39 protein-coding genes, 1 tRNA gene and 4 pseudogenes are annotated in these 57,671 nt (G+C 70.6%); 16 read left to right on the top strand and 28 right to left on the bottom strand.

What is annotated here, in order from left to right:
- Window positions 1-67: 67 nt before the first annotated feature.
- Window positions 68-1,516: an amino acid permease gene (locus ACWGJY_RS20215; protein WP_453262183.1), complete on the top strand. Its 1,449-nt coding sequence runs from the start codon at window positions 68-70 to the stop codon at window positions 1,514-1,516.
- On the opposite strand, the gene ACWGJY_RS20210 is transcribed toward ACWGJY_RS20215, so the two are convergent.
- A complete protein-coding gene (locus ACWGJY_RS20210) occupies window positions 1,446-2,495 on the bottom strand; it encodes a fatty acid desaturase family protein (RefSeq protein ID WP_453262182.1) in 1,050 nt (349 codons plus the stop codon). The two genes, ACWGJY_RS20215 and ACWGJY_RS20210, sit on opposite strands and share 71 nt — an antisense overlap.
- A gap of 70 nt (window positions 2,496-2,565) precedes the next feature.
- Window positions 2,566-3,027 (bottom strand): SseB family protein, encoded by a 462-nt coding sequence (locus ACWGJY_RS20205; protein ID WP_453262181.1) that lies wholly within the window; start codon window positions 3,025-3,027, stop codon window positions 2,566-2,568.
- A gap of 413 nt (window positions 3,028-3,440) precedes the next feature.
- Between ACWGJY_RS20205 and ACWGJY_RS20200 the strand changes: the two genes are divergently transcribed.
- On the top strand, window positions 3,441-3,866 hold the full coding sequence (locus ACWGJY_RS20200) for an OsmC family peroxiredoxin (RefSeq protein WP_453262216.1): 426 nt from the start codon (window positions 3,441-3,443) through the stop codon (window positions 3,864-3,866).
- 465 nt (window positions 3,867-4,331) lie between these two features.
- On the opposite strand, the gene ACWGJY_RS20195 is transcribed toward ACWGJY_RS20200, so the two are convergent.
- The gene (locus ACWGJY_RS20195; RefSeq protein WP_453262180.1) at window positions 4,332-5,147 is read right to left on the bottom strand and encodes a helix-turn-helix domain-containing protein; all 816 of its coding nucleotides are present in this window, start codon (window positions 5,145-5,147) and stop codon (window positions 4,332-4,334) included.
- Window positions 5,148-5,351: 204 nt separating this feature from the next.
- On the opposite strand from ACWGJY_RS20195, the gene ACWGJY_RS20190 reads away from it, so the two are divergent.
- Window positions 5,352-5,663 carry a 4a-hydroxytetrahydrobiopterin dehydratase gene (locus ACWGJY_RS20190; protein ID WP_453262179.1) on the top strand — a complete coding sequence of 104 codons (312 nt, stop codon included), beginning with the start codon at window positions 5,352-5,354 and terminating at the stop codon, window positions 5,661-5,663.
- 129 nt (window positions 5,664-5,792) lie between these two features.
- Here the strand turns inward: ACWGJY_RS20190 and ACWGJY_RS20185 are convergent, their stop codons facing one another.
- The 3 genes from ACWGJY_RS20185 to ACWGJY_RS20175 form a co-directional block, all read right to left on the bottom strand.
- Window positions 5,793-6,737: a YihY/virulence factor BrkB family protein gene (locus ACWGJY_RS20185; RefSeq protein ID WP_453262215.1), complete on the bottom strand. Its 945-nt coding sequence runs from the start codon at window positions 6,735-6,737 to the stop codon at window positions 5,793-5,795.
- A 98-nt stretch (window positions 6,738-6,835) separates the two neighbouring features.
- The gene (locus ACWGJY_RS20180; protein WP_453262178.1) at window positions 6,836-8,284 is read right to left on the bottom strand and encodes a cryptochrome/photolyase family protein; all 1,449 of its coding nucleotides are present in this window, start codon (window positions 8,282-8,284) and stop codon (window positions 6,836-6,838) included.
- Window positions 8,285-8,342: 58 nt separating this feature from the next.
- Complete coding sequence (locus ACWGJY_RS20175; RefSeq protein ID WP_453262177.1) at window positions 8,343-9,497, bottom strand: DUF1266 domain-containing protein; 1,155 nt, start codon at window positions 9,495-9,497, stop codon at window positions 8,343-8,345.
- 118 nt (window positions 9,498-9,615) lie between these two features.
- On the opposite strand from ACWGJY_RS20175, the gene ACWGJY_RS20170 reads away from it, so the two are divergent.
- Window positions 9,616-10,524 (top strand): class I SAM-dependent methyltransferase, encoded by a 909-nt coding sequence (locus ACWGJY_RS20170; protein WP_453262176.1) that lies wholly within the window; start codon window positions 9,616-9,618, stop codon window positions 10,522-10,524.
- 81 nt (window positions 10,525-10,605) lie between these two features.
- Here the strand turns inward: ACWGJY_RS20170 and ACWGJY_RS20165 are convergent, their stop codons facing one another.
- The 4 genes from ACWGJY_RS20165 to ACWGJY_RS20150 all read right to left on the bottom strand — a co-directional run bounded on the left by ACWGJY_RS20165 (window position 10,606) and on the right by ACWGJY_RS20150 (window position 15,743).
- On the bottom strand, window positions 10,606-11,397 hold the full coding sequence (locus ACWGJY_RS20165) for a VOC family protein (protein WP_453262175.1): 792 nt from the start codon (window positions 11,395-11,397) through the stop codon (window positions 10,606-10,608).
- Between the two features lie 229 nt (window positions 11,398-11,626).
- Window positions 11,627-12,460: an aldo/keto reductase gene (locus ACWGJY_RS20160; RefSeq protein WP_453262174.1), complete on the bottom strand. Its 834-nt coding sequence runs from the start codon at window positions 12,458-12,460 to the stop codon at window positions 11,627-11,629.
- 303 nt (window positions 12,461-12,763) lie between these two features.
- On the bottom strand, window positions 12,764-14,590 hold the full coding sequence (locus tag ACWGJY_RS20155) for an AMP-dependent synthetase/ligase (RefSeq protein ID WP_453262173.1): 1,827 nt from the start codon (window positions 14,588-14,590) through the stop codon (window positions 12,764-12,766).
- 289 nt (window positions 14,591-14,879) lie between these two features.
- Window positions 14,880-15,743, bottom strand: coding sequence for a LysR family transcriptional regulator (locus ACWGJY_RS20150; protein ID WP_453262172.1), 864 nt, complete (start codon window positions 15,741-15,743; stop codon window positions 14,880-14,882).
- A gap of 345 nt (window positions 15,744-16,088) precedes the next feature.
- Here ACWGJY_RS20150 and ACWGJY_RS20145 point away from each other — a divergent pair, with 345 nt between their 5' ends.
- A complete protein-coding gene (locus ACWGJY_RS20145) occupies window positions 16,089-17,153 on the top strand; it encodes a bile acid:sodium symporter family protein (protein ID WP_453262171.1) in 1,065 nt (354 codons plus the stop codon).
- Between the two features lie 202 nt (window positions 17,154-17,355).
- Here ACWGJY_RS20145 and ACWGJY_RS20140 read toward each other — a convergent pair.
- Window positions 17,356-17,583, bottom strand: a pseudogene (locus tag ACWGJY_RS20140) (LamG domain-containing protein); the annotation flags it as partial.
- A gap of 207 nt (window positions 17,584-17,790) precedes the next feature.
- Complete coding sequence (locus tag ACWGJY_RS20135) at window positions 17,791-18,732, bottom strand: quinone oxidoreductase family protein (RefSeq protein ID WP_453262170.1); 942 nt, start codon at window positions 18,730-18,732, stop codon at window positions 17,791-17,793.
- Between the two features lie 186 nt (window positions 18,733-18,918).
- Here ACWGJY_RS20135 and ACWGJY_RS20130 point away from each other — a divergent pair, with 186 nt between their 5' ends.
- Entirely contained in the window at window positions 18,919-19,362 is a 444-nt protein-coding gene (locus ACWGJY_RS20130) for a MarR family winged helix-turn-helix transcriptional regulator (RefSeq protein WP_453262169.1), read from the top strand.
- Between the two features lie 154 nt (window positions 19,363-19,516).
- Here the strand turns inward: ACWGJY_RS20130 and fdhD are convergent, their stop codons facing one another.
- On the bottom strand, window positions 19,517-20,377 hold the full coding sequence (fdhD, locus tag ACWGJY_RS20125; protein WP_453262168.1) for a formate dehydrogenase accessory sulfurtransferase FdhD: 861 nt from the start codon (window positions 20,375-20,377) through the stop codon (window positions 19,517-19,519).
- 224 nt (window positions 20,378-20,601) lie between these two features.
- On the bottom strand, window positions 20,602-22,029 hold the full coding sequence (locus ACWGJY_RS20120; RefSeq protein ID WP_453262167.1) for an FAD-dependent monooxygenase: 1,428 nt from the start codon (window positions 22,027-22,029) through the stop codon (window positions 20,602-20,604).
- A gap of 521 nt (window positions 22,030-22,550) precedes the next feature.
- On the opposite strand from ACWGJY_RS20120, the gene ACWGJY_RS20115 reads away from it, so the two are divergent.
- Together ACWGJY_RS20115 and ACWGJY_RS20110 are read left to right on the top strand one after the other, a co-directional pair.
- Complete coding sequence (locus ACWGJY_RS20115) at window positions 22,551-22,928, top strand: chorismate mutase (RefSeq protein ID WP_453262166.1); 378 nt, start codon at window positions 22,551-22,553, stop codon at window positions 22,926-22,928.
- Between the two features lie 352 nt (window positions 22,929-23,280).
- Entirely contained in the window at window positions 23,281-24,876 is a 1,596-nt protein-coding gene (locus tag ACWGJY_RS20110; RefSeq protein WP_453262165.1) for an aldehyde dehydrogenase family protein, read from the top strand.
- Window positions 24,877-24,952: 76 nt separating this feature from the next.
- Here ACWGJY_RS20110 and ACWGJY_RS20105 read toward each other — a convergent pair whose 3' ends face one another.
- The 3 genes from ACWGJY_RS20105 to ACWGJY_RS20095 all read right to left on the bottom strand — a co-directional run bounded on the left by ACWGJY_RS20105 (window position 24,953) and on the right by ACWGJY_RS20095 (window position 28,152).
- Window positions 24,953-25,303, bottom strand: a complete 351-nt coding sequence (locus ACWGJY_RS20105; RefSeq protein WP_453262164.1) for a hypothetical protein — start codon at window positions 25,301-25,303, stop codon at window positions 24,953-24,955.
- Window positions 25,304-25,761: 458 nt separating this feature from the next.
- Window positions 25,762-27,249: a carboxylesterase/lipase family protein gene (locus tag ACWGJY_RS20100; protein WP_453262163.1), complete on the bottom strand. Its 1,488-nt coding sequence runs from the start codon at window positions 27,247-27,249 to the stop codon at window positions 25,762-25,764.
- A gap of 69 nt (window positions 27,250-27,318) precedes the next feature.
- The gene (locus tag ACWGJY_RS20095) at window positions 27,319-28,152 is read right to left on the bottom strand and encodes an SDR family oxidoreductase (RefSeq protein ID WP_453262162.1); all 834 of its coding nucleotides are present in this window, start codon (window positions 28,150-28,152) and stop codon (window positions 27,319-27,321) included.
- Window positions 28,153-28,252: 100 nt separating this feature from the next.
- Here ACWGJY_RS20095 and ACWGJY_RS20090 point away from each other — a divergent pair, with 100 nt between their 5' ends.
- Entirely contained in the window at window positions 28,253-29,068 is an 816-nt protein-coding gene (locus ACWGJY_RS20090) for a helix-turn-helix domain-containing protein (RefSeq protein ID WP_453262161.1), read from the top strand.
- A gap of 428 nt (window positions 29,069-29,496) precedes the next feature.
- Here ACWGJY_RS20090 and ACWGJY_RS20085 read toward each other — a convergent pair.
- Window positions 29,497-29,607: pseudogene (locus tag ACWGJY_RS20085) on the bottom strand (sporulation protein); the annotation flags it as partial.
- On the bottom strand, window positions 29,606-30,940 hold the full coding sequence (locus tag ACWGJY_RS20080) for a DUF2254 domain-containing protein (RefSeq protein ID WP_453262160.1): 1,335 nt from the start codon (window positions 30,938-30,940) through the stop codon (window positions 29,606-29,608). The gene ACWGJY_RS20080 and the pseudogene ACWGJY_RS20085, both read right to left, overlap by 2 nt.
- A gap of 105 nt (window positions 30,941-31,045) precedes the next feature.
- Between ACWGJY_RS20080 and ACWGJY_RS20075 the strand changes: the two genes are divergently transcribed.
- Window positions 31,046-31,130, top strand: a tRNA-Leu gene (locus ACWGJY_RS20075).
- On the opposite strand, the gene ACWGJY_RS20070 is transcribed toward ACWGJY_RS20075, so the two are convergent.
- The 4 genes and pseudogenes from ACWGJY_RS20070 to ACWGJY_RS20055 form a co-directional block, all read right to left on the bottom strand.
- Window positions 31,095-31,820 (bottom strand): zinc ribbon domain-containing protein, encoded by a 726-nt coding sequence (locus ACWGJY_RS20070; RefSeq protein ID WP_453262159.1) that lies wholly within the window; start codon window positions 31,818-31,820, stop codon window positions 31,095-31,097. The genes ACWGJY_RS20075 and ACWGJY_RS20070 overlap by 36 nt on opposite strands.
- Before the next feature lie 119 nt (window positions 31,821-31,939).
- Window positions 31,940-32,047, bottom strand: a pseudogene (locus ACWGJY_RS20065) (site-specific DNA-methyltransferase); the annotation flags it as partial.
- Between the two features lie 488 nt (window positions 32,048-32,535).
- Window positions 32,536-32,685: a hypothetical protein gene (locus ACWGJY_RS20060; protein ID WP_453262158.1), complete on the bottom strand. Its 150-nt coding sequence runs from the start codon at window positions 32,683-32,685 to the stop codon at window positions 32,536-32,538.
- Window positions 32,686-32,735: 50 nt separating this feature from the next.
- Window positions 32,736-34,295 (bottom strand): MFS transporter, encoded by a 1,560-nt coding sequence (locus ACWGJY_RS20055; protein ID WP_453262157.1) that lies wholly within the window; start codon window positions 34,293-34,295, stop codon window positions 32,736-32,738.
- Between the two features lie 113 nt (window positions 34,296-34,408).
- On the opposite strand from ACWGJY_RS20055, the gene ACWGJY_RS20050 reads away from it, so the two are divergent.
- Window positions 34,409-34,792, top strand: a complete 384-nt coding sequence (locus ACWGJY_RS20050) for a winged helix-turn-helix transcriptional regulator (protein WP_453262156.1) — start codon at window positions 34,409-34,411, stop codon at window positions 34,790-34,792.
- Here ACWGJY_RS20050 and ACWGJY_RS20045 read toward each other — a convergent pair.
- Window positions 34,765-35,382, bottom strand: coding sequence for a malonic semialdehyde reductase (locus ACWGJY_RS20045; protein ID WP_453262155.1), 618 nt, complete (start codon window positions 35,380-35,382; stop codon window positions 34,765-34,767). The two genes, ACWGJY_RS20050 and ACWGJY_RS20045, sit on opposite strands and share 28 nt — an antisense overlap.
- On the bottom strand, window positions 35,312-36,298 hold the full coding sequence (locus tag ACWGJY_RS20040) for a hypothetical protein (RefSeq protein ID WP_453262154.1): 987 nt from the start codon (window positions 36,296-36,298) through the stop codon (window positions 35,312-35,314). The genes ACWGJY_RS20045 and ACWGJY_RS20040 overlap by 71 nt, the downstream gene beginning before the upstream one ends.
- A 649-nt stretch (window positions 36,299-36,947) precedes the next feature.
- Here ACWGJY_RS20040 and ACWGJY_RS20035 point away from each other — a divergent pair.
- Both ACWGJY_RS20035 and ACWGJY_RS20030 read left to right on the top strand, forming a co-directional pair.
- A complete protein-coding gene (locus ACWGJY_RS20035; RefSeq protein WP_453262153.1) occupies window positions 36,948-37,478 on the top strand; it encodes a putative immunity protein in 531 nt (176 codons plus the stop codon).
- Between the two features lie 58 nt (window positions 37,479-37,536).
- A complete protein-coding gene (locus ACWGJY_RS20030) occupies window positions 37,537-38,127 on the top strand; it encodes a recombinase family protein (protein WP_453262214.1) in 591 nt (196 codons plus the stop codon).
- On the opposite strand, the gene ACWGJY_RS20025 is transcribed toward ACWGJY_RS20030, so the two are convergent.
- The gene (locus ACWGJY_RS20025; protein WP_453262152.1) at window positions 38,111-38,491 is read right to left on the bottom strand and encodes a GNAT family N-acetyltransferase; all 381 of its coding nucleotides are present in this window, start codon (window positions 38,489-38,491) and stop codon (window positions 38,111-38,113) included. The genes ACWGJY_RS20030 and ACWGJY_RS20025 overlap by 17 nt on opposite strands.
- A 12-nt stretch (window positions 38,492-38,503) precedes the next feature.
- Here ACWGJY_RS20025 and ACWGJY_RS20020 point away from each other — a divergent pair, with 12 nt between their 5' ends.
- Window positions 38,504-38,869 (top strand): integrase core domain-containing protein, encoded by a 366-nt coding sequence (locus ACWGJY_RS20020; protein ID WP_453262213.1) that lies wholly within the window; start codon window positions 38,504-38,506, stop codon window positions 38,867-38,869.
- 94 nt (window positions 38,870-38,963) lie between these two features.
- Here ACWGJY_RS20020 and ACWGJY_RS20015 read toward each other — a convergent pair whose 3' ends face one another.
- Window positions 38,964-43,025 carry a type I polyketide synthase gene (locus tag ACWGJY_RS20015; RefSeq protein WP_453262151.1) on the bottom strand — a complete coding sequence of 1,354 codons (4,062 nt, stop codon included), beginning with the start codon at window positions 43,023-43,025 and terminating at the stop codon, window positions 38,964-38,966.
- A 52-nt stretch (window positions 43,026-43,077) separates the two neighbouring features.
- Window positions 43,078-54,879 (bottom strand): annotated as a pseudogene (locus tag ACWGJY_RS20010) (SDR family NAD(P)-dependent oxidoreductase); the annotation flags it as partial.
- A 370-nt stretch (window positions 54,880-55,249) separates the two neighbouring features.
- Here ACWGJY_RS20010 and ACWGJY_RS20005 point away from each other — a divergent pair.
- Both ACWGJY_RS20005 and ACWGJY_RS20000 read left to right on the top strand, forming a co-directional pair.
- On the top strand, window positions 55,250-55,771 hold the full coding sequence (locus ACWGJY_RS20005; protein ID WP_453262150.1) for a pyridoxamine 5'-phosphate oxidase family protein: 522 nt from the start codon (window positions 55,250-55,252) through the stop codon (window positions 55,769-55,771).
- 323 nt (window positions 55,772-56,094) lie between these two features.
- Window positions 56,095-57,671: beta-ketoacyl synthase N-terminal-like domain-containing protein (locus ACWGJY_RS20000; RefSeq protein WP_453262149.1), on the top strand; the 1,577-nt coding region annotated here is incomplete at its 3' end.

Below are 57,671 nucleotides of genomic sequence, written 5' to 3'. Positions count from 1 at the left end.
ATCGCCGACCATGTGCAGTGCTCGGTAACCCCGGGTGCACAGCGCACGACGAGAGGCCCACCACGCCATGAACGACCGGCACACCCGCCGCTTCGGACTGGGAACCGCCACCTGCCTGGTGATGGGCAACATCATCGGTGGCGGCATCTTTCTGCTGCCGGCCTCGGTGGCCCCGTTCGGCACCGTCAGCCTGGTCGCCTTCGGCGTACTGACCATCGGCGCGGTCGCCCTCGCCCTGGTCTTCGGACGGCTCGCCGAGCGCCACCCGGACACCGGCGGCCCCTACGTCTACGCGCGCGAGGCGTTCGGCGACTTCGCCGGTTTCCTCTCCGCCTGGTCGTACTGGACCATGACCTGGGTCAGCAACGCGGCGCTCGCGGTCGCCATCGTCGGCTACGTCCATGTCCTGCTCCCCGGCCACCCCTCCGCCGGCACCGACCTCGCGATCGCCCTCGGTGCGCTCTGGCTGCCGGCCCTCGCCAACTTCGCCGGCACCCGCTACATCGGCCTGGTCCAGACGGTCTCCACCGTCCTCAAGTTCATCCCGCTCCTCTTCATCGCCGTCGTCGGCCTGTTCTTCTTCGACCCGGCCAACCTCGGCTCGTTCCACGAAGGCGGCGGCAGCGCGCTCGGCGGGATGTCCGCGGCCGCCGCGATCCTCCTCTACTCCTACGTCGGTGTGGAGTCCGCCGCGATGAGCGCGGGCGAGGTCCGCGACCCGGAGCGGAACGTCGGCCGGGCCACCGTCCTCGGCACCATCGGCTCGGCCGTGGTCTACCTTCTGGGCACCGTCGCCGTCTTCGGCACCGTCGCCCACGACAAGCTGGTGAAGTCCCAGGCGCCGTTCTCCGACGCGGTGAACGCGATGTTCGGCGGGCACTGGGGCGGCACGGTCGTCGCTCTCGCCGCCGTCGTCTCGATCATCGGCGCCCTCAACGGCTGGACCCTGATGAGCGCCCAGTCCCCGTACGCCGCCGCCAAGGACGGGCTGTTCCCCGCGCCCTTCCTGACCAAGCGGCGCGGCGTACCGACCTTCGGCGTCCTGGCCGCCAGTGTGCTGGCCAGCGCCCTGACGGTGATCAACTACCTCACCGGTGCCGGCGGCGTCTTCCAGATCCTGGTACTGATCACCACCTTCTCGGCGACCGTTCCCTACCTCCTCGCCGCCGGCGCCCAGGTCTACTTCCTGCTCTCCGGCCGCCGCGACAAGGTCCGCCCCGCCCGCTTCGCCCGCGATCTGACCCTCGCCCTGACCGCCTTCGGCTTCACCTTCTGGCTCGTCGCGGGCGCCGGCTACGCCGCGATCTACCAGGGCGTGCTGTTCCTGTTCGCCGGCATCCTCGTCTACGCCTTCATGGCGGCCCGGCGTACGGCGCGGCAGGCGGAGCCGGCGGCTGCCACGGACCTGCCTACGCCTGCGGACCTGCCTACGCCCGCGGGCCTGCCTACGCCTGCGGACCACGAAGCGGTTCTCCCACCCGCCGCAAGTGCCGCAGCGCCTCCGCGTACGACCTGATCAGCCCCGTCTCGTGATACGGGACACCGATCTCGGCGCAGTACCCCCGCACGATCACCTGCGCACGGCGCAGATGCGGCGTCGGCATGCTGGGGAAAAGGTGGTGCTCGATCTGGTAGTTCAGCCCGCCGAGCAGGAAGTCGGTCACCGCGCCACCCCGGACATTGCGCGAGGTCAGCACCTGACGGCGCAGGAAGTCCGGCCGCGCGTCGCCGGTCAGCGTTGGCATCCCCTTGTGGTTGGGCGCAAAGGTGCACCCCAAGTAGACGCCGAAGACGGCCTGGTGGACGAGGAGGAAGGCCAGCGCCTTACCGGGTGACAGCACCAGGAACAGCGCGGCGAGATACAGGCCGATATGCGTCAGCAGCAGCGCCGCCTCGCTGCCCCAGTGCTTCATGGTGGGCGACCGCAGCGCCCGGATGCCCGACACCCGCAGATTGAACCCCTCCAGCGTCAGCAACGGGAAGAACAACTGCGCCTGATAACGGCCGATGAAGCGGGGCAGCCCCGTGGCGGCCCGTGCCTGGTCCTGCGACCACACCAGGATGTCCGGCGCGACATCCGGGTCCAGTTCCTCGTGGTTGGGGTTGGCGTGATGCCGGGTGTGCTTGTCCATCCACCAGCCGTACGACATCCCCACCCCCAGGTTGCCGAACAGCCGCCCACCGACCCCACTGGGCCGACGCCGGCGGAACACCTGCAGATGCGCCACATCGTGGGTGACCAGCGCCACCTGCCCGAAGACAAAGGCCAGGAACACGGCCACGGCCAGCTGCCACCAACTGTCGCCCAGGGCAAAGAACATCACCCAGCCCCCGGCGAACGCCGCACTCACGGCCGACAGCCGCACCACGTAGTACCCGGGCCGCCGTTTCATCAGCCCGGCCGCCGCGATGCGTCGCGACAACCGCGCAAAGTCACTGCCGGAGGCCGCCGCCGGACCGGCGGGCGGGCAAGAAGTCTCAAGACTCGTCGTCATACCGCGAGTCTTCTGGCCCGGCGCACGCCCCGACAGCCGGTCCACCCCCGGACCGGGCGGGGGGTTACCGCTACCTGGGCGGGGGGTTACCGCTACCTGAGCCGGGTGCCGGGCCCCCGTGCCGGCTGAAGGCGGGCAGCGCCCGCACGAGGTCGGGAGGCAGCGCGAGGCCTGCCTCGCTGGACGGGTTGACCGCCAGCCACAGGTCGTCCGCCGGCCAGTTCGCGGCCAGGTCGACGACGGGGATGCGGAACACGGTCGCCAGGTCGCCCCCGGCCGCCAGCAGCGCATCCTCGGTCGTGAAGACGGGGACGTACCGGTTGCCGTCCTGTTCGATCACCGGCAGGGAGATGGCACCCTCGGGACGCTCCTCCTCGCCCTCGGCCGGCGGAGCCTGCGGCAGCAGAGCCATGCCGGCCGCGAGCTCGATCAGGGCGGCCTGGGTATCCGCCGCCTCCGCTGCGGACCGGCTCGGCTCGCCGGCAGCCTCCTCGGTCGGGGGCGAGTTTTCGTCGGGGGTCGAGGTGCTCATGGCTGTCCTCTCGTCGGCGTTGCTCCTGGCCACCCGCTCGACACGGGCCGGCGCGGGTTGCCGCAGTCGCCGCCGGATGCCGCCCAGCGGCATGGTGCCGGGGCAAGCGTGGCAATACCTCCAAGGCTAGGCCGCCCCGCGTTCTCCGCAACGTTCCCGATCAGCGGACCGGCAATGACCACGATCGGCCTGGTCCGGCGACACCTCTCGCGTACGGACGGACCGCCGAGTCGTCCGGTACGGCGCGTCGGAAACCCGGGCAGACCGCCCCAGGGCGGACGATCGGTGAGCCGACGTCATCGGTACGCAGGGCGTCATCCGCACACAGGGCGTCATCGGTGCGCAGGACGTCATCGGCGGACAAGAACGTCATCCCGGCACAGGACGTCATCCGTACACAGGAAGGATTCACCGTGGCCACTACACGCAACGCTCACACCGAATGGGAAGGCGAACTGATCAAGGGCCTGGGGGAGGTCACGCTCGACTCCTCGGGAGTCGGCCACTTCCCCGTGACCTGGGCTTCCCGCGCCGAGGACCCCAACGGAAAGACCAGCCCCGAGGAGCTGATCGCCGCCGCCCACTCCAGCTGCTTCTCCATGGCCCTGGCACACACCCTCACCGGGGCAGGCAACCCGCCCACACTCCTCACGACAAAGGCCGCGGTCACCTTCCAGCCCGGCACCGGCATCACCGGAATCCATCTCACGGTGGAGGGCAAGGTGCCCGGCATCGACGAGGCCGCCTTCCGGTCCGCAGCCGAGGACGCCAAGGTCAACTGCCCCGTGAGCCAAGCCCTCGCAGGCACCACCATCTCCCTCACCGCTGCCTTGTCCTGACCCCACCAGGGGCACGACACCACGCCCACACCGTCCACACCACGCCCCCTCTCCATTTCGGCACGAGGGGGCATCGGTCCACCCAGGGGACTTCGGTGCGTGGCACACGGGGCCGCGTACGGTCCCGGCCAACTAGGCCCGGTATGCGAGGAGTTCGCCCGGCTGCCGGCAAGGCTCGGCCCTCGGGGCCTCGTCGGCCCGTCAACAACTGTGATGCTGCCGGCGCCGGGATGGCGATACGGCCATGACGGCCGATCAGGCGGAGCTGCCGGGCGGCGACAAGGGTACTGCGGCGGGTGAGTGCGCCGTCGAGCTCGGGGCGCAGCTGAGCGGATACTCCATCCATTACCTCGCGCGTAATCGACCCCCACCCCACTCCCCGGCAAGGTGAAGCCCTCGGTTCACGGGCCGGCGCACTCCGGCCCGTGAACCGGTACCGGCACACGGCCCGGCGGCGGCCGCCCGCTACCGCCCCACCTCCCGCAGATACGCGACCGTCTCCGGGTCGGCCGGCAGGAAGGTCTCCACCGCCAGCTCGGAGACGGTCACGTCCATCGGGGTGTTGAACGTGGCGATGGTCGAGATGAAGGAGAGCACGGTGTTGCGGTGTTCGATCATCATGGGCAGGGCAAAGGGAGCGTGTTCGCCGAAGGCTGCCGTCTCGCGGCCGCCCGGGGGCAGGGGGTAGGCGCTCACCTCGTCGTAGAGCGCCCGCAGTGGCGAGGAGCGCATCAGGGCCAACTGGCGTTCCATCTGGGCGAGAAGGTGGCCGCGCCATTCGAGGTAGTTGCGGATGCGGGGGGCGAGTCCGTTGGGGTGCATGGTGAGGCGCATGGCGTTCAGCGGGGGCCGCAGGAGGGCGGGGTCGATGCCTTCCAGGAGCATGGTGATGCCGCGGTTCGCCGCCTGTACGTGATAGGTCCCGTCGACCACCAGGGCGGGGAAGGGCTCGTAGCCGGTCAGGAGGCGTTCCATGCCGGAGCGCAGGGCGGCCATCGACGGGTCGTCGAGCGGTGTCTCCGGGAAGGTCGGGGCGTAGCCCGCCGCGATCAGCAGGGCGTTGCGCTCCCGTACGGGGACGTCCAGGTGCTCGGCGAGGCGGAGCACCATCTCCTGGCTGGGGCGGGAGCGGCCGGTCTCGATGAAGCTGATGTGCCGGGCGGAGGAGTCGGCGCGCAGGGCCAGTTCCAGCTGGCTGATCCGGCGCCGGTCGCGCCATTCGCGCAGCAGGGAGCCCACGCCCGTGGTCGTCTCCGGCGAGGACGCCGCAGCAGTTGTCATGGGAGGGACGGTAGTCGAGGGCCGGTGCCGGTGGGGCGTACGGGAGGGGCGTGTGCCGTGAGTGCGCGAAAGTGCCGTCGGCGTGCCACGCTGGAATTGTTGCGGCCGTCGCGGCAGTGGGCGACCGGCCGGATGGCCCTGCACATCCATGCGTATCGGGAACCGGCTCTTCGGCAGCCGGCACACGGGGATGAGGCGAACGCCATGAATGCTCAGCTGGAACCGCTCAGCTTCAAGGAGATCGAGGACCGCCTCGCGGAGCTGCCCGGCTGGTCCGTCGAGGGCGGGCTGCTGTGCCGTGGCTACGCCTTCCACGGGCACTTCCCGGCCGCCGCCATGGTCATCCATATTGCGCAGATCCAGGAGGAGTTGGGCCATCACGCCGATCTGACGCTGGGGTACAACCGGCTTGCGGTCTCGGTCAACACCCACAGCATCGGCGGCCGGATCACCCATCTCGACTTCGGCCTCGCCCACCGGATCGAGGAGATCGCGCCGGGGCACGGAGCCCGCTGATCCAGGGAACCTGCGGCTGTCGGAGCGTGGCTGCCCCCTGCCCCGCAGGGTTCCTCGCTGCCGGGGCGTGCAGGCCTGCTCCGTGCCGACGTCGGCTGCCGGGACCCGAAGGCCCGCCCCGGGCCGGTCTCAGTTCCCCGAGCGCGGCCGTACCACCCGCCCCGCGCGTGCCAGCTCCACATTGAACTGGGCGCCGGACAGCAGCGACAGATGGGAGAACCACAGCCAGATCAGGAACACCACCGGTCCCGCGAGCGACCCGTAGAGCCGGTTGAAAGTGCCGACGTACGAGGCGTAGAGGGCGAAGCCGGCGGACGAGACCAGCCAGAGGAGCACGGCGACCACTCCGCCGGGCGCCGCTCTTCGCACGCCGCGGGAACTGGGCGGCCCGGAGCGGAACAGCACCATCGCCAGCACCGTGGCCAGGAGCAGCAGCAGCGGCCACTTCAGCAGATTCCAGGTCGCCTCGCCCGCCTCGCCGAGCCCGACGGCCCGGCCCAGCGCGGTCGCGATCGGCCCGCTCACCAGCAGCGCCACCGCACTGCTGATCAGCAGCGCCATCAGCAGCAGCGCCGTCATGAGGATGCGCGGTGCCTTGCGCCACGGGGGCCGGTCGTCCTTGGTGCGGTTCATGGCGTGCAGCGCGCGGCGGAACACCGCCAGATAGCTGCAGGACGACCACAGCGCGCTGACCAGGGCACCGCCCAGCACCACCCACGCGGCGGTGCGCTGATGCGCCATGCTGACCAGCGCGCGGTGGACAGTCGGGCCCGACTGGGCCGGAGCGATCGAACTGATCTGGTCGATGAACTGCTCGGTGGCCGCCGGATCGGCGAGACCGATCAGCGACACCGTGACGATCAGCGACGGCAGCAGCGCCAGCACCGAGTAGTACGTCAGGCTCGCGGCCCAGTCCGTCACATCGTCGTGCCACACCGACAGTGGTGTACGGCGCAGTGCGGTACGGCACTGGGCCCACGTCGGCAGCGTGGCCGGCTGCCCCGGCCCCGCCGCCCCGAGTGCACGGTCCAGCAGCGTCCGGTCCAGCCCGCGGCGCATACCGCTCCCGGCCATGTCGTATCCGTCCTCTCCGTCGCATCCGTCGTATCCGTCCTGCATCATCTCCCGGCACGGATGCCGCCCACGACACGGCAGCCGTCCGCGGACCCCGGCTACGTCTGCCCGCGGACCCCGGCTACTCCCGTCCGCGGACCCCGGCCACGCCTGCCCGGGGACCCCGGCTGATCCAGCCCGCGCGCCCGCTTGAACCGCACCAGCCCGTCCGCCAGGTCCACCTCGGGATCCGGATAGTCGTACGCCGCACGCTCCGGCCCGGTCAGCTGCCACGGCCGGTGCACCGCCGCGCCCGTGAGGCCGGCCAGCTCCGGGACCCAGCGCCGTACGTAGTCGCCCTGCGGGTCGAACCGCCTGGCCTGGACGAGCGGATTCAGCACCCGGTTGGGGCGGGTGTCGGTGCCGGTCCCGGCCATCCACTGCCAGTTGAGCTGGTTGTTCGCCATATCGCCGTCCACCAGCAGATCCAGGAAGTGCCGCGCGCCCACCCGCCAGTCCACATACAGCGTCTTGGTCAGAAAGCTCGCCACCAGCATCCGGGCCCGGTTGTGCAGCCACCCCTCGTGCAGCAACTGCCGCATCCCCGCATCGACCACCGGATAGCCGGTGCGGCCCTCCTTCCACGCCATCACCTCGGCGTCGTCGTACCGCCAGCGGTCGTCCTTCGTGCGGTAGTCGGCGCTCGCCGCGCCGGGACGGGCCGCCAGCACCTGGTGATGAAAGTCCCGCCAGGCCAGCTGCCGTACGAATGCCGCGGCGCCGCTGTCCGGCCGGCCGGACGCGGTGTGCACCAGCTCCACCGGCGAGAGGCACCCGAAGTGCAGATACGGCGAGAGCCGTGAGGTGGCGTCGCCCGGCAGATCGTCCTGCCGGTCCTGGTAGTCGGCCATACCGGAGCGCTGCCACGCCCCGAACCGGCGGCGCCCGGCCCGCTCGCCGCCCGCCGGCAGCGCGGGCGACGGCTTCCCGCCCGGACACAGGACTTCCGCCGACGGCAGGTCCTCGGACCGCACCCCGGCCGGGACCCGTACGGACCGCGGCGCGGGCAGTACCGACCGCAGCCCCGCGGCCTGCCAGCGCCGGAAGTACGGGGTGAAGACCGCGAAATGGTCCTTGTCCGGCCCGGAGGGCAGTACCGCGGCGGGCGGCAGCGCCGTGATCACCGCGTCGTGTACCACCAGCGCACGCCCCGCCGCCGCCAGTTCGGCGCCCAGCCGCCGTTCCCTGCGCAGCGCATAGCCGCTGACCCCGGCCGCGAGATGTACCTCCCCGGCCCCGGTCTCCGCCGCCACCCGGCAGGTCTCGGCGACCACATCCCCCGTACGGATGACCAGCCGACCGCCACGACCGCGCAGCCCCGCATCGAGATCCGCCAGCGCACCGGCCAGGAACGCCGCCCGGTTGGGCACCATGAACCGGGCGCCGGCGACCCCCGTATCGACGACGAACAGCGGTACCACCTGCGCCGCGGAGTGCAGCGCGGCATGCAGCACCGGCTGATCGTGCAGCCGGAGGTCGGAGCTGAACAGGCAGATCGCTACGTCCATGCCCTACGTCTACACCGAACCCGCGCCCCGCGAGCCGCCCGTGCAGGGCGGGCAGCCGTCATACGAAGCGCAGACCGCGCCACGGCGAGGACGGGTCCTGGGTGAGGACGCGGTGGAGATGCGTGGCCTTCGCGTACTGCGGCCCGAACCAGCCGTTGTCGAACGCCAGCATCCGGCCCAGCGCATAGCCCGCGGCGAACTCCTCCCATGAGCCGTACACCTCCCGGGCCTTCGCGCCTGCCTGTGCCACGGCCTGCTCGGCCTGCTGGGGTGCGCACAGCCGGGCGCCCAGGCCCCAGCGGACGAGACTGACGGCATGCGCGTGGTCCAGCGCGACGAGGGACACGACCTGGCCGTCCGCCGGCAGCAGCCCGTCGGCACGGAACCGCTCCTCGTACCGGGTCACGAGCTCGGGGACGGCCGGCCCGTCCGCGGCGTCCGGAGAGACCGCGGCCTCCTCGGGACGCTTTGTGTCCGCCGGGTCCGACGTGTCCGCCGTTCCCGTGGTGTCCACGGTGGCGGCTGTGTCCCCGGTGCCCGCTGTGCCCTCGGCGGCCCCGGCGTTGCGGGCACGGGCCCGCGCGCGCAGTGCCTGCTCCGTCTCCGCCGGTACGAACTGCCCGCCGAGCAGCTGGTCCAGACGCTGCTGCCAGCTTGCGGGGTCGGTCACCGACCACTGTTCGCGCAGCGTCTGCGCGTCCTCGGCATGGTCGAGGAAGGCCGTACCCAGCTCGTTCCACGGCACGCTGTGGTGCACCGCGATCGGCGCACCGCACGCCAGCCCCTGGGCTACGGGTCCGTGCAGCGGGCCGCCGAAGTGGGTGACGAGCAACCCGCCGGGCCGCACCCCGACCTGGGCGCGCCACTGCATCCAGGCGGCGCGGTGCGCGGGGGACGCGGCCAGGTATGCGGCGCACGGCGTCCCGGGATTGACCGCGAGCCGCCAGGTGTCCTGCGGCCAGTCCTGCGCCAGCTCCTCCAGGGAGACCCGGTCGAAGAACTGGTGTGACTGCCACGGCGGCAGCATGCCGCGGGTCAGGACGGGAATGCATTTACCACCCGTCGCCGGGTCGTCGTAGACGGGCAGCGGGTCCTGGCCCTGCTGCGGTACCGCCAAATACAGATCCTCGCCGGCGATCGCCGCGATCTGACCGTCCTGGTCACCACGCGCCGTCGCTTCGCACAGCCGCCGCTCGGTATCCGTCGGCGGCATCCATCCCGGAGTAACCACGTGCCCGACCTTATGGTGACGCCTTCTTCCGCCGGAATCCGGGTTGCCGGGACGGCAAGGACGATTGCACCGGCACGACCCGTCACGGAGGCTCGATGTCATGAGCAACGACGAACGGCCCGGACCCGGGCACGGCCCCTACGACGGGGCCCACATCGACTGGGAGGTGCTCGGCCCGCTCCTCGAACGGGGCGCCGAGCTGTACACACCGCTCCACGAACAGGCCGCGGCCTGGCTGCGTGAGCTGCTCACCGGCTACGCCGCTGCCGGTGACGCGGGTGTGCACCGGGTCCTCGACATCGGCAGCGGACCGGGCGTCGTCAGCTGTCTGCTGGCCCGCGCCTTCCCCGCCGCCGAAGTGGTCGCGGTGGACGCGGCCGAGGCGCTCCTGGAGCGGGCCAGGGACCGGGCCGGCCGCCTCGGCCTCGGCGACCGGATCCATACCCATCCCGCCGAACTCCCCGACGGGCTCGACGCCCTCGGCGGCGCCGATCTCATCTGGTCGAGCAAGACCCTGCATCACATCGGTGACCAGCGTGCCGCGGTCGCCGCCCTCGCCGGTCATCTGCGCCCCGGCGGACTGCTCGCCGTCTCCGAGGGCGGCCTCGCCCCCCGCTACCTGCCGCGGGACATCGGTATCGGCCGCCCGGGGCTGCAGTCCCGGCTCGACGCGGCCGGTGAGGAGTGGTTCACGGAGATGCGGACGGCGCTGCCTGACGCCGCCGACGCCATCGAGGACTGGCCAGCCTTTCTCGCCGACGCCGGTCTGCGCACCCCGTGCACCCGCAGTTTCCTGCTGGACCTGCCGGCCCCGTTGCCGGCCGAGGCGCGGGAGTACATCCAGGACACCCTGACCCACGGCCTCGGCATCTACGGAGACCGCCTCGACGAGGACGACCTCACCACCCTCGCCCGTCTCACCGACCCCGATGACGCCGCCGGAATCACGCGTCGCCCCGATGTCTTTCTGCTGTCGGTGCAGACCGTCCATACGGCCCGCGCGCAGTAGCGCAGTAGCCCACGGCCCGCCGCCGTCGGACGGCGGGCCGCGGTCGCTACCTGGCGCTGCGTCAGACCGCGACGTCCCGGGTCAGCCCTGATCCATCGGCTTCGGGTTGATCACGGCGAAGGTCGCACCCTGCGGGTCGGTCACCACCGCCATCCGGCCGGCGACCATGTCGAAGGGCCGCTGAAGCGCCGCGCCACCGGCCGTGGTGATCTTGTCGACGGTGGCGTCGGTGTCCGCCACCGCGAAGTACACCAGCCAGTGCGAGGGAGTGTCGGCCGGCATCTGTTCGGACATCGGCTGCATACCGCCCACCGGCCGGTCGTTCACCGTGAGGGCGTAGTAGTTCTCGGCGCCTTCCATGGGGGCGCTCTCGATACCGAACGCCGCCTTGTAGAACGCCGCGCCGGCGGACGGGCCGGTGGTGTTGAGCTCGTTCCAGATCAGTGCGCCGGGCTCGTTCACGATGCCGGCGCCGGGGAAGTCCACGGGCTGCCAGATACCGAACACCGCTCCGGTGGGGTCGGCCGCGATACCCATCCGGCCGAGCGTCATCACGTCCATGGCGGGCATCAGGAGCGTGCCCCCGGCCTTGCTCACCCCCTCGGAGGTGGCCTCCGCGTCGGCGGCCGTCAGATAGGTGGTCCATACGGTCGGCGGCGCGGGCTGACCGCCCATCGGGACCGCGGCCATGATGCCGGCCACCGGCTTGCCGTTCAGCGTGCAGACGGCGTAGCCGCCGTTCTCCGGGGGCCCGATCTCCCCGGTCCACCCGAAGACGTCGGAGTAGAAGTCGATGGCGGCTTGCTGGTCAGGGGCCGCGAGATCGATCCAGCAGGGCGTCCCGGGCTGGTAGGGAGAGGTGACTTCAGGCATCGTGGCCTCCTCGATGGGGGCACCTCCCATGCCCTGGGCATGGGGAAGGAGCAGGGCGGAGCGCAGGGGCTGCGGCTCTTGCCGGCATGCTGCCGGAGCCACCCCGCGCTCACCCTCCAGACTTCCTGCCGTCCGCCGGGCCCGCCACTCGGGTACGTCACGGCGCCACTCGGGTACGTCACGGCGCCGCCCGGACGAGCCGGGCGGCGCCGATACCGGGCGTGGGCCGTCAGGCCACGTCGAAGGTGGCCGGGTCCGAGCCGAGACGGTTGCCGGTTTCCAGGCCGGCGAGCGCGGCGAGGTCGTCGTCGTCCAGATCGAAGTCGAAGACGTCGATGTTCTCGGCGATGCGCGAGGGGGTGACGGACTTCGGGATGACGACATTGCCGAGCTGGAGGTGCCAGCGCAGGACCACCTGGGCGGGGGTCTTGCCGTGCTTGGCGGCGAGCGTGGCGATCGTCGGGTCCTGAAGGAGGCCCTTGCCCTGGCCGAGCGGCGACCAGGCCTCGGTCACGATGGTGTGCCCGGCGTGGAAGGCGCGTGACTCGGCCTGCTGGAACTGAGGGTGCAGCTCGATCTGGTTGACGGCCGGGACGACGGACGTCTCGCCGAGCAGCCGCTCCAGGTGTCCGGGGAGGAAGTTCGAGACGCCGATGGCCTTCGCGCGGCCCTCCGCGTAGATCTTCTCGAAGGCCTTGTACGTCTCGGCGTACAGACCCTTCGACGGGAGCGGCCAGTGGATCAGGTAGAGATCCACGTACTCCAGGCCGAGCTTGGTGAGGGAGGTGTCGAAGGCGCGCAGCGTGGACTCGTAGCCCTGGTCGGCATTCCAGAGCTTGGTCGTGACGAACAGCTCGTCACGGGGGATTCCGGATGCGGCGAGCGCCTTGCCCGTGCCCTCTTCGTTGCCGTAGATCGCCGCGGTGTCGATGCTGCGGTACCCGGCGTCCAGGGCGTGGCCGACGGCAGTGAACGCCTGGTCGTCCGGTATCTGCCAGACGCCGAAGCCGAGCTGCGGCATCGTGACGCCGTTGTTGAGCTTGATGGACAAAACCTTGCTCACGGGGGGATCGGTCCTTACGTCGGCTTTCTCGTTCATGGATGTCAACGGTCATCCGGAATCGCTCATTCCCTTTGATGCCGAGGTGATGCCGACGTGATGCGGAAAAAGCGGAGCGTTCCTGTGTGCCCGCCGGGGGCGGGGCCGGCCGGGCCCGCTCTTCCGCGGTCGCGGGGCGGGTCGCGACGGTGAGTTCGCCGAGGGTGAACGCACCGGCGCAGAGCACCACGAGAGGACCGGACGGGGAGCGCCGGGCGCCGGTGACGCCGGGCGCGGGGGCGGCCGCACCGAGGCCGCCCCCGCCCCTCACGCCTGGTACAGCGCGTCCACCTCGACCTCGTACGCCGTCTCGATCGCCTTGCGCTTGAGCTTCAGCGACGGCGTCAGCAGCCCGTGCTCCTCGCTGAACTGGTTGGCCAGTATCCGGAACGTACGGATCGACTCGGCCTGCGAGACCAGCGTGTTGGCGGCGACCACGGCACGGCGGATCTCGGTCTCCAGATCCGGGTCGCGCACCAGGTCGGTCGGCGGCATCTCCGGCTTCTCCCGCATGGCCAGCCAGTGGGCGACCGCCTCCGGGTCCAGGGTCACCAGCGCGGCGATGAACGGCCGGTCGTTGCCGACGACGATGCACTGGGCGACCAGCGGATGCGCCCGCACCCGCTCCTCCAGACCCACCGGCGAGACCGTCTTGCCACCGGAGGTGACCAGGACTTCCTTCTTGCGGCCGGTGATCGTCAGATAGCCGTCCTCGTCCAGCGCGCCCAGGTCGCCGGTGGAGAACCAACCGTCGTGCAGCACGGCGTCCGTCGCCTTGGGGTCGTTGTGGTAGCCGTGGAAGACCTGCCCGCCGTACAGCCAGATCTCGCCGTCCTCCGCGATGTGCACGGTGGTGCCCGGGACGGGGGTGCCGACGGTGCCGAAGCGGGTCCGCTCGGGCGGGTTGGCGGTGGCCGCCGCGGTGCTCTCCGTCAGTCCGTAGCCCTCGAAGATCCGTACACCGGCGCCGGCGAAGAACAGTCCGAGCCGGCGCTCCATCGCCGAGCCGCCCGACATCGCATGCCGCACCCGGCCGCCCATCGCCGCCCGGACCTTGCTGTAGACCAGCTTGTCGAAGAGCTGATGCTGCATCCGCAGCGAGGCGCCGGGGCCGGCCCCCGTGCCGAAGGCCTTGTTCTCCTGCGCCTCGGCATAGCGGACCGCGATCTCGACGGCCTTGTCGAACGGCCCGACCTTGCCGTCGGCCTCCGCCCGGCGCCGGGCCGCGGCGAAGACCTTCTCGAAGATGTACGGCACCGCGAGGATGAAGGTCGGCTGGAAGGTCTGCAGGTCGGGCAGGAGCGCACGGGCCGCGAGCTCGGGCTGGTGGGCCAGCTTGACCCGGCCGCGGAGCGCGGCGACCTGGACCATCCGCCCGAAGACATGCGCCAGCGGCAGGAACAGCAGTGTGGCGGCCTCGTCGCCGGGCTTGGAGTGGAAGACCCGCTCGTAGCGCAGCAGGATGTTGTCGGACTCGGCCATGAAGTTGGCGTGCGTGATCAGGCAGCCCTTGGGGCGGCCGGTGGTGCCGGAGGTGTAGACGATCGTCGCGGTGGCGTCCGGAGTGACGGCCATCCGGTGGCGGTGCACGACATCGTCGTCGAGATGCGCACCCGCCGCGGTCAGTTCGGCCACCGGATCGGCGTCCAGCTGCCACAGCTTGCGCAGCTGCGGCAGCCGGTCGATGACCGAGCCGACGGTCATCGCATGGTCCTCGTGCTCGACCAGGCATGCCGAGACGCCCGCGTTGTGCAGCATCCAGAAGACCTGATCCGCCGACGACGTCGGATACAGCGGCACGGACTGGACGCCGATCGACCACAGCGCGAAATCGAACAGGGTCCACTCATAACGCGTCCGGGACATGATGCCGACGCGGTCGCCGAACCGGACGCCCTGTGCGAGCAGGCCCTTGGCCAGCGCGATGACCTCGTCCCGGAATTGTCCGGCGGTGACGTTCTGCCAGTTGCCCGCGTCGTCCTTACGGGCGATGGCGACGCGTTCGGGATCCGCTTCGGCGTGCTCGTAGATGACATCTGCCAGCCCGCCGACCCGGGGCGCGGTCGCCAAAGGCGGGACGGTGAACTCGCGCAATGACCCAGCTCCTCGTGGTGTTGCTCACAAGGCCGCGACCGTACCCCAACGTGATGGCATCCGGCAGAGCCGTACCACGTCGCGGATCCGGCTGCACGGGATTCAGCCAACTGTCGAAATCGGGTTACTTCGGAGAAGCCTGGACACGACCCGGCAGGTTCAACGCCGGACGGTCACGACGCCGGGACCATATCTGCACCAAATCTCTGCACCTGACGGCGGGCCGGCCGGGCGGCCCGCCGCGAAGCCCGTGGTCAGGGCTTGTTGGCGGGTCAGGGCGGGATACGCACTAGGGAAGCTGCAGGCGGTCGCCGCCCGCCAGGATCGCTTCCGCGAGGGCCTCCGCGGGGCCCCGCGCCGCGCGGTTGGGCGGTCCGTACAGAAGAACGAAGTCCACTCCGCCGAGTTCCGGAAGCCCGGTACGTGGCTGAATCTGTACCAGTCCTGATGGAATCATGCCTCTCGTATGTGCCATTACGCCCAGGCCTGCCCGAGTTGCGGCGATCAGCCCGTTCAGGCTTCCGCTGGTGCAGGCGATCCGCCATTCCCGGCCCGCGCGCTCCAGTGCCTCCAGAGCGCGGGCACGGGTCAGGGCGGGCGGCGGGTAGACGACCAACGGCACCGGGCGCCGCGGATCGAGGCGCAGCCGCTCGGCGCCCACCCACACCAGCCGGTCGCGCCACACCAGCCGTCCGCGGGACTCATCCGGGCGCCGTTTGGCAAGGACGAGATCGAGCCGCCCGGCCGCCAGCAGCTCGTGCAGGGTTCCCGACAGCTCGACAGTCAGCTCCAGATCGACTTCGGGGTGATCCCGCCGGAACCCTTCGAGGACCTCCGGCATCCGGGTCAGCACGAAGTCCTCGGAGGCACCGAAGCGGAGCCTGCCGCGCAGCCGGGTCCCGGCGAAGAAGCTCGCGGCCCGCTCGTTCGCCTCCAGGATCGTGCGGGCGAAGCCGAGCATCGCCTCGCCGTCCTCGGTCAGCTCCACGCCATGGGTGTCCCGGGCGAACAGCCGGCGCCCGGCGGCCTCCTCCAGCTTGCGTACGTGCTGGCTCACGGTCGACTGCCGCAGCCCGAGCCGGTGCGCGGCCTGGGTGAAACTCAGCGTCTGCGCCACGGCGAGAAAGGTGCGCAACTGTGCGGGATCGAACACGGGCCCTCCATGGCTGCGGTCCACCGCTGTCTCTGCCGTCCGTCCTGGCGTCCTCTGGCGTCTCCTGGCGTCCCCTGGCGACCGCCCCTGGCGACCGCCCCTGGCGTCCACCCCTGGCATCCACCCCTGGAGTCGCCTCCGGCGTCCGCCTCCGCCGTGCGCCGCCGGCATCCGCCGCTGCGGCTCCGCACGACGCGTGACTCTCATCGTGCCCGGTGGGTCATCGCGAAACGTCATCACAGTGACCACGGTAAGAGGGGTTCCTGATCGCCGCAGGTCCCGGCACCCTGGAGTGGCCGTGGCCATGCCACTGCCCGCGAGCCGCCGAACGACCGAAGAGAGACCATGCGCCGCCCTTTGCCGAAGCTCCCCTCCTGGCTGCCCGTGGACGGATACCTCCTGGCGCTGGTGGGCACGGTCGCCCTGGCGGCGCTGCTGCCCGCCCGCGGACCGGCCGCCACCGTCGCCGAGGGCTCCTCCACCGGAGCCGTCGCGCTGCTCTTCTTCCTCTACGGGGCCCGGCTCTCCACCCGCGAGGCGATGGCCGGACTGCGCCACTGGCGGCTCCATCTCACCGTCCTGGCCTGCACCTTCATCCTCTTCCCGGTGCTCGGCCTGGCCGCGCGCGCCCTGGTCCCCTACGTCCTGACGCCCGCGCTCCACACCGGGCTGCTGTTCCTGTGCCTGGTGCCGTCGACGGTCCAGTCCTCGATCGCTTTCACCTCCATCGCCCGCGGCAATGTCGCCGCGGCGATCTGCGCCGGCTCGTTCTCCAGCCTCGTCGGCATCGTCGTCACGCCGCTGCTGGCGGGGCTCGTCCTGCACGGGGACGGCGGTGGCTTCTCGGCCGGCTCACTGCTGTCGATCGTCTGCCAACTGCTGCTCCCGTTCGTGGCCGGGCAGCTGCTGCGACGCTGGATCAGCGGCGTCCTCCTCCGCCACAAGAAGGTCCTCGGCCATGTGGACCGCGGCTCGATCCTGCTCGTCGTCTACACCGCCTTCAGCGCCGGCATGGTCCAGGGCATCTGGCACCAGGTCTCGACCCTGCGGCTGCTGTGCCTGCTGGGAGTGGAGGCGGTGCTGCTCGCGGTGATGCTGACGGCCACCTCGTACGGCGCGAAGCGGCTCGGCTTCCGCCGTGAGGACCGGATCGCGATCACGTTCGCGGGTTCCAAGAAGAGCCTGGCGTCCGGTCTGCCGATGGCCAGCGTGCTCTTCGGCGCGCAGGCGGGGTTGGCGGTGCTGCCGCTGATGGTGTTCCACCAGATGCAGTTGATGGTGTGCGCGGTCCTGGCGAAGCGGTTCGCGGCGCACACGGCAGCGGAGCCGGCGGCGACGGGAGCCGGTGCGGACAGCGCGGCCGCCGCGGCGTCCGCGGCCGGTGCGGCGGTGAGCGGGGCCCGGAGCTGAGGTCTGCCCGGCGCGGTGTCCGGGCAGGCCGTCGCTTCGCCGGCCGGGTCAGCGCTGCGGGCCCCCGCGTACCCGGTCCAGTGGCAGTCCCAGGGCCAACGCGCCGTTCACCGGGGCGTTCTCCCCGCGCACACCGAACCAGTTCGGCGTCGGTCAGGGCCCGCCGGTAGACGCGTACCTCGTCCAGCACGCCGGTGAACTGGACGCGGCTGTCGGGCTTCTGGCCCAGGTGCACGCCGAAGACCGAACCGCTGCTGAGCGACCCCGGGACATCGGGGGCGACGGTGGTCTCCCCGCCGTCCACGGTGAGCAGCAGCCGGCCGCCGGTACGGCGCAGCGCCAGATGGCGCCAGCTGCCGTCGTTGTAGGCGTCATGGGTCACGGCCTGGGTGGTGGCGGCCGGTGTGGTCCGGCCTGCCCTTCGAGGCATCGGCGTCGGGTCATCAGGACGTCCCACGTCCTATGTGTGCATCGCGACGGAAGCTACCGCCGCGTGCGGACCGCGACAAGGAGCGTGCGCCCGTTCTCCGTGCCGCGGCCGTGATGCACTCTCCCGGCCCTCAGGCACTGCGCCGGGTGCGCCCGCTGCGGTGCGAGGGCCGGGTGCGCCTGGTGTGCCGCCCGCGACCGCTGTGCCCTACGGCCGTAGTACCACCTTTCCCAGGTTGGCCCGGCCTTCGATGATCGCGTGCGCCTTCGCGGCCTCGTCCAGCGGCAGTTCGGCATGGACCGCGGCCCGCAGCCGGCCGGAACCGGCCAGCTCCCACAGTCGCGCCCGGTGTTGCTCGTACAGCTCCCGGTGCACGGTGGAGAAGCGGGGCATCGTCAGCCCGGTGATCGTCTTGGCCCCCGCCAGCAGCTCATGTGCCGGGACCGTCCCGCCACCGGAGTTGAAGAAGACCAGCCGGCCACCGGGAGCCAGCGCGGCCAGTGCGCGCGGCAGCAGCTCGCCGCCGACGCCGTCCAGGACGATATCGGCCGGCTCTCCCCAGGACTCCTGGCCATAGACCACCACCTCATCGGCGCCCAGCCCGTACAGGAAATCCGCCTTGGCGGCCGAGCTGACGGCGGCAACCACCCGCGGCACCCCCTGGAGCTTGGCCAGTTGGACGGCGAGATGCCCGGTGCCACTGGCCGCGCCGGTGATCAGTACGGACTCGGCGCCCCGCGGTGCGGCGGTGCTCAGTGCGGCGAGCGCGACCTGCCCGCCGCGCACCAGCGCCACCGCCTCCACGACGCTCGCGCCGTCCGGTATCCGGCTTGCCAGAAAGGCGGGTGCGAGGGCGAGTTCGGTGTAGGAGCCGGTGAGGGTGAGCGAGGTGATGCGGTCGCCGGGGGCGAAGCCGGTGACGTCCGGGCCGACCGCGACGACCGAACCGGCGATCTCGCCGCCGGGTGTGGCGGGCAGCGGATCGCCGCCGCCGTTGCCGTCGCCGCGCACCCGTCGTACGCACGGCAGCGTGACCCCGATCGCCTCCGTGCGCACCAGCAGTTCACCGGGACCGGGCACCGGTGCCTCGGCCTCCTCGGCACACAGGACCTCGGGGCCGCCGTAGGTATGGAATCGGACGCGACGCATGGGCCGGCACCTCCGGGATCGTCGAACGGCACACGGCGGCCGGATGGCAGCCGGACAGGCCGCACGGTCGTCGGGCGGCATGCACCGGCCGGACTTCATTGGTGGGTCCAACGATAATGCAAACCATTGGACACGCCAATGGTTTTTCGTTGGGCTCGCCAATGGCACGCTCGGTACGGTGGCCCCATGGCCGACACCCCGTACGCCCCCAGCCGTATCCGCGCGCTCCCCAGCTGGCTGCTGGGCCGCGCCGCCGCCCGTGGCCACCGCCTCGTCGCCGACGCCCTGGCCGCCGAAGGCATGCGGATGATGCACCACGCCGTCCTGTCGGCGGTCGGGGAACTCGGCCCGGTCTCCCAGGCGGAGCTCGGCCGGACACTGAGCATCGACCCCAAGGACATGGTTGCGATCGTCAATGATCTGCAGAAGGAAGGACTGGTGACCCGCAGCCCCGACCCCCGGGACCGCCGCAAGAACGCCATCGAGATCTCCGCCGACGGCCGGCGGCGGCTGCGGTGCACCGAGCGGCTCGGGGACGAGGCCAACGCGGAGCTGACCGCGGACCTGACCCCGGCCGAACGCGAACAGCTGGTCGCGTTGCTGACCCGGATCGCGCTCCCGGGGGAGTGAGCCACGGGCCCGGTCGGCGCGGGGAGCCGCCCGACGATGGGTCCGCTCACCCGTGGGTCCGCTCACCCGTCAGCCCGCAGGCCCATGGATTCGCCCACCCATGGGCCCGCCCGTTCCCGGGGCCGCCCGCCCGCGGGTGCGGCGGTGCGTGGCCTCAGTCCGTGTCCGTGGCGGTTTCTGCGGGCAGGGCGATGCGCTGCTCGCCCGCGTAGACGTTCATCGAGGAGCCGCGCAGAAACCCGACCAGGGTCAGTCCGGTCTCGGCGGCCAGGTCGACGGCGAGTGAGGAGGGTGCCGAGACCGCGGCCAGCACGGGAATGCCCGCCATCACGGCCTTCTGTGCCAGCTCGAACGACGCCCGGCCGGAGACCATCAGCACACCCGACGACAAAGGCAGTTGGCCCTGCTGGAGCGCCCGCCCCACGATCTTGTCGACGGCGTTGTGCCGCCCCACGTCCTCCCGGATGTCGAGCAGCTCGCCGTCCGTCGTGAACAGCGCCGCGGCATGCAGCCCCCCGGTCCGCTCGAATACGCGCTGGGCGGCCCGCAGCCGGTCGGGCAGGGCCGCGAGCGTCGCCGGGGCGATGCGGACCGGGGCGGCGGGGGAGGGGTCCAGGGGCCAGCGGGTCGTGGTGCGCACCGCGTCCAGGCTGGCCTTGCCGCACAGCCCGCACGACGACGTCGTATAGACGTTGCGCTCCAGGGTGATGTCCGGGACCGGGACCCCCTCCGCGAGCCGGACGTCCACCACGTTGTACGTGTTCTGGCCGTCCGCCGTCGCGCCCGCGCAGTAGACGATGTTCGCCAGCTCGTCGGCGCTCGCCAGCACGCCTTCGCTGACGAGGAAGCCGGCGGCGAGCGCGAAGTCGTCACCCGGTGTGCGCATCGTGATGGCCAGCGGCTTGCCGCCGAGCCGTATCTCCAGCGGCTCCTCGGCCACAAGGGTGTCCGGGCGGGTGCTCACGGCACCGTCGCGGATGCGGATGACGCGGCGTCGCTCGGTGACCCGTCCCATGTCTGATCAGTCCCGTCCGCACCGGGCGGCTCGCTCCCGGTGCTGTCTGTGCGGAGGGCCGGGGCGGCCCGTGGTGCAAGCGTGGCGTCGTGGTCACCGGGTGGCCGCGCGGCGGGGTGACCTCGACGTGCTCATTCTCCTGTACGGGGATTGCCGGATCACCAGCGGCGTCGGCCGCTCCGTCGGCCGCTCTGCCGACCGACGGAGCGTCGCGCCCGCAGAGGTCAGTTCTTCAGTTCGCGGCCGCCGAATGCGCCGGAGCCGTCGGCCGCCGACCAGGCCGCCTCCAGCCCGGCCTGGTCCAGCGTCGTCCAGTCCGGGGTGTCCTGGACCAGGAAGCCGCCCAGCCGGCGCCCCAGCTCGACCATCGTCCGGCCGGTCGCGCCGCGCTCGGCGCCGTATGCCGTCAGCGCGTCGGGCCGCTCCGGTGCGGCGCGCAGCGCGGTTTCCAGGGCGGCGGCGTCCTGCAGTGCCTTGACCGCACCGGCGCCGGTGTGCGGGCGGGCGACGGTGGCCGCATCGCCCGCGAGCAGCAGCCGGCCGGCGGTGTAGCGCGGCGCGGTGAAGTCGTACATCGGCTGGATGAACGTCTCCTGACGTTCCGTCAGTTGCATCAGCCCGCCCCAGTAGGGCGGCAGCAACTCGCCCGTGACGTACGTGAGATGGGCGTGCAGGGCATCGGTGAGGGTGCCCGGCGGCAGGCTGGTGGGGGTGTCCAGTCCCAGGTCGAGGCCCGCGGGCGGGGCGGTGTACAGGACCCAGTTCGCGCGGTGGCCCCCGTGACCGTCCGGGATGCGGTAGATGATGACATGGCCGCCGGGGAAGACGCCGTAGATGCAGTCCTCCTCCGCCCAGGGGTCGGCCGGCAGGCCGGGGAAGCTGAGCGCCGCCAGACGGTCGGCGGGGACGGCGCCGCGCCAGGCGAGGTAGCCGGCGTAGTCGGGCCGTACGCCGGGAAACGCGGTGCCGCGGACCATCGAGCGATAACCGTCCGCGCCGATGACCAGGTCGAAGCGCTCCGCCCGGCGACCGGCGCGGGTCTCCGCTTGGCGACCGGCGCCGGAGTGGGACCGCGGGCCGCTGCCGTCGCTGCCCCCGTCGCCGTGGTGCCCCTTGCCGCTGCCCTTGTCGCCGTGGTGCCCTTCGCCGCTGCCCTCGTCGCCTTCGCTGCCTTGGTGCCGCTCGCGGTCGTCCTCATCGCCCGAGCCGCCGTCGAGATGCAGCGTGACGCCGTCCGCGGTGTCGCTGACCGCGTCCACCCGCACCCCCGACCGGAAGACGGTCTCTCCCGGCAGCCGCCGCCGTAACTCCTGCCAGAGCGGTCCCCAGCAGTACGAGCGGAACGGGAAGGGCAGGACGCCGATCTGGCGGCCGAGCGGAGCGGCGCCGTCGCGTACGTACCAGCGGCGGTTGGCCAACCGGACCCAGGGCATGGCGGCGTCCAGATAGCCGGCGGCCGCGAGCTCGGCGTACCGGGCGTTGTGCATCGCGAGGCCGACCCCGCGGTCCGCGAGACGGCCGGTGGTGCGTTCGTGGATGGTGACCCGGCCCGCGCCGGCCCGGTGTGCGGCGAGTGCTGTGGCGCAGCCGGCGATGCTGCCGCCCACGACGGCGACATCGGCCCCTGCGATCCGGATGCGATCCCTGCCCATGTGTCGGATACCCCCTGCGCTGTCGGGCGCCGATGGTCGGTCGGCGGCCTGGTTCGGTCGGGCGCATTCTCGCAGGAGGCGCCCCTCCTGGCGCCGGACTCGCCCGCCGGTTGGCGGCAGGCGGTCCACGGACCGTCCGTCAACACCCCACCCATGCAAAGGAAATGCCCGAAGCGCAGCCTTCCGCCGTACGCGTCAGGGCCGGTCTTCGACATCCCGTCGTTCGCCCGCAGGCCGGGACCGCCGCCCGTCCACCGAGGTCACGCGGCCCGCTCCGGCCGGTCCGGTTTCCCCGTTCCGACCGGACTGGTTCCCCTGCTCCGACCGGTCCGGTTCCTCCGCTCCGACCGGTCCGGTTCCCCCGCCGCGGCCGGACCGGCTTCGCTCCGTTCCGATCCGCGAGACCGGCCCGGCCGCCGGCCACCGGCCGGGTAATGTGCACCCGATCACGCATGACGAATGACGCATCAGCAGCACGACACGCACCAGGCATCCGACCGATCACGAATGGCGAGACGCACATGAGCGAGGGGACAGCACCGGCGACCGGCGACGCGGCCGCCGTCGCCGACCAGGCGGCCCGTGAACGGCTGAGCTATCTGCGCGGCAGCATCGACAATCTGGACGCCGCCTTGGTGCATCTGCTCGCCGAGCGCTTCAAGTGCACCCAGCAGGTCGGCGAACTCAAGGCCCGGCACCGCCTCCCGCCCGCCGACCCGGCCCGTGAGGCCGCGCAGATCGAGCGGCTGCGCCGGCTGGCCGAGGACGCCAAGCTGGATCCGGCATTCGCCGAGAAGTTCCTCAACTTCATCATCGGGGAGGTCGTCCGCCACCACCGGGCGATCGCCGACCGTACGCAGGGGAAGTCGGAGGAGCCGGCCGAGCCTGCCGCCGGCTGAGCCGGTACGCACGACGGACGAGGGTGGGCGGTGCCATCGCGGCACCGCCCACCCTCGTCGTGTACCGAAGCCGGGGAACTCCATGGCGCCCACGGCAGGCTGGTGCCGGACACCGGGGCCGCCGGCCGGCCGCGGACGGCCGACGGCGGCCCGCGCCGTGGCCGGGGGCCACGCGGTCGCCTCACCCAGCTGGCCCCGTCGCCCGCGCCGAGTGACACTCGCCATACCTGACGCCGGACCCGTCCCGCAGCGCCACCATGCCCACTACCGTCCAGTAACACGGTTCCTCCGGGAGCCGCCCGAGCGCCACCACCCTGCCCCTCCGGCCGTGCACCGAGAGCGGAGACAACCGATGGCCCCCACCGCCGAATCCCCCTCGACCCCACAGCGGGACACGCGCACCCCACCCGCCCCGACGCTCCTGCGCAAACCCGGAACGTCCTGGCAGGACGCCTGGCAGCGCAGCCTGGCCGCGGCCCCCGAAGCCTTCCGCGACGACCAGGCCCTGAACCTCTGGGCAGCTGCCTGGCACCCGGACGGCGACCCGCTGCCCGCCACCAGCCCCGTCGACGGCACCCCGATCGCCGGCCCGCCCCGCCTTGACGCGGACGCCGCGCTGCACGCCGTACGGGCCTCCCTCGACCAGCACCGGGCCTGGCGCCAGGTCCCGCTGAGCGAGCGCAAGGCGCGGATCTCCGCCACCCTGGACGCGCTGACCGAACACCGCGAACTGCTCGCACTGCTGCTCGTCTGGGAGATCGGCAAGCCCTGGAAGCTCGCGCAGGCCGATGTCGACCGCGCCATCGACGGCGTCCGCTGGTACGTCTCCGAGATCGACCGGATGCTCGCCGACCGCACGCCGCTGCCCGGCCCGGTCAGCAACATCGCCAGCTGGAACTACCCGATGTCGGTGCTGATCCACGCGATGCTCGTCCAGGCGCTGGCCGGCAACGCGGTGATCGCCAAGACCCCCACCGACGGCGGTCTGGTCTGTCTCACCCTCGCCTGCGCCCTGGCCGCCCGCGAGGGGGTGCCGGCCACCCTCGTCAGCGGCAGCGGCAAGGAGCTCTCGCCCTCTCTCGTGCGCTCGCCGGAGATCGGCTGCGTCTCCTTCGTCGGTGGCCGGGACACCGGCGCTCGTGTCGCCACCGCCGTCGCCGACCTCGGCAAACGCCACATCCTCGAACAAGAGGGCCTCAACACCTGGGGCATCTGGAACTTCACCGACTGGCAGGCGCTGACCCCCCTGGTGCGCAAGACCTTCGACTACGCCAAGCAGCGCTGCACCGCCTACCCCCGCTTCGTCGTCCAGCGCGAGGCCTTCGCCGACTTCCTCACCGCCTACCTCCCGGCCGTCCGCAGCGTCCGGTTCGGCCACCCCCTGGCCGTCGCCGACCCCGACGACCCGCTCCCCGAACTCGACTTCGGCCCGCTGATCAATGCCGCCAAGGCCAAGGAACTCGCCGACCTCACCACCGAGGCGATCTCCCGGGGCGCCGTCCCTCTGCACCGCGGCAGCCTTGCCGACGGCCGCTTCCTGCCCTCCCAGGACACCTCGGCGTACTTCCCGCCCACCACTCTGCTCGCCCCGCCCCCCTCTTCCCCGCTCCATCACGCCGAGCCCTTCGGCCCCGTCGACACCCTCGTCCTCGTCGACACCGAGGCCGAACTCCTCGCCGCCATGAACGCCAGCAACGGCGCCCTGGTCGCCAGCCTCTCCTGCGACGACTCCGACACGTTCGACCGTCTCGCCCCGCAGATCCGCGCCTTCAAGGTCGGCCACGGCAAACCCCGCTCCCGCGGCGACCGCGATGAGCTGTTCGGCGGTTTCGGCAACTCCTGGAGCGGCGCGTTCGTCGGCGGCGAACTCCTCGTCCGCGCGGTGACCGAGGGCCCGGAACCGGAACGTCTGCCGGGCAACTTCCCCGATTACCACCTGATGCCGTAGCGGCTACGTCTACCTCGGCACCGCGACAGCAGCAGCCCTCACCATCTGGCTACGAACGTGATCGCCCGGACAAGTCCTAGCTGGACGCCGGGCCTGCGGAGATGTTCAGTCGGTCGTGATGCCAGTCGGACGTCATCGTCCAACGGCGCTGTGGGGAGCGCATCGCCCGAACGTTCGGGATCTCGCCTTGCGCGCTCTGGAGCAGTACGTCGACCATGCCCCTCTCGAACCGGTAGGTAGTCACGGGCCCGCGCGCCCACATCACTACCGGCCACTGGGCGGGATCGCCATCCGAAGTGAGCCAGAAGTACAGGTCGCCTTGCTCGTTTTCGCCCCAGATCAGCAGGCCTTGGGGTTCTGGGAACATCCGGTACGCGGGCTTGGTGTCGTCTTCCTGGTCGAGCTCGGGGCCGAAGAGGTCGTCCATTTCCGAGGCATGCCACTCGATGTAGCCCTTGAAGCCGGTCTCGCGCCCTCCGGGGAGAGGACGGGAGGTAGGTGCGTGCACGTGGCAGGCCAATGAGTCAGGAGTGCCGAACTCCCTGCGCCGTAGAGGTCGACGAAGGCCCGGTAGTCCGACGGAAAGTCCAGGCCGATCTCTGCCCGGGATCGCTCCCACGGAGGAGAGGCCACCGGCACAGCAGGGGGCGGAAACAGCTTCGCGAGCCGGCTCAGGGCGTCCGGCATGCTGCCCTCCGTGATGGTCTCTCTTGGTCAGCGAGGATGAGGCGACAGCGTACAAGGGCCCAGAGGGGCAAGGCATCGCCAGCCCAGGCCGGGAGCAGCTGCTGCAGTCATGGCTGTGCCCGGGGCCAGACATCACGGCCTCAAGCTCAAGTAGTCGTTGCACTGGTGCGTGCGTGCGCTCGCGTTGTGCCGAAATGGTCAGAGGCGCAGGTTGACGTCATCCCAGGCTGTCCGCCCGGCGCTGTCCGGGTCGTCTACGACGCCAGTGGTCTCGTTGAAGACCATGGTCGGGCGGCCGGGCGTCGTGTACTGGGGCCAGGCGGGTACGTGGCCGGTGGCGGCGAACGAGGTCCAGGCTCCGTGCATAGCTGCGATGACGTTCTCCGGTGCCTGATCTCCGATGAGGGCTCGGGTGATGGGCAGGGCGAAGTCGTCGAAGACGAAGGGGCCTTCGATGCCGTGGGAGGCGCCGACGCGTCCGTCGAAAGCGGGGCTGCGCCAGGCGAACTGATAGACGCGGGTCGAGCCGCCGGCGCGCTGGTGCGCTTCCGCGATGCGCAGGGAGGGGATGCGGAACGCCCGGTCGGAAGTCATCGAAATCTCTGGCGAGATCGGAGAGTCTTGCTCGTGGCTGCGTTCGTAGACGTTGAGAATCTGCTGCTGCAGTGCCGGGTCGGCATCCCATGCCCCCGGTGACATGCCCGTCTCTGAGGCGCCCATTTCCTCCATCAGCCCGTACAGGGTGCACTCGTCGCGGTTGGTGCCGATGATCAGTGCGACGTCGGCGCCCACGCCGTCGGCGATGGCGTCGTAGGGCGGGCGGGGCAGAAGGTCGCCGCTGGTCAGAGGAACGAAGGGGATGGTCATCCGGCCGCACTGAGGGTGTTCTCCGCGCTGCACCTCGGACATGATCTCGCGCTGTGCTTCGAGGATGCGGTCCGGGGCGAGGGTGGGCAGGTCAAGTCGGGGCACGCCGAGCTTGGCGAGCATGATGTCGGCGATGGCCTCGGCCGAGTGGGCGGGGTAGCCGAACACGGGTGCGCCGGCGGCGCTTTGCGAGACCGCGCGCTGGAACAGGCCCTGCGCGTCGGGGCAGCCGAGCAGGGAGTTGACGAATGTACCGCCTGCGGAGCTGCCGAAGATGGTGATGTTGTCGGGGTCGCCGCCGAAGCGGGCGATGTTGTCCCGAGTCCAGCGCAGTGCGGCGATCTGGTCGGCCAGACCGTAGGCGCCCGAGGCGGTGGCGTAGGCGTCGTCGAGGTGTCCGGCATGCAGGAAGCCGAGCGCGCCGAGGCGGTAGTTGCAGCTGACGAGGATCACGCCGTCGCGGGCGAAGGAGGTGCCGTCCGTTCCCGGATCGGCGTTGGAGCCCATGAGGAAGCCGCCGCCGTGGATCCAGAACAGGACCGGCAGCCGGGAGGCGCCCTGGGGCACCCATACGTTGACTGACAAGCAGTCCTCGCCGGTCGCCCGGTCGGTGAACAGGCCCGAGGACGGCTGCGGGCAACGCGGGCCATAGTCGGTGCACTCCCGTACGCCCTCCCAGCTGCTGCGGGGGACGGGTGGCTGGAAGAGGTTCGGGCCGAATGGCGCCTCGGCGTAGGGGATGCCCTTGAACGCGGCGATCTGCCCGGTGAGCGTGCCTCTGACCGTTCCGGCCGTCGTCTTGACGTCGATGGTGTCCATGGGGGTGTGGTGCTCCTGTGATTCAGCCTGTGTGGCAAGCGGTGAAGCCTGTGGCACGGGCGGGGGTGTTCACACGTATGCGTCGGTCTCGGCGGCACTGGCCTGCTGCGGCTCGATCTGGGCCAGGCGCTTGCGCAGCGCGGCGGTGGCGCCCTGGTAGCAGTCGCTGCCCAGCACCAGCCTCATCGGCGCAGGTTGCTGGGACGCACTGTCGATGATCTTGGCAGCGACCTTGACCGGATCGCCGGGCACCGGTATGGCGACGTCCTTGAAGGCGCGCACGGCCGCGGCCGGGGTGTTGTCGTAGGCGGCCAGTGGCTCACTCAGCTGCAGACTGTTGCCGGCGAACGAGGTACGCGCACCACCGGGCTCGACGATCGTCAGCTCGATGCCGAACGGGGCGACCTCGGCGGCAAGGGCCTCCATGAATCCTTCGACACCCCACTTTCCTGCGTGGTAGAGCGAGGCGCCGGGGTGGGCGGCGAGGCCGGCGACTGAGGAGAGCTGGATGATCCGGCCGCCGCCCTGGGCGCGCAGGGGCGGCAGGGCCGCTCGCGCGGTCTGGATCGAGCCGAGCAGGTTGGTGGTGATCTGGTGGACCACCTGCTCGTCGGTGAACTCCTCAGCGGCGCCGAAGAGGCCGTAGCCCGCGTTGATCACCACAACGTCGATGCGGCCCAGCTCGTCGAAGGCGACGTCGACGACTTCCCGCACCCGGGCCAGGTCGGTGACGTCGAGGTGCCCGATCCAGAACCGGTCACCGAACTCGGCCCGCAGGTCATCGACCGAGCCTTCCCGCCGCACCGTCCCGGCGACGCGGTCACCGCGCGCGAGAAGCTGCTCAGCCAGCTCCCGGCCGAACCCGCTGTTGACCCCTGTAATGAACCACGTCTGTGCCGTCATACCTACACCTTCACCTGCGCCAATGGCGCGTGCCAGTTCCTGCCGTTCCTGGTAGTGACAGGGACACCCGCACCCCATTGCGGCCGCATAAGCTGATGGCGTGGACAACGCTCTCGGAGACTTTCTGCGAGCCCGCCGCGAACTCATCACACCGGCCGAGGCGGGCCTGCCGGTCGGCCACGGGCTACGCCGGGTGCCGGGGCTGCGCCGTGAAGAAGTAGCCCTGCTGGCGGGTATCAGCGTCGAGTACTACCTGCGCCTGGAACAGGGCCGCGACCGCAACCCTTCCGCCCAGGTCATCCACGCACTGGCCGGTGTGCTCCAGCTGGACGCCGAAGGCACGGCCTACCTGATGTCGCTGACCGGCCGCAGAACGCGCCGTGAGCCGGGTCCTGGGGACGAACGCGTGCCCGCGAACCTCGTCCTGCTGCTGCAAACCCTCAACGTGCCCGCCCTGGTGTTCAACAAGTACAGCGACGTGCTGGCCGCGAACCACATGGCCCGAGCCCTGTCACCGGAGCTGAAGCCCGGGATAAACCGCTTGCGTGTGCTCTTCACCGAGCAGGCAGCCCGCGACTACCGCGACGACTGGGAGCAGTACACAGCCACCGCCGTGGCCCACCTGCGCGCCCAGATCGGCACCGAAACCGACGACGAACTCCTCCACGCCCTGATCGGCGAGCTCTCCCTCAAAAGCGAACGGTTCCGCCGACTGTGGGCGCGCCACGACGTACGCACCGCACAAGAGGTCACCTTCCGCATACAGCATCCGCAGGTCGGCCCGATGGAACTGTTGGTCGAAAAATTCCAGGTAGCCGGCCCCCAGGAGCTGGAGGTACTGCTGCTCCACGCCCCTCCGGGCACCCCCACAGCCGATGCTCTGGCCTTCCTCGCCACGCTCAGCGCCTCGGAGTAGCCGCTTCGCGCGCGATCCCCGGGGAAAGCTCGCGCTGCGTCCGGTGCACGCCTTGGGCTGCACCGGCCGCCACCACGAGAACTGGCAGATTCTCGCCAACTAGGCACCGACCCGCCGGCGCACCCCGACGCTGCGCGCTCTGCTCGTCTGAACCGCGGAGTCAGCCGTTGGCGGATCTACTCAGCAGACACCGCATGCACAGCCTGCTGACGTCGGCGTGCGAAATCGTGCCGGTTCGGGATGCCGTAAACGCTCCCGCGCTGTCCTCCCGGTGTCGGTCATCCCGCCGCCCTGTGCGTACCTCACCCGCACTGAATTACCGGCCCCGCCAGCCCGCTGTCCGGCGAACGCCCCGACATCACGCTTTCAGGTTCAGTAGGCGCCCGGTGGGACCACGACGACCTCTCCCACGCACTCGTCAAACTCAAGGCGGCCTGGGCCATATCGACGGCCTCGGAGGGGAAGCCCCGTAGCAGGGACTGCATCGCCATGGTGGTCAGGACGTAACAGCCGAGCTGGACGTCTCCGCCGGCGCGGCTAGCCGATCCCCTGCCGGTCGGGGTGCGAAGCGAACCGCTGGTCCGCCGCCGTCGGCACCGCACGTTCCACCGCCTGCAACAGGAGTGTGCGGTGCCGCAGCAGCGGCTCTTGCCGTTCCTCCGGCGCGAGCAGCAGCAGATCATCGATCCCGGCCAGGATCCGGCGGGTCACCTGCGGACTGTGCACGGCGGACCCCCGGATCTCGGTCAGCCCCAGGTCGACCAGATCCGTCCAGCCCGGAACGTTCTGCACCAGCCGCACCACACCCCGGCGGTCCCGGTGGTGCACCGCCCCGAGCGGTCGCTTCACCACCGCCGCCAGAAGCTGCACGATCCGGTCCAGGCACTGCACGGCCGTGGTCGGGTCGTTCACCGCCGGCGACAGGGCCCGCAGCGCGATGTCCGAGAGCTGCCGCAGCCCGAGCCCGAGATCCTGGTGAAAGGTGCGCTCCACCCCCACCGACACCGTGTACCGCAGCACCAGCCGCGGGGGCGGCGCCCCGCCGTGCACCGCGAGCACCGGCGTCCCCGGCAGCACGAAGTCCCCGATCCGCGGAATCAGCCGCAGGACGACGCCCTGTCGCCGCGCCACCCGCACCAGCCGGGCCACATGCACATCCAGCACGACCCCGGCCCGCCCCCTGTGCGCGATACGCCCCGTCTCGGGCGACAGTGAATCCACCTCCACCCCACCCTCCCCGCCCGTCCCCTGCCGCGCCAGCATCCGCAGCGCCTCCCGGGTGATCCGGTCGACCACCGGCCCCACCTGCATCAGCCGCAAGGTGGCCGACACATACGCGATGAACAGGATCAGGCTGAGCCCCACCAACACCATCGTCAGCAGGCTCTGCACCACCGGAACCGAGCTGACCTGCCGGACATCGGTCTCACTCTCGTAGGAGGTGAGCACCAGCAGCGAGAACAGGAAGGTCGCCAGAAAGACGGTGAGCGTGATCTTGCTGATCCGGCTCCGGATGAAGATCCGCACCACTCGCGGTGTGAGCTGACCGCTTGCCATCTGCACCGCGACCAGCGAGATGCTGAAGACCACACCGATGAAGGTCATCATCGCCGAGCTGATCGTCGTCACGATCGTCTTGGTGTCCTCGGTGATCGAGACCAGTTCCCGGATCGCCTCGTACGCGTGCGCACGCTGCAGGAACGCGATGATCTGCAGGTCGAGCACGGATGCCGCCCACCAGAGCAGCACCGAGAACACCAGTCCCGCCGTCGGCGCGAACCAGAAGGTGTCCCGCAGATGCTCCCGCAGCGGCGAGAGCGCTCGTGGCCTGCGTGGACCACTGATATGCGCGACATGTCCCTCATTGCCCATAAATCGAGGTTATGTGGCGGACGGATATGCAGGTGAAAGGCACTCCGAAACCTTGGTATTGTTGTCCATGTCGCCGCGGGGAACGCCCCGTGAAGATCACACCTAGTCCGGGTGGCGGAATGGCAGACGCGCTAGCTTGAGGTGCTAGTGCCCTTTATCGGGCGTGGGGGTTCAAGTCCCCCCTCGGACACGTAATTACGCATATGTCAGCGGGTTGTGACCGTACGGTCACAACCCGCTGATTTGCGTGGTACTCCAGCTCAAGGCCGAAGTCGGCGTAGAGCGGGGCTTTGTTCTCGGGGGCCGCGGCCCGGAGCCGGTCGGCCATATTGCCGAGGGTCTTGATCATGTGGTTGATCTGGTCGTCCGTGAGGATTTCCTGCTTCGTGCGTGACGCTGTGGCGAGCTGTTGTCGGGCGGCGGTCTGCTCGTTTTGGGCCTCGGCGATCCATCCCGCGACGAGGGTGGGGTTTGCTCCGGCGTCAAGGGCGGCTCGGTACCGGGTGATGCGCTGCTTCGAGTCGGCGATGACGCGCCGCACTGCTTCCAGAGCCGGGGCGGGAGCAGATTGCTGCCGCTGGCAGTCGCGCATGGCCTGGAGGGTTCGGCTGAGATGGCCGGGGGCGAAGACGCGGGCGATCCAGCCGTCGAGCAGGGGCAGGATCGCGTTCTGGCGCGCGTAGACCGTCAGCGGATGGTTGAGAGTGGCACTCTTGGCGTACTCGGATGGATAGCGGCAACGGTAGTAGGGCTGGCCGTTGTTGTAGTTGCCCTGCATCTTGCGGCCACAGATCCCGCAGCGCAGCCGTCCCCGGAGCGCGTAGGCGCGGTTGGTGGTGCGAGGGCTGCGCTCGGACCCCGCCGATCGACGGGTAGGCATCGTGGCTTGCGCGCGGGTGAAAGTCTCCGTGCTGATCAGCGGTTCGTGGACGGGCTGGGCCGACCAGATCCACTCGTCGGGGTCCCCTGCCCCTCCGCCCACGACCGCGCCCGCAGGCCGTTGCGGATGCCGGCGAGGAGGGCGACGCACCGTTCGGAGGGAATGAGGCCGGCTGTCTCGCCAGCGGCAAGGACTGCGGAGGGCAGGTCGATGAGTTCGCCGCGTTCCCAGCCCAAAGCCTCCGGACCGGGGTGCCGGCGGACGGACGCTCCCTGTGCCTGCCCGGAGCCGCGCCTGGTCGTGACGGTCTCCGGCCGTGAGTACCCGGCCGAACCCAGCAGCCAGATGGGACCAGCCGCCGCGCTCTCCACGGCCCTCGTGTCGTACGTGCGGCGGCCCATACGACAAGCCGTGGCACCGGACCGACACCTCCTGCGTGCCCGCCTCCCGCGCCACCCAGGGAGACTGACTGCCATGACGAGCAACGACGACCAGCGGGTCGTACGGATAACCGGAGGTCGGCACGAGACACGCGCCGACGAACACCGCGGACCGCACGCGCGGCCCGCACCCTGGCCGGGGACTGGGTGGAGCGCACCGGCTGTTGGAGCCGGGTTACCCGGGTGCTGCTCACCTACGGCCGGGAGCGCGAGTACGAACTGCCCGAGACTGAGGGCAAGCGCGGTGACCCCAGGCGGCCGGCCTTCGCTCGCCGCTACGGCTTCGCCCCCGCCCATCCTGTGAGTGGGAGGTCGAAGCCCTCGAACCGGACGAGTTGCAGCGCCTGGTCCTCGCCGCCGTCGCCCCGTACGTCGACCGCGCCGTGCTCGCGCAGCAGATCGCCCACGAGGAAGAGCAGCGCCATATCCTGGCCGACTTCCTCGGAGGCTGGGGCGCGGCGGGCGGGACGTCGGTCTAACTGTCGGTGGAACGCGGCCGCAGCAGCGTGGCCGCCAGGGTCGCCGTGATGAGCAGGACCACCGCGGCGCAGGCGGTGACCATGGTGAAGCCACGGTCGTAGGCGGTTCTGGCCGCGTCGAGTACTTGGGCGGCGGCCGAGGCGTCCAGCTTGTCGGTGACCGTCTCGGCGGAGGAGAACGACTCCTTCACTGCGTCGCGGTCGGCCGCGCCCAGGCCGGGGGTGGCGGGCAGGGCGAGCCGGTAGCTGGCGATCAGCACCGTGCCGAGGACCGCGACGCCGAGTCCGGCGCCGAGCTCGAAGGAGGTCTCCTGGATGGCGGCGGCCTCGCCCGAGCGGTCCGGGTCGGCCGCGGCCATGATGGAGTCCGCGCCCAGGGTCATCACGATCCCCGCTCCGTACCCGGCGGCCACGAGGGGCGCGACGAGCACGGCGTACGCTCCGGTGTCGCCCATCAGCGCCAGGAGCGCCATGGCCGCGGCGAAGAGGCCCAGCGCCCCGGTCAGCGCCCACCGGTTGCCCCAGCGGGCCGAGACCCAGGGTGCGGTCGTGGCGCCGACGGCGTTGGCTGCGGCGAGCGGCATCAAGGCCAGGCCCGCACGGACCGGTGAGAAGCCACCCACCTGCTGCAGCCACTGGGTGAGGAAGAACAGCAGCGCCACATAGCTGCCGAAGCAGCCGATGACGCACACGGTGGCGGTGGAGAAGCGGCGGTCGGCAAAGAGCGAGAAGTCCAGCAGCGGTTCGACGAGCCGGCGTTGGCGACGGACGAAGAGGTGGAGCAGGGCCGCCCCACCCACCGCCGTGAGGACGATCGCCGTGCTGACGCCGGCGTGCTCGCCGCCCTGTTTGAGCGCGAAGACCACGCCGGCCAGGCCCGTGACGGACAGCGCCACACTGGCGAGGTCCCACCGCCGGGGGCGGGGGTTGCGCGACTCGGGGATGACGCGGGCGCCGACCACAAGGATGGCCAGGGCGATCGGTACGTTGATGAGGAAGGCGGCGCCCCAACCCCACCGCTCGGCGACCAGCCCGCCCACGAGCGGGCCGAGGGTCGCGCCCACGCTGTGCGCGGCCGTCCAGACACCGATCGCGATGGCCCGCTCGCGCTCGTCGGTGAACACGACCCGGATGATTGCCACGGTGGACGCCATGATCATCGCGGCGCCGATGCCCAGCACCACACGCGAAATGATCAGCTGTGGGGTGGACGAGGACAAGCCGGCGGCGACGGAGGCCAGCCCGAACAGCGCGAAGCCGCTGAGGACCATCTTCTTGCGCCCGATCCGGTCACCCAGCGTTCCGCAGGTCACCAGGAGCGAGGCGAGGGTGAGCGAATAGATGTCCACGATCCACAGCAGCTGGGTGCCGCTGGGGTGCAGCTCCAGACTCATCCTGGGGACCACCGCATGGAGCACCGTCAGGTCGATCCCGCACAGCAGAAGGCTGGTGGAGACCACGACCAGCACCAACCAGCGCTGTTTCGCGGTCAATTCGGCCGACGCCGGGAGAACCCCTAACGGCGCGTCACGGTACGGCGCTTCACTGTTGTTCATGGAAGAACTCTCGTGTGCTGGGTACCGTCGGGGCAAGTACGGTCATTCATGTGCCATAGTGCCAATCTGTATACTATTGGGGGTTGTTGCGAATGCGGAGCACTGTCGGTGAAATGCCCGACTACTGTGCGATCGAGGCTGCCATGGAGGTTCTCGGTGGCCGCTGGAAGCTGGCCATCCTCAAGCAACTCCTTGGCGGCACACAGCGGTTCAGCGAGCTGAAGCGCGGTCTGCCGCGGATCACCCAGCGGATGCTGACCCGGCAGCTGCGCGAGCTGGAGACCGACGGGCTGGTCGAGCGCACCGTCTACCGCGAGGTGCCGCCCCGGGTCGAGTATGCGTTGACCGAGACCGGCCGCAGCCTCGACGCCATCGCGGGGCTGCTGGATGCGTGGGGCCGCTGGTACCTGGACACCCACGGCAGGCCGGCGAGCGACCTGGCCCCGGCCCCCGCCGCGGTCGCTGCCGCTCACGCGGTGGAGAAGACCGCGCGGTAGTCCAGCCGCGGTCCGCGCGGCGGCGCGGTGCCGGACGCCGGTAATCCGATGTTGACCACAGTGAGCACGGTGTGGTTGCCGTCCGGGAGGAAGTCCTTCGCCACGGCCTCGGCGTCCAGGCCGGTCATCGGCCCGGCGGCAAGCCCGGCCGCCCGCACACCGATGAGGAAGTACGCGGCCTGCAGGGCGCCGTTGAACGCCGCGGAGCGCTCCCGCACCCCGCGGTCCGCGTAGAACCGCTCCGCGGCGTCGGGAAACGCCGGGAACTGCTCCGGCAGTTCGCGGTGGAACTCGTGATCGACGGCGAGTACGGCGATCAGCGGCGCGGTGGCGGACCGGGCGCGGTTGGCCTGCGACAGATGGCCCAGCAGTCGCTCCCGGGCCTCTGGTGACCGTACGAGGACGATGCGCAGCGGCTGCTGGTTGAAGGCCGTCGGCCCGTACTTGACCAGGTCGTGGACGGCCCGGACGGTTTCCTCGGGCACGGGCGTAGGGGCGAAGGTCCTGCCTTTGTTGCGGTCAGTCGTCGGCGCTGTGGGGGAGGCCGTCGTCCAGGACGATGCGGATGGTCTCACCCTGGCCGGCGACATCGGCGAGTTCGGCCGCGATGCGGTGGTAGGCGGTCGTCGCTAGCGCCCAGTCGGCCTCCAGCGGAGTGGCGGTGGAGCGGGTGCTCCACAGCTCGATCAACAGGGCGATGAGAGAGCGTCCGGACAGGGTGGTCTGGACGCGGCCCTCCTTGATGTCCTCCACGGCGGGCGGGGTACGGAAGTGGCCGTGGTCGACGGCCAGGGCGGCGAGCCACTCCCAGGTGTCCCGGTGCGCGACGAGCTCGGCGGAGGCGACACCAGCGGCCTTCAGCAGCAGGACGCCGTGGGCGACGTTCGCATCCTCGGGCCGGCCCCCGGAGGCTTGCGGCGTGGCGGGCGAGGCCGGCGTGGGGACGTCTGTGCCGTGGTAGGCGACCTCGATCGCGTTCTTGAGGGTGAGGTCCTGGTCGTCGCTCCCGGCCTCGGGCCGCGACTGCCCCTCGGTGATGTCCATGATCTCCCCCTGTTGGTTGCTGCCGGGCTCGGTGTGCTGGTGCGGTGCGGTGACGGCGAGGCCGGGCTCAGGCCCGTGGCCTGCCTGCGCCCCGGAATCCGCGGGCGGCTCATGACGTGCGCCTTCTGGAGGCTCTGGCGATTCGTCGCTCTGGCCCGGACCGTCGGTCCGGGCCAGAGCGGCTACACGCAGGACGTCGGCGAGGTCCAAGAGCTGCCGGAGCTCGCCCCGGGTCTCGTTCAGGTCGTTGATCATCCGGTCCTGGCGCCGGCGTACTTCGCGGTTCTCCTCGCGCAGCCCGGTGACGCCCGTCTGGACGGCCTCCTGGATCTTCAGGCGGCTCTGCGTGATCTCCCCGTGCAGTGCGGACAGCCCGACAGTCGGATCGTCGAGGCGCTCCAGCTGTGTGCGGGCCTCCCGCAGCTCTTTCAGCGCGTCATCGAACGCCTGTTTCCACCCCACGTGACCCCCTGGTTACTCTAAGTTGACGACCGCTCGTATCTCCCCACGAGAACTTCGTGTGACGCGGCGATTTCCAGCCCTTGCCGGCCGGAGCCCGCCCGGCAGGGGTCGGCCGGGCAGCGGGGGTGCAGGGGCCGGGGTGGTATCGAGGCCGTAAGGCCATGAGCGCGCCGCGGATAGCGATGTATGCCACCGGACCGGCGTGGCTTGCTCCGCCGCCCCGACGCTGCTGCTAGTTCACGGCGAGGAGCGATGCGGTTCCGGGGCAACGAGCCACGCCACTACCGGAGACGCTACGCCTACGCCTACGGCAACGGCAGCTTTCCCCGCATCACTGGCATGTGCGTAAGGTTCAAGTCCCCCCTCGGACACGTTTCATATGTACATGCACAAGCGGGTCGCGACTCTACGGTCACGGCCCGCTTCTGCATGTCGAGGATCAAGGTGAGCCCGAAGCCCTCGTACAGCGGGCGCTTGCGTTCGGGCGCAGCGGCGAGGTGTGACCTTCAGGGCCGCATGACGCTGATTCTTCAGAGGTCTGCGGCGTGAACTGCCACAGGGCGATGTGCTCGCGCATCTTGCCGCGCGCGCCGGGCATCGGGTCCTCGACCAGCGCCCCCAAAGGCCGAAGACCGAGCAAGATGGAGCCATGGCACCCGAAGCGGCTGAGTTCGTTCTGAGCATGGAGGATCTGCGCGAGGTCACAGCCTTCGCCAAGGCGTGTGCGCAGGAGGCGCTTGAGATCTTCGAGGCCGAGCGGCCGGAGGACGCGCGGCCTCGCCACGCGATCGACACAGCAGGGGAGTTCGCCAGGGGCGGCAAGCGCGGTAAAGCGCTGCGCGACGCGGCTTGGGCGGCGCTCAAGGCAGCGAAAGAAGCCCAGCCGGCCGCAGCGGAGGCGGCGCGCGCTGCGATGGCGGCGGCGGGCGCCGCCTACTTGCATCCGTTGCCGAACGCCACCCAGGTCAAGCACATTCTCGGGTCGGCTGCGCACGCGGCTAGGGCGGCCGAGCTCGCCGCCGGTGCCGACCAGGCCGTCGGCGACGAACGTGTCACGAAGGCCGTGCGCCACGCGACCCCGGCCCTGGTCGACGTGCTCAAGCGATATCCGGTTGCATCGGCCGGCGGCGGACGCGTTGGCGAACTGACCCGCCTGTTGGACGCTGCCCTTCGCCGCTGAGCGTCCGTCCGTGCGCCCTTGCTTCCGCTGGGCCCAGATCCAATGAACGTCAGAGGGTCTGCGGCGTGGACTGTCCGAGGCCGGTGCTCTCCTCGCCGCCGGACGCCACGCGCTCTTCCTCGACATCACCCACCGCACCACCGGTCCGCGACCGGCCCGGGACGCGGCCTTCCGGCACGTCCGTCCCGGCGACTGCATCGTCATCGTGCGGCTCTCCAGGTTCGCCGCCGGCCTGCGCAACCTGCACGACCTGCTCCACCAGCTCGACGACGCACGCGTCGGACTGCGCTCCCTGGAAGGGCCGATCGACACCACCGCGCCCGACGGCGACCTCGACATCCGCGCCGTCGAAGCCACCCTGCAACTCCAAGCCGCGTGGATCGCCGAAGTCACGATCGAGGGACAAACTGCTGCCCGCGCTCGCGGACAACGTCTTGGGTCCCCTCCCAAGCTCACCCCCGAACAGGCCGATCTCGCACGCCAGATGCACGCTGTGGGCCACCCCGCCCCCAGCATCGCCGCCATGCTCAAGGTCGCAACATCGACCCTCTACCGCCTCGTACGGCAGCCCCCGATGCCGTCGAGGACGACGAGAACTGACGGTCGGCACACCACCCCTTTCGAGCACAGGCTCAAGCGAACGGCGTGACCGGGGACCGCAGGCCGAGCCACTGCTCGGCGTCCCCCCACGCCCGCGGCAGAAACAGGTAGCCGAGATCGACCTTCCCCGCAGCAGCCGGGCGACGATGCGCTGGTGCTCTCCTGAGCAGGATCTGGCCGATCATCGACCCGTCGAGATCAACGACGAAACTCCCCGGCCACCGCTCGGGCACCCCGGGCAGCTCGCGCTCAAGCTCGTCACGCGGGCGGGGGCCGCCGAGGTAGGTGTGCACCTCGGGCGACGCCAGCAGCTCGATGAACGCCGCACGGTCCCGGGCCTCGGGCTCACGGAGCACGAGCCGCGCGGTCTTGATCGGGGCAGGTGGCCAGGTGACGGACCCTGGTTCAGTCATGGCGGGCAACCTATCGCGCACCCGCAAACGCGCTTTCACCACTCCCGAACAAAGCCACGGCTTCGGCGTCAGATACCGCTGAAGATTCGGCGACGTGAAGCTCTGAAGGTCACAGGCATCGCGGCCTCGATCGGCTCGGTCGGCGACGCGTACGACAACGCGCCGATGGAGTCTACGATCGGCCTGTTCAAGACCGAGGTCATCACACCGCAGCGGCCGTGGAAGACGCTCTCGCACGTCGAGCTCGCCACCGCCGAGTGGGTCGACTGGTACAACCATCGTCGGCTCCACGGTGAGATAGGGCACCTTCCGCCTGTCGCATACGAAGCCAACTACTACCGAGCAACCACGAACCCCCAGCTCACAGTCACCAACTGAGATCACAGCCGCCAACTGAGATCTCCAACGAACCCGGGGCGGTTCAACTGGCGTGCTTCGATCACGGGGTTTCTTGCCTGATCGAGTCGGCGTGTCAGGGACGGGCGGGCCGTCGAGCCAGCCAGCTGCTGATTGTTGAGGCGGTGCTCGCGGCGTGTTCGTCGATCATGCTCAGGTGGGTGCCGGGCACGTCGATGGCGTCGTGGTCGGGACCCCAGTGGGCCTGCCAGTGTTCGCCTGTGCGGGGCTGGCCGCCCATCCGTTCGGTGGCGCGCAGCAGCAGTGTCGATACGCCGCCGATGTCGGTTGGTGCCCAGTCGTCGAACAGCTGTAGGTGGTGTGCCATCGCGGTCAGTTCGGCGCCGCGCAGCGGCTGCGTCGCGGTCCATTCGGCGTACGCGTCGCCGAGCAGGTCGACCTGGATCTCGGCCAAACCTGTGCTGCCGGGCAGGTGGCTGTCCAGCAGCACGAGTGACTCCGGTGCGGTGTTGAGATCCTTGAGTCGGGCGGCTGCCGCGTGCGCGATCCAGCCGCCGGAGGAGTATCCGACGAGGACGTAGGGGCCGGTCACGTTGCCGAGCACCGTCTCAGCGACCGCAGCCACCAGATCGGTTCGGGTCGGGGGAAGGGACTCGTGGTCGGCGTAGCCTGTCAACGGCAGCACAGCCATGTTGTGCGTCGGGCGCAGCGTGTCGGCCATCCGAGCGTATTGGTAGACATTGGAGGGCGCGACCACGGACGGGATGCAGACCAGGGTCGGGCCCGCGAACCCCTGGGAGAAACTGACTGGTTCCCGCATCTTCGGCGAGCCGGTACCCACGCGCATCCGGGCGGCGACGGCCAGCAGCTCCAGCCCATCCTTCACCTGGTTCTGCGCGCAGGCCTGGGCGAAGAGGACCGGCAGCGGTTCGGTCGTTGGTGGCGTCGCCTGGCCCGCGCCCGCCGGCGTCGGACGCGCCGGTGTGGCGGCGGGGGCGGCCGGTGGTGTTTCGAGGTCCTCGAGCGCGGCGAAGCGGTCGGCCAGATGTGTGGCGACGGCGTGCGGCGTCGGCCAGTCGATGACCAGTGTGCGGGACAGCTCCAGACCGGTGACGGCCCTCAGGCGCTCGGTGAGCCAGGCTGCGGTCAGCGAGTCGAAGCCCAGCTCGGCAAAGCCCCGCTGGGGGTTCACGTCTTCGAGTGCGTCGTAGCCCATCAGCTGCGCCACTTGGCCGCGCACTTCGGCGAGCAGGATCTCCGCCCACTCCTGGCGCGGGCGATCGGCCATCTTGCCGCGTACGGAGGGAATCTCGGTGACCGCCTCGGCCATCACCGCGTCCGGCAGCGGGGCGCCCGTCCCGCCGACGACGCCCTGGTCGGCCAGCAGGCTCGCCCCCGTCGGCAGGTGATCGGCCAGCCAGTAGCGGCGGCGCTGGAAGGCGTACGTGGGCAGGTCGAGCTGGGCGGCGCCGGTGCCCGCGTAGACCGCGCGCCAGTCGACCGGCACACCGCGGACGAAAAGGGCAGCCACCGCGTCCAGCAGCGCGGCCGGCTCGGCCCGGCCCTGACGCAGTGTCGGCACGAAGGCCCGCTCTGGTACGCCCGGACCGGCCGGCGGCAGGCAGTCCTGGCCGAGGGCGGCGAGGACCCCGCCCGGCCCGAGCTCCAGGTAGGTGGTGACACCGGCCTCGCTCAGGCGCACGACACCGTCGTGGAACCGCACCGCTGCACGGGCCTGGGCGACCCAGTAGTCCGCCGAACGCATCCGCTCGCCCCGGTCCGCGTCGCCCGGTGCGAGCGGCACGATCGGGATGCGCGGCGCGGCGTACGAGATGCTCTCGATCGCCGATCGGAAGCCGGCCAGGATCGGGTCGATCCGCGGTGAGTGGAAAGCGTGGCTCACCCGCAGTTTGCGCGGGTGGAGGCCCTTGTCGGTGAGTCTCGCCATCAGAGTGGTGAGCGTCTTCTCGTCGCCGGAGAGCACCACCGAGGTGGGACCGTTCACCGCGGCGACGGACACGAGGCCGGTCAGCTGATCCAGCATCGGCAGGATGTCTTCTTCGGCCGCACGGACAGCGACCATCGCGCCGCCGGGGGACATGCTCTGCATGAGCAGCGCCCGGGCGGCGACCAACGCGCAAGCGTCCTCGAGCGACAGTATCCCGGCCACGTGCGCGGCAGTGACCTCGCCGATGGAATGCCCCGCGACGAAGTCCGGGCGTACACCCCACGACTCGACGAGCCGGAACAGAGCGGTCTCGACGGCGAAGAGGGCCGGCTGGACGAATCCGGTGCGGTCGAGCAGGCCCAGCGGGTCGTCCTCGGCGAAGGTCAGGTCACGCAGCGAACGGCCGATCGGACCGTCCAGGTGCGCGCAGACAGCATCGAACGCCTCGGCGAAGACGGGGTGCTCTGCGTACAACTCGCGGCCCATGCCCAGCTTCTGCGCCCCCTGGCCGGTGAACAGGAAGGCCAGCCGTCCGCGCGCGGTGGCGCCTGTCGTGACCGCGGCATGCGGTGTGCCCCCGGCGAGTGCGCTGAGCCCGGCGAGCAGGTCGTCTCGATCGGCGGCCACGACGACGCCGCGGTTGTCCAGGGCGGCGCGAGTGGTGGCCAGTGAGTATCCGACGTCGGTGAGGCCGGCCGGCTCAGCCCGGTTCGTCAGGAAGGCGGCCAGCCGCGCGGCCTGGGCGCGCATCGCGGCCGCGGTGCGGCCGGAGACCAACCAGGGAACGGCCGTGAGCGGGCGGTGCGCGACGCCGTCGCCCTCCCGTCCGGCGTCCTCTTCGGGCACCGCCTCAAGAATGACGTGCGCGTTGGTGCCGCCGATGCCGAAGGCGGAAACTGCCGCACGCCGTGGCCGGTCCTCCGTCTCCGGCCACGACCGCGACTCCTGCAGGAGTTCGACGTCGCCGGCCGTCCAGTCGACCTCGGTGGACGGTGGGTCGGCGTGCAGCGTCGGTGCCAACATGCCGTGCCGAAGCGACATCACCGTCTTGATCAGACCGCCCACTCCAGCGGCGGACTGGCTGTGGCCCAGGTTGGACTTGAGCGACCCCAGGAATAGCGGACGACCAGGCCGCCTGTCACGCCCGTACGTGGCCAGCAGCGCCTGGGCCTCGATCGGGTCGCCCAGTGTCGTGCCAGTGCCGTGTGCCTCGACGGCGTCGACGTCGGAGGACTTGAGCCCGGCCGCAGCCAGCGCACGCCGGATCACCCGCTGCTGGGACGGGCCACTCGGTGCGGTCAGCCCGTTCGACGCCCCGTCTTGGTTGATCGCCGAGCCGCGCAGCACCGCCAGGACCGGGTGCCGGTGGCGGCGGGCGTCGGAAAGCCGCTCGACCACGACCATGCCGACGCCCTCGGCCCAGGACGTACCGTCCGCGGCATCGCCGAAGGACTTGCACCGGCCGTCCTGAGCGAGCCCGCGTTGGATGCTGAACTCGACGAACGAGCCCGGCGTGACCAACACGGAAACGCCACCGACCAGGGCGAGTGAGCAGTCTCCGGCGCGCAGCGCTCCCGCCGCGAGGTGCAAGGCGGTGAGTGACGAGGAACAACCGGTGTCGACGGTCACCGCCGGACCCTCCAGACCCAGAAGGTAGGAAAGTCTGCCTGAGATGATGGCTCCTGCCAGGCCGCCGAGCAGGAGCCCCTCGAACCCGGTCGGGTAGCGCGCCAACAGGGCCGCGTAGTCGGTCACACTCGGGCCCACGAACACCCCGGTCTCGCTGCCGTGCAGCGAGTGCGGATCGATCCGAGCCCTTTCGAGGGCCTGCCACGATGTCTCCAACAGCAGTCGCTGCTGTGGGTCCATTGCGGTGGCCTCACGGGGCGAGATGCCCCAGAACTGCGCGTCGAAGTCCGCGACGTCGGTCAGGAAGCCGCCCTGCTGGGTGTAGCTGGTGCCCGGGTGATTCGGGTCGGGGTCGTAGAGCGAGTCGAGGTCCCAACCCCGATCGCGGGGAAACGGGGTGATCGCGTCCCGCCCGGTGATCGCCAGCTCCCACAGATCTTCCGGTGAGCGCACGCCGCCCGGATAGCGGCAAGCCATGCTGACGATCGCGATCGGCTCGCCGACCCGCCGCTCAAGCTCCTCCGACCGCTTGCGGGCCTGCACGAGGTCTGCCGTGACCAGATTCAGGTAGCGCCGCAGTTTGTGCTCGTTGTTGTCCATCTGCTCCTCGACCTCTCACCCGGCGCCGCGGCAAGTTCCACGTGTACACGGATCACTCGTCCTGGCGGCCGAGCTGCGTGTTGATGAAGCTGAACAGTTCGTCGTCGGAGGCCGCCGTCAGCGTCGCCACGTCGCCCTCGGCGCTCGCGGCCTGCGCCGGGCCCGAGAGCCGGCTGAGCAGTTCTCGCGCCCGGCTGACGAGAACGTCGCGCACTTCCGTCTCCTCGGTCGGTATCGCGGAGAGCGACGCCTCCAGCCGGTCGAATTCGGCCAGTGCCGCGTCCGTCGGCGACGGCACACTGGCGGCCACCTCGGAGCGCAGGAACGAGGCCAGGCTCGTCGGATTCGGGTAGTCGAAGACCAGCGTCACCGGCAGCCGCAACCCGGTTGCCGCATTGAGCCGGTTGCGCAGCTGGACGGCGATCATCGAGTCGAAGCCGACGTCCTTGAAAGCCCGCTTGTGATCGACCTGCTCCGGAGAGTCGTGGCCGAGCACGGCCGCGACGTGCGAGCAGACCAGATCGAGCACGGCCGGTTCCCGATCCTCCTCGGGCAGCGTGGTGAGCTTCTCGATCAGGGCCGCGCCGCGTTCGACCGAGGTCTGGGACTCCGCCGTCGGCAGCTGGCGAACATCCGGCAGGTCGGCCAGCAGCGGGCTGGGCCGCAGCGAGGTGAAGCGGGAATGGAACCGGGCCCATTCGACTCGTGCCACGACCGGGCAAGGTTCGTCCTCGGCGACGATTCGGTCCAGGGTCGCCAGTCCGGAGTCCACCGGCAGCAGGGGCAGACCTCCGCGGCGCAGCGAGTCGGCCATCTCCTCGTCCTCGGTCAGCATTCCGGCCTCCCACGGGCCCCACGCCACCGAGATGGTGTGGCCGCCGCGGTCGTGCCGCTCCCGAGCCAGGGCATCGAGGTACGCGTTGGCAGCCGAATACGCGGACTGGTTGCCGACGCCCCAGGTCGCCGAGATGGAGCCGAACAGCAGCACTGTCTGGATGCTGTCGTGGTCGAGCAGCTCGTCGAGGCGCGCCGCACCGAGCACCTTGGCAGCCAAGGTGTCGCCGAACTCGGTCAACGTCGTGTCGGCGATCGGCCCGCCATCGAGGCTGGCTGCGGCATGCACGACCGCGGTCAGCGGGCGCTCGGCGGGAACGGAGGCCAGCAATTCGATCACGGCGGCCCGGTCTGCGACATCGCAGGCCATCACCGAGACGGAGACGCCCTTGGCGGCCAGTTCCTCGACCAGGCGCTGGGCCCCGGCCGCATCGGCGCCGCTGCGGCTGGCAAGCACCAGATGTTCGGCACCGCGGTCGGCCAGCCAGCGGGCCACTTCGGCACCAAGGCCACCCGTGCCACCCGTCACGAGCACGGTACCGCGCGGCCGCCACTCGGGCGGCTCCTGCTCGGGCACGATCGCCCTGACCAGACGGCGGGCCAGGACGGCCTGGGATCGTACGGCGACCTCGTTCTCGCCGTTGCCCGCGAGCACACCGGCCAGTTCGGCGACCGCGTGGTCGTCCACCGTCTCCGGCAGATCGATCAGGCCGCCCCAGAGCCGCGGGTGTTCGAGGCCGGCGACACGCCCGAAACCCCAGACCAGCGCCTGGGTGGGCGAGCCGATGCGGTCCTGGGGACCGGCCGCCACCGCGCCCTGGGTCACCGCCCAGATCGGGACGTCGAGTTCGGCGTCGAGCAGGGCCTGGGTGAGCACCACCGTGCCCGCGAGCCCTTGTGGCAACGCTGACGAGTCTTCGCACGGGGTCTCGTCCTCGGCCAACAGCGACAGCACCCCGACCGGGCTCGTGCCGTTCGCCGCGAGCTCGCGGAGCCGCTGGGCCAGCGCCGCCCGGTCGAGGTTCCCGCACGGTACGGCGCAGGTCACCAGGCCGGGCGCGTGGGCAGCGAGGCGGCGCACGGTTTCCGAGGCCCAGCCCTCGGCCGGCTGCCCCTCGGCGACCACCGCCAGCCAGGTACCGCCGATCGGCGTGCGCGTGCCGCTGGGCAGCGCGCGCCACTCGACGCGGTAGCTCTCGTCGTTGACGTTCGTGTCGGTCGCGGTGTCCACGGCGCTCCGCAGCTGTGCACGACTGACCGGCCTCGCGACGATGGAGTCGAACGAGGCGACGGGCTCGCCCGCGCCGTCGGTGAGCAGCATCGTGGAGGAGTCAGGGCCCTTGCGCCGGAAGGCGACCCGCAGCGAGCTCGCTCCTCGGGTGTGCACGGTGATGCCGTTCCAGGAGAACGGCATCACTGCCTCGCTCTCGCTGTCGATCAGTCCGGCGACCGGCACCTGCAGGGCGGCGTCCAGCAGCGCCGGGTGCAGGCCGAACCGCCCCGCCTCGGCACGGACCGGGCTCGGCAGCGCGACCTCGCCGTACATGTCCTCGCCGTCCCGCCACAGCGCACGGATCCCGGCGAAGGCAGGCCCGTAGGCGTATCCGCGCTCGGCGAGCCGAGCATAGATGTCGGTCACATCGACCGCCTCCGCGCCGGTTGGCGGCCAGGCCGTCAGATTGCCCGGCACCGGGCCGGTACCGACAGGGGCGAGCGTGCCTTCCGCGTGCAGGATCCACCTGCTGCCGGCGCCGGACTCGGTGCGCCGCGAGTGCACCGTGACCGAACGCCGACCGGTGGAGTCGGCGGCGCCGACCGCGACTTGCACCGCCACACCTGACTTCTCCGAGAGCACCAGCGGCGCCTGAAAGGCCAGCTCTTCCAAGCGGGCGCAGTCGACGTGACGCCCGGCGTGGGTGACCAGCTCGACGAAGGCGGCTCCAGGCAGCAGGAGGGTGCCGAGCACGACGTGATCGGCCAGCCACGGCTGGGTCGCCAGCGACCACCTGCCGGTGAAGAGCACTTGGTCCTCGCCGGCGCGTTCCACGGCGGCGCCGAACAGGGGGTGATCGGCGGACGCCAGCCCCAAGTCGGCGGCACTCGCGGTCGCCGCGCCGGCGGGCTCGACCCACAACCGGCGGTGTTGGAACGCGTAAGTGGGCAGTTCGATTCGCCCTCCGGCGGGAAACGCCGTCCCCCAGCGTACCGATGCCCCGTGCACGAAGGCCGTGGCCAGAGAGCGGGTGAACTCGACGTCACCGCCGTCCCGCCGCAACGACCACGACGCGGCGACCTCGGCGCTTCGGGCCTCGGCAACCGCCTCGACCGCGTCGACGAGGGCCGGGTGCGCGCTGAGCTCCACGAAGCAGCTGTGCCCGTCGTTCAAAAGAGCCTCGACGGCCGCGCTGAACCGCACCGTCTCTCGAAGATTGCGATACCAGTAGTCGGCGTTCAGTTCGGTGCCGTCGACCCGCCCGCCGGTGACCGTGGAGTAGAACGGCACTTCTGCCTCAGCAGGCGCGACGTCGGCCAGCGCGTCGATGAGTTCGGCGTGCAGCTCCTCCACCCCATGCGAGTGCGACGCGTAATCGACCAGGAGCGTGCGCACCGGGACATCCTCGGCCGCGAGCGCCGCGCACAGGCTCTGCAGTTCGTCGGCGGCGCCGGAGACGACCACCGACCGCGGCCCGTTGACCGCGGCGACGCCGAGCCCCGGGTAGTCGGCGAGCCGTTCCTGGACCCGGGCGACCGGCAGGCCGATCCAGCCCATCCCGCCGCGCTCGGTCAGGCCGGCGATCAAGCGCGAGCGCAACCCGGCGATGCGGGCGCCGTCGGCCAGCGTGAGGACACCGGCCACCACGGCCGCCGCGATCTCGCCCTGGGAGTGACCGACCACCGCTGCCGGCTCGACCCCGAGCGACCGCCACAGCCGGGCCAAGGACACCATCACCGCGAACAGCGCGGGCTGCACCGCGTCCACCCGGTCCAGGCTCGGCGCGCCCGGAGCGCCGGTGAGGACGTCCGACAGTGTGGCGCCGTTCCAGTCGACGTGCGGGGCCAGCGCCGCGTCGCACTCGGTCATGGCGGCGGCGAACAGCGGGCTGGTGTTCCAGAGGTCGAGGGCCATGCCACGCCACTGGCCACCCTGACCTGCGAAGACGAAGACCGGCCGGTGCGCGTCACCCCCGTTGCCCAGCACGACGTCCTCGTTGGAGTCCGCCGTGCCGGCGGCGATCGCCGTGAGCCCCGCGGTCAGCGTGCCCAGGTCCTCGGCGAGCACCACGGCCCGGTGCTCCAATGTGGCTCGGCCGCTGAGCGAGCGGCCGAGCGCGTCGAGGTCCACCTCCGGGTGCTCGGCGAGGTAAGCGCTGAGCCTGGCTGCCTGACCGCGCAGTGCCGCCGCGCCGCGTGCTGAGAGGGCGAACGGCTTGACGGATTGCGCGAGCACCCGATCGGGCGCGGGCGGAGCGGGCGGCCCGCCGAGCTCCGGTGCCTGCTCCAGCACCACGTGCACGTTGGTGCCGCTGATTCCGAACGCGGAGACGGCGCCGAGCCGGGGCTGGTTGCGCTCTGGCCACTGCTGTGCTGCGGTCAGCAGCTTCACAGCACCGTCCGACCAGTCCACGTGCGGGGTGGGCTCGTCGGCGTTCAATGTCCGGGGCAGTAGGCCGTGTCGCAGCGCTTGGACCATCTTGATCACCCCGGCCACGCCGGCGGCCGCTTGCGCGTGGCCCAGGTTCGATTTCAGAGAGCCGAGCCAGAGCGGGGTTTCCTCGGCGTGCTCTTGCCCGTACGTCGCCAGTAGTGCCTGCACCTCGATCGGGTCGCCGAGCTTGGTGCCGGTGCCGTGTCCCTCCACGACGTCCACATCGGCAGCGGAGACACCGGCATTGGCCAGCGCCTCTCGGATCACACGCTGTTGCGAGCGGCCGTTGGGCGCGGTCAACCCGTTGGAGGCGCCGTCCTGGTTCACCGCGGAGCCCTTCACCACCGCGAGGACCTGGTGGCCGTTGCGGCGGGCGTCCGACAAGCGCTCCAGCACGAGCAGTCCGACACCCTCAGCCCAGCCGGTGCCGTCCGCGTCCGCGCCGAACGCCCGGCAGCGGCCGTCCGCGGAGAGGCCGCCCTGCAGCGCGAACTCCTGGAACACCACCGGTGTGGACATCACGGCCACACCGCCGGCCAGCGCGAGGTTGGACTCACCGGTCCGCAGCGCCTGGGCCGCCATGTGCACCGTGGTCAGCGAGGACGAACAGGCGCTGTCGACCGTCAACGCGGGTCCCTCGAGGCCGAACTCGTAGGCGATGCGGCCCGAGGCCACGCTGGCCGCCGTTCCTGTCAGCAGGTGGCCATCGAGTCCGCGCGATTCGCGCGCGAGCAAGTTGCCGTAGTCATGGGCGCTGAGGCCGACGAACACGCCGGTCTTCGTGCCGCGCAGCGCCAACGGATCGATACCGGCACGCTCGAACGCCTCCCACGCCGACTCGAGCAACAGACGCTGCTGCGGGTCCATCGCGGTGGCCTCACGAGGTGAGATGCCGAAGAACTCGGGATCGAATTCGGTTGCGCCGGGCAGGAAGCCGGCCGCTCGGGCGTTGGTCGTGCCCGAGCGGCCGGGCTCGGGATCGAACAGCTCGGCCAGGTTCCAGCCACGGTCGGACGGGAACTCCGTGGCGGCGTTCCGGCCCTCCTCGACCATCGCCCACAACGCCTCCGGCGAGTCGATCCCGCCGCCGTAGCGGCAGGCCATGCCGACGATGGCGATCGCGTCGCCGCTGGTGTCCGCCGTGACGATCGTGGGTGCCGCCGGCGCGGAGGAGCTGGCGCTGACCACCTCGCCGAGCACGTATTCGGTCAGCGAAGTGAGGTCCGGGTAGTCGAAGACCACCGTTGCCGGCAGCCGCAGGCCGGTGAACGCGGTGATCCGGTTTCGCAGCTCCACCGAGGCCAGCGAATCGAAGCCGATGTCCTTGAAGGTCCGGTCCGGCGAGAGACTCGACGCCGACGTGTGCCCGAGCACGGCCGCGGTCTCGGCGGCGACAGCGTCCAGCACGATCCGATGCCGGGCGGCCGACGGCCGGGCGAGCAGACGGCGGGTCCACGAGCTGGCATCGCCGCCACTCGCGACGGCGGTACGTCGCACCCGCCCGGAGACCTGGTTGCGTAGCAGGGGCGGCACCTCCCCGCGGAATGCGGCCAGGTTGAGCCGGACCGGTAGCACCACCGGGGCGCCGACGGTGAGGGCCGCGTCGAAGAGGGCCAGGCCTTCCTCGTCGGATAGCGCCTTGATACCGGCGCGTGTCATCCGTTCCCAGTCGGCCTCCTGCAGGGAGGTCGTCATGTGGCTCGCGGCGGCCCAGAGACCCCAGTCGAGCGAGACGGCGGGCAGCCCCAACGCGCGGCGGTGTCGGGCAAGAGCGTCCAGGAACGCGTTGGCGGCGGCGTAATTGGCCTGGCCCGGCGCGCCGAATGCCCCGACGGCGGAGGAGAACAGCACAAAGGCGGAGAGGTCGAGGTCCTTGGTCAGCTCATGGAGGAGCCAACCGGCGTCCACCTTGGGACGCAACACGGTGTCGACCTGCTCGGTCGTCAGCGAGCCGATGACGCCGTCGTCGCTGGTGCCCGCGATGTGCACCACCGCGGTCAGCGGATGTTCGGCGGGGATCGCGGCCAGCACCCCGAGCAGCGATTCGCGGTGGGAGACGTCACAGGCAACAGTCGTCACCGAGGCGCCGAGCTCGGTCAACTCGGTGGCGAACTCGGTGGCGCCGGGGGCATCTGGGCCGCGCCGGCTCGCCAGCACGAGGTTACGTACGCCGTGCTCGGCGACCAAGTGCCGGGCGACCAGGCCGCCCAGTGCGCCAAAGGCGCCGGTCAGAAGCACGGTCCCGGCTGGATCGACGGGCACCGGGATGGTCAGGGCGATCTTGCCGATGTGCCGAGCCTGGCTGAGGAACCTCAACGCATCCGGAGCCCGGCGGACGTCCCAGGTGGTGGTCGGAGGCAGGGTCAGAGCGCCACGGTCGAACAGGTCCAGCAGCTCGACCAACATCTCGTGCACCCGTTCGGGCGCCACCCCGAGCAGGTCGAATGCCTGATAGCGCACACCGGGGAACACCTCGGCCGCCCAGTCGGCGTCGCGGATGTCGGTCTTGCCCATCTCGACGAACCGGCCGCCGCGCGGCAGCAGTCGTAGCGAGGCGTCCACGAGCTCGTTGGTGAGCGAGTTGAGGACCACGTCGACGCCGCGGCCGTCGGTGGCGCCGAGCAGATCGGATTCGAACTGTGCGGTGCGGGAGTTCGAGATGCGTTCGCGGGGGATGCCGAGCTCGCGAACGGCTGCCCACTTGGCGGGGCTGGCGGTGGCGAAGATCTCGGCGCCCAGATGGGCGGCCAGCTGCACGGCCGCTATGCCGACGCCACCGGCGGCGGCGTGGATGAGCACGGACTCGCCGGGTTGCAGGTCGGCCACGTCGACGAGCCCGAAGTACGCGGTCAAATAGGCGATCGGGACTGTCGCGGCCTGCAGGTACGACCACCCGTCCGGGATCGGTACCACCATCCGGTGGTCGCCCACGGCCACAGGCCCGAACGGCCCGAAGAACAGGCCCATCACCCGGTCCCCGGGCTTGAGACCGATGACTCCTGGGCCGACCTCGGTCACCACGCCGGCCGCCTCGCCGCCGAGCACTTCTTGACCGAGGACCAAGCCCAGGGTGGACATGACGTCCCGGAAGTTCATGCCGGCGGCTCGGACGGCCACCCGCACCTCACCCTCGGCCAAGGGTGCGACCGCCTCCGGTGACTCGATCAAGGCGAGCCCGTCGAAAGTGCCGGGGTGGGGGGCGGACAGGCGCCAGGCGGTCGACTCCGCCGGCACGGCGAGCGTCGTCGCGGAGGAGACCTTGACCAGGCGCGGCACCAGGATCGTGCCCGCGCGTACGGCGACCTCGTCCTCCCCGGCGTCGAGCGCCGCCACCACGGCCGAGTCGGGCTCGCCGGGCGCGAGGTCGACCTGGACGAGCCGGCCCGGGTTCTCGGCACGTGCCGAGCGGAACAGGCCGTGCAGGGCAGCGCCGATCAGGTCACGGACGTGTTCACCCTCGTACGTGGCCAACGCGCCACGGGTGGCCAGGACCAGCCGTGAGGTGGCCAGCCGTTCGTCGGCCAGCCAGTGGCGCACCAGTTCGAGCATCTGGTTGACACCTGAGTGCACGTTCGCGGCCACGTCGTGGTGGTGGTCGTGACCGGGAGCGACCAGCACCACAGTGGGCACCTCGCCCCCGGCGTCGAGGGCGGCCCGCAGCGCGGGGAAGCCGTCGTACGCCGTGCCTGTCGTGGGCGCGCCGCCGCCCAGGTTCGCCCAGCCGGTGGGCGACGAGGCCTCGACCTCACCCGCGGAGATCCACTCGATCTCGTAGAGGGAGTCGTGGGCCTGGCGGGCACTCTCGGCGATCTGCTTCGCGGTGGCGGACCGCAAGGTCAGCGAGTCGACGGACAGCACCGTGCGGCCGGTCCCGTCGGCGACCAGCAGTGCCACTGTGTCGGTCCCCACCGGAGTCAGTCGTACGCGCAGCGTGGAAGCACCGACGGCGTACAGCCGGACGCCCGACCACACGACGGGGATGACGCCCTGGGTGGTGCCGGTGAGCGCGATCGTGTGCAGCGCGGCGTCCAGCAGGGCAGGGTGCATGCCGTACGCGCCGGCGTCGCCCACGTGCTCGGGCAGAGCCACCTCGGCGAAGACTTCCCCGTCACGCAGCCAGGCGGCCTTCAGGCCGCGGAACACCGGTCCGTAGCCGTACCCGGCCGCGGCGAAGGTCTCGTAAAAATCGCTGAGCTCGACTTCCTCGACACCGGCGGGTGGCCACTCGGCCATCTCGGGGTCGTCGCGGCTCACACCAGCAGTCCCGGAGACGAAGCCGCTGGCGTGCCGTGTCCAGGCCGCGTCGATGTCGGGGGAGTCCGGGTCCTGCTGCTGCGACCAGATGGTGATCGACCGTCGGCCGGTGGACTCCTCCGGCTCGCCGACCACGATCTGCAGCGCCACGCCGCCTCGCTCCAGCAGCAGCGGGGCCTCGATGGTCAGGTCCTCGACCAGCTCACAGCCGACCTGGTCCGCCGCGCGCAGCGCGAACTCGACGAATGCGGTGCCGGGCAGCAGGGTGCGGTCGAACAGGGTGTGGTCGGCAAGCCAGGGCTGGGTGGAGAGCGACAGCCGGCCGGTGCACAGGAAGCCGCCGTCGTTGGCGAGCGAGACGCCGGCACCCAGGAGCGGGGCGTCCATCGAGCGCAGGCCGATCGAGCTGAGGTCGTGCCCTCCGACGTGGCTGGTCTCGAGCCAGAAGCGTTCGTGCTCGAACGCGTAGGTGGGCAAGTCGACGCGTTGCGCGCCGGTGCCGGCGAAGAAGGCTGCCCAGTCCACCTCGACACCGGCGGCGTGCAGGGTGGCCATCGCCACGGCGATGCATTCCACCTCGTCGCGCCGACTGCGGAGGGACGGCGTGACCACCACCGACTCGTCGCCATAGCATTCGCGTACGTGGCTGGTCATCGACGCGGCGGGCGCCAGTTCGATGAATCGGGTGACGCCGCGCTCGCGCAGCCGAGCCACGCCGCCGACGAGGTCCACCGGGTTGCGCATCTGCCGGACCCAGAACTCAGGGGTGCACAGCACCTCGGCGGGCACCACCATCGGGATGGCCGGGGCCGAATAGGTCAAGGTCTCCACCACGGCCCGGAACTGGGCCTGGATCGGCTCCATCGTGACCGAGTGGCCCGCGACGCCGACCCGCAGCGTGCGGGACGCGTGGCCGAGCTCGGACAGTCGCGCCACAGCCGCCTCGACCGGGCCCTCCAGCCCCGAGAGGGTGACTGCGCTCGGGCTGTTGATACCGGCGAGCGAAACGCCCTCGATGTCGGCGATGACCGGCTCCACCACGTCGGCGCCGGCCGCGACCGTGGCCATCACGCCGGCGGGCGAGGTCTGGATCAGCCGTGCTCGGGCGGTGACCATGGTGGCCGCGTCCTCGAGCGACAGCACACCCGCGACGTGCGCCGCCGCGATGTCCCCACAGGACTGACCGAGCAGGTGGTCGGGCCGAAGACCCCACGACTCGACCAGGCGGTAGAGCGCCACCTCGATCGCGAACAGCGCGGGATGCGCGTACTCGGGCCGATCCAGCGTCGGGCCGCCCCCGGCGATGATCTGCGGCAGCTCGGGGTCGAGCCACCCCAGCACCTCCGAGTACGCCGTGGCGAAGACGGGGAACGCGGCCGCGAGCTGGGCGCCCATGCCGATGCGCTGCGAGCCTTGTCCGGGGAACATCACCGCGGTGAGACCGCGGCACTCGGTGCCGACGACCGCCGTGGCACCGCTGCCGCCGCCGGCCAGCAGGTCGAGCTGCGCGAGCAGGTCCTCCTTGTTGCCCGCGACCACGGCGGCGCGGTGCTCGAACGTCACGCGGTGCAGCGCGAGCGACTTCGCGACGTCGAGCAGGGCGACGTCCTCGTCGGCGAGCCAGTCACGGAGCCGTGTCGCCTGACCGGCCAGGGCCTGCGGAGTACGGGCGGAGAGCAGGAAGGGCAAGGCGGTCGGCTGTGCGCTCACCGGCTCGGCCTCGACCGCCTCCAGCGCGGGCGCCTGCTCGAGGATGACGTGCGCGTTGGTACCGCTCATGCCGAACGACGACACACCTGCCCGGCGCGGCCACTCGTTCTCCGGCCACGGGCGGTTCTCCGTCAACACCTTGACCCCGCCGGCCGACCAGTCCACTTCGTGCGTCGGCTCATCCACGTGCAGCGTCTTGGGGAGGACGCCGTGGCGCATGGCCATCACTGCCTTGATCACGCCGGCGACGCCCGCGGCCGCCTGGGTGTGACCCACGTTCGACTTCAGCGAGCCCAGCCACAGTGGCTCGCCGTCCTTCTTCTTGCGGCCGTAGGTGGCCAGCAGGGCCTGTGCCTCGATCGGGTCGCCCAGCCGGGTGCCGGTGCCGTGCCCCTCGACCAGGTCGACCTGCTCCATCGGAATCTGGCCGTCGGCCAGCGCCGCCTGGATGACCCGTTGCTGGGCGGGGCCGTTGGGAGCGGTCAGGCCGTTGGAGGCTCCGTCCTGGTTGATCGCCGAACCACGGATGACGGCAAGCACCGGGTGGCCGTTGGCCTGCGCGTCGGAGAGCCGCTCGAGCAGGATCAGGCTGACCCCCTCCGACCAGCCGGTGCCGTCCGCGGTGTCCGCATACGCCTTGCACCGGCCGTTGGGCGCGATCCCGCGCTGTCGGCTGAAGTCGACCATGACCAGGGGCGAGCACATCGACGCGACGCCGCCGACCAGGGCCATCGTGGACTCGCCGCGGCGCAAGGCCCGAACGGCGTAGTCCATGGCGACCAACGAAGAGGAACAGGCGGTGTCGACGGTGACAGCGGGGCCCTCGAAGCCGAACGTGTACGCGACGCGGCCGGAGAGCACACTGGGCGCGTTGCCCAGCAGCAGATAGCCGTCGACCTCGCGGGGTGCCGTGACGGTCAACGGCACGTAGTCATGGGTGTTCGAGCCGATGAACACACCTGTCTCGGTGCCGCGGAGGGTCTCCGGGTCGATGCCGGCACGTTCGAACGACTCCCAGGCGGCCTCGAGGACGATCCGCTGCTGCGGGTCCATGGCGAGAGCTTCGCGTGGGGAGATGCCGAAGAAACCCGCGTCGAAGTCGGCCAGGCCGGACATGAAGCCGCCCTCGCGGGTGTACGTCTTTCCGGGCTTGCCGGGCTCCGGGTCGTAGATGCTGTCCATGTCCCAGCCCCGGTCGGTCGGCGAGTCGCCGATCGCGTCGGTTCCACTGGCGACCAGTTCCCAGAGGTCCTCCGGCGACCAGACGTCGCCGGGCAAGCGGCAGGCCATCGAGACGATGGCGATCGGCTCGGTGTCCTGGGCCTCCATCTCGGTGATCTTCTTGCGAGCCTGGTAGAGGTCGCTCGTGACCAACTTGAGATACTGGCGAAGCTTGTCCTCGTTCTCCATAGGAGCAACCCCATCTGTCTCTGTCTGTTCCAGTGGCCCGGGGGACCCCGGAGTGGTCCGGCGTACCCCGGACTTGTCGTGCCTGGACACGTGGCAGGCGTCTGCTGAGGTCGACAGTCCGGCGAAAGGCTTGCGCCGAAAAGGCGTGGGTGGGACCACGATCAAGACCGCCTCTGGGCGGTCGCGTGAACAACCATGCTCTTGCGACGTCGGCGCGGGCACCCCCTAACCCCCCTAGTCGCCGTCCCGGTGGTTGCGCGGTTCTTTTGGGGTGTCGGTGTCGCAGTCGCGCTGCGAGCATGAACCGCGAAAGCCAAACCGGTGCGTCTCGCTGGTCGCCCACAGCGGACGAGCGAGAAGGGACAGCAACATGACTGCCGAGGTGTTGAAAAACAAGGAGAAGCCGAAGGGGACGTCGGCATTCATCTTCAGCCAGACCGCGCCGGGGCCAACACAAGCATGGAGCTGGGCGGAGAATTTGCTCGAGTCCGCGCCCACGTACTGGCTGGTCACCGCCAGCCCGGACGGACACCCGCACAGCAGGCCCTTGTGGGGTATCTGGCAGCGGAACACCTTCTGGTTCTCGAGCCAGAACCGCTGCGGTGAATTCCTGAAGGTCAACCCGCGGGCCTCCGTGAACGTGCAGGTCGGCGAGGACGTGGTGATGATCGAGGGCAGTTGCTCCCGAGTGATCGGGGACGACGACATCAACGTGCTCGCCGAAGGCATCGGGGTGAAGTACGACTGGGAACTCTCGGTGAGCGAGGATCGTGTCCACACGCGTTTCGGCCAGAGCGCGCCGGTGTTTCGGCTGAATCCCGAGCGTGTCTACGGTTGGGCGGGAATTGCCGGATGGGAGTCCGCGACCAGGTGGGACTTTCCGCAGTCTTGACCGACTGAAGTTGGCTGCGCAGTAATCTGGCCGAGGGAATTCGACGCGCCACGGCCGAGAATGCGGTGAACGTGTGGCGTGCTCGCGGCACCGTTCTTGAGGTCTCTTTTCCCACTATTCGATCGATCACGTCCTGCCGCACGGCCACGCTGAAGATTTTCACTCCATTTCGTGGACCGATGGTGACGCAACCTGTGGGAATCACGCCGCGCTAGTTGTGCCAGACCTTCGCCCTGGCGGGGCCTTTGGCAACTCACTGTGTCTGGCGCTCGCTGCCGTGACCCCATAAGACGCAATTTGAGACGTGGAAGGGGACGATCCGGGTGGATGTCCGGGCCCAAGGTGGCAACATCGCGGTGGTTGGTGCGTCCTGCCGTTTCCCCGGCGCTGATGGGCCTCGGCAACTGTGGCGGCTCCTGGCTGCGGGACGTCATGCGATCACCGAGCGCCCGCCCGGACGTCGTGGCTCGGACAGGACGGTTGCGCCCCCCTGGGGTGGCTTCCTCGACGCCGTCGACGAGTTCGATGCCGAGTTCTTCGGTATTCCCGCCCGTGAGGCGGCGTCCGTCGACCCGCAGCAGCGACTCGTGTTGGAGCTGGGGTGGGAGGCGCTGGAGGACGCGGGGATCGTGCCGGACAGCGTGCGCGGCGGCCGACTCGGTGTCTTCGTGGGTGTCTTCGCCGACGACTACGCCCATCTCGTGCACCGAAACGGTTCCACTGCGGCGACTCAGCACACCTACCCCGGCATCGAACGTGCGGTGATCGCCAACCGGCTCTCCCACTTCCTGGATGCGCACGGGCCCAGTGTGGGTATCGACAGCGGTCAATCGTCATCGCTGGTCGCCGTTCACCTGGCCTGCCAGAGTCTGCTCACCGGTGAGTCGGACCTCGTCGTCGCGGGCGGCGTGCAGCTCAACCTGCTGCCGGAGTCCATGGACATCGCAGACCGTTGGGGGCCACTGTCACCGGACGGCCGTTGCTACAGCTTCGACGCCCGCGCGAACGGTTATGTGCCAGGCGAAGGCGGCGGTCTGGTCGTGCTCAAGAGGCTCGAGGACGCCCTGGCCGATGGTGACACCGTGCAGTGTGTGATTCTCGGGAGCGCGGTGAATCACGGCGGCAACGGTCACGCCCTGACCCAGCCTGATGAGCTCGCACAACGAGACGTCCTGCGCCGCGCTCACGAGCGCGCTCGAATCAGTGCCACACAACTCCAATACGTCGAGTTGCACGGAACGGGAACACCCGCCGGCGACCCTGTGGAGGCCTCCGCGCTCGGTGCCGTCGTCGGCTCTGCCCGGCCGCGAACGCAACCGCTGCCCGTCGGATCGGTCAAGACGAATCTGGGGCATCTGGGGGCAGCCGCGGGGATCGCGGGCCTCATCAAAGTGGTGATGTCGATCCGCCACCGCGAACTCCCCGCCAGCCTCAATTTCGAGCTGGCGAACCCGGAGATCGCGCTGGACGAGCTCAATCTTCGAGTGCAGCAGGGCCTCGGTTCGTGGGAAGCGCCCGATAGCCCCTTGATCGCCGGCGTCAGTTCCTTCGGAATGGGCGGCACGAACTGTCACCTGGTCATCAGTGATGCCCCGCCCGGCTCGACCGCCTCGCGCAGGAAACCTGAGACCGGTGAAGCGGACTCCGGGCGGTCACCCGCGGTGTTGCCGTTTGTGTTGTCGGGTCGTGGGTCGGGGTCGTTGTGTGGTCAGGCTGCTCGTTTGCGGTCGTTTGTGGTGGAGCGGCCGGATGTGGCGTTGGTGGATGTTGCGTATTCGTTGACGGCTGATCGTGCTGTGCATGGGCATCGGGCGGTTGTGGTTGCGTCGGGGCGGGAGCAGTTGCTGGATCGTCTGGCGGTTGTTGCCGAGGGTGGGGCCGGGGCGGGGTGTGGTTCTGG

This window comes from Streptomyces sp. NPDC054765, from assembly GCF_053612065.1.
This window is presented reverse-complemented; position numbering and strand designations above follow the sequence as displayed.

Excerpts from the sequence above, each read along its gene's own strand:
- ACWGJY_RS20050 (WP_453262156.1), top strand. The coding sequence starts at position 34,409 with ATGCCCGACTACTGTGCGATCGAGGCTGCCATGGAGGTTCTCGGTGGC.
- ACWGJY_RS20060 (WP_453262158.1), bottom strand. The coding sequence starts at position 32,685 with ATGGCGCTGCTCTTCCTCGTGGGCGATCTGCTGCGCGAGCACGGCGCG.
- ACWGJY_RS20070 (WP_453262159.1), bottom strand. The coding sequence starts at position 31,820 with ATGCCTACCCGTCGATCGGCGGGGTCCGAGCGCAGCCCTCGCACCACC.
- ACWGJY_RS20215 (WP_453262183.1), top strand. The coding sequence starts at position 68 with ATGAACGACCGGCACACCCGCCGCTTCGGACTGGGAACCGCCACCTGC.
- ACWGJY_RS20130 (WP_453262169.1), top strand. The coding sequence starts at position 18,919 with ATGGCCGACACCCCGTACGCCCCCAGCCGTATCCGCGCGCTCCCCAGC.
- ACWGJY_RS20135 (WP_453262170.1), bottom strand. The coding sequence starts at position 18,732 with ATGCGTCGCGTCCGATTCCATACCTACGGCGGCCCCGAGGTCCTGTGT.
- ACWGJY_RS20025 (WP_453262152.1), bottom strand. The coding sequence starts at position 38,491 with ATGACTGAACCAGGGTCCGTCACCTGGCCACCTGCCCCGATCAAGACC.
- ACWGJY_RS20205 (WP_453262181.1), bottom strand. The coding sequence starts at position 3,027 with ATGAGCACCTCGACCCCCGACGAAAACTCGCCCCCGACCGAGGAGGCT.
- ACWGJY_RS20105 (WP_453262164.1), bottom strand. The coding sequence starts at position 25,303 with ATGGACGACCTCTTCGGCCCCGAGCTCGACCAGGAAGACGACACCAAG.
- ACWGJY_RS20165 (WP_453262175.1), bottom strand. The coding sequence starts at position 11,397 with ATGCCTGAAGTCACCTCTCCCTACCAGCCCGGGACGCCCTGCTGGATC.
- ACWGJY_RS20190 (WP_453262179.1), top strand. The coding sequence starts at position 5,352 with ATGAATGCTCAGCTGGAACCGCTCAGCTTCAAGGAGATCGAGGACCGC.
- ACWGJY_RS20120 (WP_453262167.1), bottom strand. The coding sequence starts at position 22,029 with ATGGGCAGGGATCGCATCCGGATCGCAGGGGCCGATGTCGCCGTCGTG.
- ACWGJY_RS20195 (WP_453262180.1), bottom strand. The coding sequence starts at position 5,147 with ATGACAACTGCTGCGGCGTCCTCGCCGGAGACGACCACGGGCGTGGGC.
- ACWGJY_RS20055 (WP_453262157.1), bottom strand. The coding sequence starts at position 34,295 with ATGAACAACAGTGAAGCGCCGTACCGTGACGCGCCGTTAGGGGTTCTC.
- ACWGJY_RS20095 (WP_453262162.1), bottom strand. The coding sequence starts at position 28,152 with ATGACGGCACAGACGTGGTTCATTACAGGGGTCAACAGCGGGTTCGGC.
- ACWGJY_RS20175 (WP_453262177.1), bottom strand. The coding sequence starts at position 9,497 with ATGCCGCCGACGGATACCGAGCGGCGGCTGTGCGAAGCGACGGCGCGT.
- ACWGJY_RS20035 (WP_453262153.1), top strand. The coding sequence starts at position 36,948 with ATGGCACCCGAAGCGGCTGAGTTCGTTCTGAGCATGGAGGATCTGCGC.
- ACWGJY_RS20210 (WP_453262182.1), bottom strand. The coding sequence starts at position 2,495 with ATGACGACGAGTCTTGAGACTTCTTGCCCGCCCGCCGGTCCGGCGGCG.
- fdhD (WP_453262168.1), bottom strand. The coding sequence starts at position 20,377 with ATGGGACGGGTCACCGAGCGACGCCGCGTCATCCGCATCCGCGACGGT.
- ACWGJY_RS20045 (WP_453262155.1), bottom strand. The coding sequence starts at position 35,382 with ATGTCGCCGGCCAGGGTGAGACCATCCGCATCGTCCTGGACGACGGCC.
- ACWGJY_RS20015 (WP_453262151.1), bottom strand. The coding sequence starts at position 43,025 with ATGGACAACAACGAGCACAAACTGCGGCGCTACCTGAATCTGGTCACG.
- ACWGJY_RS20185 (WP_453262215.1), bottom strand. The coding sequence starts at position 6,737 with ATGGCCGGGAGCGGTATGCGCCGCGGGCTGGACCGGACGCTGCTGGAC.
- ACWGJY_RS20145 (WP_453262171.1), top strand. The coding sequence starts at position 16,089 with ATGCGCCGCCCTTTGCCGAAGCTCCCCTCCTGGCTGCCCGTGGACGGA.
- ACWGJY_RS20115 (WP_453262166.1), top strand. The coding sequence starts at position 22,551 with ATGAGCGAGGGGACAGCACCGGCGACCGGCGACGCGGCCGCCGTCGCC.
- ACWGJY_RS20180 (WP_453262178.1), bottom strand. The coding sequence starts at position 8,284 with ATGGACGTAGCGATCTGCCTGTTCAGCTCCGACCTCCGGCTGCACGAT.
- ACWGJY_RS20005 (WP_453262150.1), top strand. The coding sequence starts at position 55,250 with ATGACTGCCGAGGTGTTGAAAAACAAGGAGAAGCCGAAGGGGACGTCG.
- ACWGJY_RS20170 (WP_453262176.1), top strand. The coding sequence starts at position 9,616 with ATGAGCAACGACGAACGGCCCGGACCCGGGCACGGCCCCTACGACGGG.
- ACWGJY_RS20110 (WP_453262165.1), top strand. The coding sequence starts at position 23,281 with ATGGCCCCCACCGCCGAATCCCCCTCGACCCCACAGCGGGACACGCGC.
- ACWGJY_RS20080 (WP_453262160.1), bottom strand. The coding sequence starts at position 30,940 with ATGGGCAATGAGGGACATGTCGCGCATATCAGTGGTCCACGCAGGCCA.
- ACWGJY_RS20100 (WP_453262163.1), bottom strand. The coding sequence starts at position 27,249 with ATGGACACCATCGACGTCAAGACGACGGCCGGAACGGTCAGAGGCACG.